Raw genomic sequence first — 57,671 nt, forward strand, 5'->3', positions numbered from 1 at the left:
CCGTCATCTCACCAGCCCTAATCAGACTAGCACCGACAATGACTGACAAGAGGGTATTGAGCACCCCCATGGTTTCATCCAAGGTGTTAAAAACAATTTCGGTCGCCTTGAGCTTAAAGCGGGCACGATTGTACTGCTTGATCACCGCCTCGCCCCGTTCCTTCTCAAAGTTTTCTTTCAAAAACACCTTGACCAGAGGGATGTTGACCAAGATTTGTGACAGGTAGGCGGTCAAAGCGGACAAGCGTGTCTGTTGCTTGTAGGTGTAGCTAAAGACCACCCGCCCTTGGATGTACTTGATGAGCAGGGCAAGGGGAATCAAGCCCAACTGAATCCAAACAAGGGTCTTGTTATAGGAAAAAATGTAGGAAAAGGCCAGAAAAAGCCCATAAAGCCCCGACAGGAGGTTGGTCAAAACGGTGACAAAGAGGTCACCAGCCGTCCCTGTATCCACTGTAATCCGGGAAATCATTTCTCTGGGACTGGTTTTTTGATAGACCGACATTGGCAACCGCAACACCTTACCCCAAACGGTATTGAGGACATTGCGGTTAATGACCGCCGTCGTGTAGCCGTTGATGTAGGTGCTGGCAACCACCGACAGGGCTGACGCCAGCAAAATCACAATGGCTGTCACAACGGTCTTGGTCGAAATATCCCCAGAGGTCAGCTTCTGCTGGTAGTCTGGGAAAATGGCTCCAACCCGTGTTGACACAAGGCTAACAACAACAGACAGGACAATCAAGGGCCAAGGCAAGTGTGAGGACTGTAAAAAACGGATAAAGCGGGACCAAACCTGCTTTTTTCCACTAGATGGTTCGCGTTGGCTCATCGGCATCTCCACTCATCAGACCACTTCCAAATCCAGTTCCGTGTAGAACTTGTTCAAAATACGATTCTGGGCTTCCTCGATGTAGGCCCGCTTGATGGCACCAGAATAAGGCATCATGGCCTTGAGCTCCTCCACCGTCTTGTCCCCTTCCGCTGCCCAGCCTGCTAATTCCGCCTCATAGTCAGCTTCCGTTGGTGGCGTGACCTCATCTTTTAGGGTATGGTAGGCATAGACATAGAAGACAAAATCCCGTTTGATGGTCTCTTCCACCACCTGGTAAATGTCCTCAACAGGTTGGTCATCGTGGGTAAAGACCGTGTGGAGGTAAGGCTCAAACTCGCTCTCCATCTCCTTGGCCTCCAGTTTCAAAGATTCCCAAATTTCCTCCTTGAAGGCCTGGTACTCAGCCTCGTCGCTGGCCACCTCGATAGACTTGAGCAACAGATCACTGATGTAGCCGGCCGCGCCATTGAAATACTGGTCATACTTGTAGTCTTCCAAACGGTCTTGGAAAAAATGCTCTTCAAACTCGGCCACCGTCTGGGCTTCTGGGTAAAACTCACCAAACTCTTCCGCCAACATGGCTCCCGTCACTTCTGGAATCAGTTTACGCTTGGCACTGAGGATGGTGATGGTCACGGCTTCTTCCTGAACCGTGATGGTCTTCTCCTCACCAACTGCCATGCCGACCATAGCTGCTTCAACTTCCTTGTCAAAAAAGCCACGCCCCAAGGCCAGAGGTACGGTCTTGTTAAACTTCTCCAAGACTGAGACAAATGTCGCTTCAACAATATCCCCGTCGCCAATAGCCACACCAGCCTCCAGCTGGCTAATCTGGCCATGCTGCTTGGCCACACGGGCAAATTCCTCAGCGATAAACTGGTCAACCTCTGACTTATTAACCGTCAAAGTCAACTGCTCTGGAAGAAAGGCCAATTCTTCAATTTTAGGCCCAGCAATCAAGCTACTTTTCATCATCAACTCTCCTTTTCTTAACTCAAACTCCCTAGCCAAAAATGAGGGAGCAAGCGATAACAATCTAACTCTACCATATCAAAAATTAGGAGTGTTGTCAATCAGAATTGGAAAGCCCTTTCCAACACCTGCAAGCCCTCTCTAACCTTCTGCTCTTGTCAAAAAATAAGGCCAGGATAAGACTCCCAGCCTCGATAAGTCGTCTTAAGCAAAGAAAGGCCAAGCTCATCGCTCAGCCATGTCCCAAAACAGCCATCTACAACAGGTCAGCCAACAAATCATCAACCTCATCCGCCTCTTCTTTTGGCGTGATTTCGGTGATCATGATACCAGCCACAGCCCGTTCCACCAGGGCCTCGACGTCCATGCGGGCCTCATACTGCTCGGCGTTTTTGAGCTTGGGATTGGTTTTTGGCCGATCAGGGGCAAAAATCGTACAGCAGTCCTCAAAGGGCTGGATGGAGACCTCAAAGGTGTCAATCTTCTGGGCCAGCTCGATGATTTCCAGCTTATCCATGGTCACCACAGGGCGAATCACCGGCGTGTTGGTCACGGCGTTAATGGCCACCATGCTCTCCAGGGTCTGACTGGCCACCTGACCCAGGCTTTCGCCGTTGATGATGACCATGCCCTTACGGACCTCACGGATGCGATCCGTAATCCGCATCATGAAGCGACGGGTCAGGGTCATGAGGTAGGCCTCAGGGGCCTTGTCCTTGATTTCTTCCTGAATTTCAGTAAAGGGCACCTCGATAAAGGTGATGTTGCCACCGAACTTGGTCAGCTTGCGGGTCAAATCATGGGCCTTTTTAAGAGCACCTGGGCTGGTGTACGGCGGGCTGGCGAAGTGAACCGCCTCGATTTCCACGCCCCGCTTGAGGGCCAGGTAACCCGCCACAGGCGAGTCGATCCCGCCCGACAGCATGAGCATGCCCTTAGGCGAGGTGCCGACGGGCAGACCGCCCGCCCCCTTGACTTCCTCGTGGGACAGGTAGGCTGCCTCGTCACGGATTTCAACCTTGAGGGTCACGTCAGGATTCTTCATTTGGGCTTTGATGGATGGCAGAGCTGTAAAGACCGCGTCACCCAGGGTCAGGTTGAGCTGGTAGCTGTCCAGCTCAAAGTTGTGGTCGCTGCGCTTGGCCGCAATCTTAAAGGTCATGCCATCTTGATACAAACCAGTCATGACGGTCACGACCGCCTCTTTCAGGGCTTCGACCGATTTTTCCACCTTATAAACTGGTGAAAAGGCCTGGATGCCGAAAATCTGTTTGAGGGACTCGGCAACTGGCTCGTAATCTGCCCCGTTCAGGTAAACGTGGCCCCGGTCCCGGTCAGCCGTGACCTTGACCTCTGGGTAAATGGACAAAACGTCCGCAATGTTTTTCCTCAGTTTGTTGATGAACCGCATCTTGTTCTTGCCCTTGGTGGACAACTCCCCGAAGCGAATCATGATTTCTTGGTAACGCATCTAACCCCTCACCTTCGTCGTTTTCTGATAAATCTGCTTAAAAATGGTCAAAAATTGCTCCACCTGTCCCATGTCATTGTGGCCATCCAGGCTAACTCGGACAGCGGTCTGGGCCTCCCGAACAGGCACACCCATGGCAATCAGGGTCCCAGCTGGGCTTCCCGCCTTGGAGGAACAGGCCGATGTCGTGGACACATAGATGTCATGCTCCTCAAAGGCATGGACCGTCACCTCACCCCGAACCCCCTTGATGCCAAAGGTCAGGATATGGGGCGAAAAGGCCTCCCCAGTCCCCGAAAAGACCCGCACGTCCTCAAACCTACCCAACTCCTCATGGAGGAGGTCACGCATGGCTCGGACACGCTTCTGGTCGTCTTTTTCCAGGGTCAATCGCAGAGCTTTTGCCGTGGCTGCGATGGCTGGCAGGTTCTCAGTGGTTGAACGGAGGTCGCTCTCCTGGCCGCCGCCAGTCAATAAAGGCGCAATCCGCTTGCCTTTTTTCTTGTAGAGCAGGCCAACGCCCCGCAGGCCATGGAACTTGTGACTAGAAAAAGAGGCCAAGTCCACTCGGTCAGTCAGGTAGTCTGCCAGGTCACGCTTGCCGATAGCCTGAACCGCATCCACATGGAAGGTCACGCTAGGGTAGGCCGCCAAGAGGTCTGAAATGGCCTTGATGGGCTGGAAAACCCCGATTTCATTATTGAGGGCCATGACCGAAACCAGGATGGTATCTGGTCGCAAGAGACCTGCTAAAGCCGCCACATCCACCTGACCAGTTTCATCAACTGGGGCGATGGACAACTCAAAACCCTGACTTTCCAGCCAGCGGGCAGAGGCCAGCACCGCAGGGTGTTCCACCGCCGACACGATGAGGTGCCGACCGAAACTGGCCTTCTCAAAGGCGATGCCCTTGATGGCCCAGTTGTCACTCTCCGTCCCGCCAGAGGTAAAGAAAATCTCCTCTGGCAAAACGCCTAGCAGCTCTGCGATTTGCTTACGAGAAGCCTCCAAGACCCGACTAGCCTGACTGCCCAAGGCATGCAGGCTGGATGGGTTACCAAAAATCCGCGTCGCCACCTCCTGGTAGGTCACCAGAGCCTCTGGATAGGGCTGGGTGGTGGCTGCATTGTCAAAATAAATCACGCTATCACTCTTTCTCTTATCGTCTCAGTGGCCAAGGCCACAACAGTCTATTATAACATAAAAGCACCAAAATGGTGCTAATCAAGTCACTTGCTCCGACGGGCCAGGGCCCAGAGCCCCAGAAACAGCCCCTCGTAGAGCACAAAAAAGATGAGGAAGCAATGGAGGAAAAACTCAGCGGGCAAAATCAGAATAACCGGATCGGTCGCTGGGTTAAAAAGCCAGGAACTATCGCCTGGGAACAGGACCGTGTGAAAGAGGGTAAAAAAGGTTTCAAAACCCACTAAGACTCCCAAACCCGCCACCAAAAGAGGCAGGGCCGCCATGCCCAGCAGAGACTGGCGGTAGAGCGTTAGCACTTCTTTTTGGAAAAATCGCAGAGCTGGATAGGCCAGAACCAGACAAACAGCTTCTGCCAGCAGGAACAACCGCTTCACATCGACAAAGTGCTTGGCACCGCTGGCAGAAACTGGAAAATCAGCCATCTCCAGAGGATTGACCCAGGGCAGGAGCAAATAGGCCATGAGCTGGTCAAAATTAGCCTTAATCCGCTCGGCTGATAAGCCTGAAGCTAACTCCAGGTTTAGCTCGGCTATTTCCCAAGGGAAAATCAGCCAAGCTAGGAGAAAGGTCAAGACAGCAGCCAGGGCCACCAGCCAAAGGGCCGTCGCTAGAAACCGTCCCCTAGTCATGGTCGAAACTCCAGTCAGCCAGACTGGCCAGCACATGGGTCGGAGCCACAGGCAGGTCAGCCACCTCATCAGGCTGCGTGAAACCAGTCGTCACCAAAAGGCTAGCAATCCCGTTATCAAGACCCGCCCGAATGTCGGTCAGGTAGTTGTCGCCGACCACGATGGCCTCCTCTCGGGCCACACCCAGTCGGGTCAGGGCCTTGTCCATGATGATGGCCTTGGGCTTGCCGATAATCGTAGGCTCAACCCGAGTCGCCGCCTGCAAGAGGGCTTGCAGGGAACCCGCCCCTGGCAGGAGCCCTCGCTCAGTCGGAATATTGAGGTCAGGGTTGGTGCCGATAAAGACCGCCCCCTTTTGAATGGCCAGGGTCGCAATCGCTAATTTCTCGTAAGTCACATTCCAGTCCAGACCAACCACCACATAGGCAGGATTTTCCGTATCCTCAGTATAGCCAGCTCCGAAGATAGCTGATTTGAGGCCCTCTTCGCCGATAACGTAGACAGTCTTGCCCTTGCCCAGTTCATTCATATAATCAACTGTTGCCAGACTAGCCGTGTAAATGCTCTCCACAGGCACATCCAGTTCACAGAGGTCTGCTAACAGGTCACGCACCGCCTCTGGCGTCCGTGTCGTGTTGTTGGTCACAAAAAGGTGAGGGATTTTCCGCTCCTGAAGCTCTTGCACAAAGGCCTCCCCAGCAGGAATCCGCTCCCTTCCCTTATAAATCGTTCCGTCTAAATCAATCAAATAGCCCTTGTAGGTCATGAGGTGTCTCCTTATTCAAATCTTAACTGTGGCCACTATTCTGACCACTTTTTCCTAGCAATACGACGATGATAAAGAGCCAGTCGTTCTGTATCATCGCTAAAATGAGGAGTTGGCCGCACCCGAAATTGGGCAATATCCTCCAAGCCATAAGGGGCAAACAGCTCCAACTCTCCACCCCATAATCGAATACCAATAGCTGTGCACCTTTCAGGATACTTCCTAATCGCCTCACAACTACTGCCATAAGGTAAGGTATTGGGACTATGAAGGTGCATATAAACTTGGTTTTTCACTTGCCAGTCAAATTCAGGATAAGTAGCTTGCAGATTCGCTTCAATCCGTTTGGTCTCTTGCTCAGAAATCAGCGGGTCAAAAAAGACCACATCAACATCCGTATCGTCATCAAAGGTCGGCTTGCCTGACAAGGCATTCCAGATGGCATTACGGACCGTGCCAGCTGCAATCCAAGCATCTGGCAACTCTAAACCATCCACAATCTGTAAGATCTCATTTATCTGCCTATCTGCTAATAATAATCTTTTACATGCTTCAACATTGAATAGTCCCTCAGTCAAACCTAACCTCCTAGACAGTCCCTTATTTAGGGGGATAACCCTTCTTTTACGGTAAAAATATTAGCTCAGCCTTGCAGTACATCTAGCCAGAAGAACTCACACAAAGGCCAGCACTAAAAGAAATAAAATCACTAAACTGATAATGATGGATAGGGAGTTGACATTGGCTGGGCGAGAGGATTTGTCCCCCAACTTCAAGGCATAAATTGGAGCGACTGTTGACACAGGCGAGAAGAGACAGATGACCACCATTTGCTTAGCCACTTGATCCAGTGGCAGGAAGAAATAGGCAACAGCTGCCAAGATGGCACTCAAGCCAAACCGAAGTCCGAGGATGGCCCTTAAATCCTTAATTTCTGCGTGATCAACGTTGATGTCAACCAAGAGGCCCAACATAAACATGGCTAAAAAGCCATTAGCCTTAGCCGCTGTTTCGGAAAAGAGCAAGATTGTATTGGGGATTTCAATCCGTAAAGCGGACAAGGCAAGAACCAAGCCATAGACCAGTAGGGGAACAGCTCGTGACAGGTTTTTGAGTACCCCTGACAGCCCTACTTTCTCCTGCTTATCATCCAAACTGGTCGCAATCATGTAGTTGCCCCCTAGTACCAAGAAGGCATTGCCCACATCAAAGAGCAAAACTGGAGCCAGATAAGAGGCAGGAAAAAATGCCTGGACAAAGGGGAGGGCGACACCGCCGATACTGTAACCTGAGAGCTGCATAATGGCAGACCCCTTGGTCAAGGCATCTGACTTAGCAACCCGCAGATAGGCCGCAAGATCCATGATGAGGTTGCTGGCAAAGCCGATGGCAAAGGGTAAAAAGAGCCCCCAATGAAAGTCCAAGGCTGAGGCTGATGACAAAAGAGCAGCTGGTAGGGTTACATTGATAAAGAGATGGGAGAAGAGTTTCGCATCCTCCTTAGTCGCCCACCCTTTTTGCTTAAAACCATATCCTAAAGCAATGACTGCCACCAGACCACCCAGTCGTGCGAGTACGTCTAGCATAATTTCTCCTTCAAATCAATTAGCATGAAAAGACCTTTTTTCTCAAAACTGAAACCAACTCTTTAGTTTAGATCATAAACCCACTCTTCTCCCTCTTTTCGGTAGAAGAATTCGCTGAGCTCATCATCAAGCATGACCTTAATCATGTCCTCCATGTCCAAAGAAAGTTGAAGATTTGGCAAATTATCCAGCTCTTCCCACCAAACTTCCCCCTCATCAGAGGAAACCAATTCCCCCTCGAAGCGGGTTGCCTGATAGAGGTAAACCACATAACGCTGGCCATCTTCATACCAGTCCTTGATACCGCAGAGTTTGGGGGAGAAAATGGTCAAGCCTGTTTCTTCCTTGACTTCTCGGATGACCGCTTCGGTGAAAGACTCTCCTTGGTCAACGTGACCCTCTTATGTCAAGTAACTGACACTATTTATTTACTAGATTTCACACTAATTATATCACAATGCAACCTATTGAGAAAGAGACTTGATAGGCTTCAAGTCTCTTCCTCAACTATTTATAGATAACTGTAAAAAATCCGAGGCAGTCAACGACTACTTTTTCAATGTGAATGCTAATTATTTCTTTGGTTAACTTATCCTTAGTCAACAACTGAACTTTATTAGCTTCATTCAGCTGTTCTTCTAAATTATTAACAGATTCGTCGATGTCCATTTTCTTTGTAATGTATTCTTTCCTGGTCACCAGGTTATCCTTGTAATCTTGGTAACAGGATAGTTTTTGTTTCTTCAACCGTTCAATTTCTCTAAGCAATCTAGTCTTAGAAGCAATTTGACGGGGCTTAACCACCTCTTGTCCAAGCTTCTCCTTGATTGATTGTTCAATCCTATCTACTCGGCAGGACTTCATTTTTTCACCTTGTCCTTTACAATAGCGGCAGGAAAAATACTGATAACCTTGATGGTTATATGAACCAATCAAAGAATGGTCACAATGCTCACAACGAATCAGTCCTGTTAAAATGCTCGGAATTTTCGGAGGCTGAGAGTGTTTTTTCTGAGTAACCTTCTTAGCCTTTAGTTGAGTAACTTGTGCAAATAGTTCTGCCGAAATAATCGCTTCGTGATTATTCTCAATTCGTTCCCACTCTGATTTTGGTAGAGAAACATGCTTCCCCCTTATGTAGGTTCGAGTATTATAGAGATAAGTTCCCTTATAGGCTTCATTCTTCAAAATTTGAGCAACGTTTATAACGCTCCAAACATTCCTCTCTTGCTCCTTTGTTAGTCTGAGAGACTTTTCGTAACGTGCCTGACTGATTTGCATTTTTCTCTCTGCTGGGGTAATGACTTGTTCTTTATTCAAGATTCGAGCAATCTTTTGGTAACTATTACCATCAAGGTACAAGGTGAAAATCCGTTGAACAATCGGAGCAACTGCCTCATCAATGATAATCTTGAATCGGTCTTCTGGATCCTTGATGTAGCCAAATGGTGGCAACCAACTCATGTTTTTTCCAGAGCGTTTCATGCTGTTCATGGCACTCTTAACCTTTTCAGAAACATCCTTGGAATAGAAATCATTGAGGAGGTTTCTAAAGGGAACATCAATATCCAGTCCATTCTGTTCAGATATCAAACTATCATATTGGTCATTTATAGCTATGAAGCGAACTCCGAGAAAAGGGAAAATATTTTCCAAATAATTCCCTAATTCCAGATAATCACGCATAAAACGAGACAAATCTTTAACAATGATATGACGGATAAGTCCCGTCTTAACATCAGCCATCAAGCGTTGGAAGGCAGGTCGATTGAGACTTGTTCCTGAAAAACCATCATCTACAAATTCCAAGCGTTCCCAATTATTAAAGTCTGATGACTGATCAAGGTACTGATTCAATAGATAGCGTTGGTTGGTAATGGAGTTACTTTCGTCTGTCCCGTCCTCCTCGACCGATAAGCGAAGGTATAAAGCCATTTTAGACATGGTTATCACCTCCAATCAAGCAGGTAAAAGTTACTGTCACAGACTTGTTCACTTCAACATCTATCCGTTCTATCACTTCATTAAGCAGTTCTGCCGTTAAAACTGATTGATTTTGGCATTTAGCAAGATTCTTAACCCAACTGACCTGCTGACTGTGTTTCTCCTCATTTCTAATCGCTAAAACCTCATAATGGGTTATTTCTTTTGAGAGAGTTTCAATTTTTGAGGTAATCATCGCCTTTTGAGACAAATAAGTCCCTCGTTCCAGAGCCTCAAGGCGATAATTCAGGTAAAGCTCACCTTGCTCAGCTTGTAGACTAGCCAAAGTCCTTTGAAGATTTTTTGTTTTCTTTTGGCAGTCTCTAAGGCATTCATCCCTCTTCATTTCTAATTTGGGCAATAAGTTTTTAACCGTGCCAAGCCGTTTCATCTCTGTCTGAATCAAGCTCAACACAATCTTATCTAAGGCTTGTTCACTGATATAGACAGTTTGTTTCTCTGAAGCTTCTGAACCATGAAGATAGTCCATAAAGTAATAGTAATCATACTCTGATTTTGAATTTGAGAAATGCCTACAGTACCTTCGCATTTGAGTTGATTGCCCCTTGACATAGATAAGACCCTTATAACGATTAGTAGTACGATGTTGAGTCTGTTTCCTTATGTTACGACGTTCGCTGATTAGTTTTTGAAGTGTTTGATGCTCTTCTTTAGTAATATAAGCTTCATGACAATCATCTACTTGAATAAAATCTTTCTCAGTTAAGGTTTTATTATGCCGACGTTGAATGAGACTGCCATAAAACGCAGGATTTTGAACAAGCCGCTGAAGGTTCGCAACTTGCCACTGTCGTGTATCATTCTCTGTTCTATACCTTTCTCCTGTTTGGCGATAAGCCATTGGCGTAGCAACTTTCTGCTGATTAAGGTATTTTGTCACTTGGTTGATAGATTGGCCTGCCATTAACTTTTCAAAGACATCTACCATAACAGATTGAACTATCGCATCAATGACTAAACGATTACCACCCTCTCTTCTTTCTAACTTATATCCATAGGGAGCAAAGCCAGCGATGAAGTAACCTTGCTTTGCTTTCTGAATATGACTAGCGGTAACTTTCTTGGAAATGTCCTTAGAATAGAGGTCATTGACCAAATTCTTAATTTCCACCTCAAAGGATTTCTTTTCTTCTAGTACTTTGAGAGTGTCTAAGTTATCATTGATTGAAATAAACCGAACCCCCATAAAGGGAAACACCTTATCAATCAGTAGACCCATTTCAATGTAGTTGCGACCCAAGCGTGACAGGTCTCGAATGATAATACAGTTTATGACACCATTTTTAATGTCTTCCATCATGTCCAGATAGGCAGGTCGATTAAAGGTTTTACCAGAATACTCATAGTCGATGTAACACTTCGTTATAGTTAAACCTTTTTCCTTCGCAAAGGATCTAGCTAGACTTTCTTGCGTCTCTAAGGACTGAGATTTGTTTCGCCAACTTTCTGTACGTTCATTCGACAAACGAATGTAAATGCCTGTTCGATAGGTTTTAAGAGATAACCCTTCTTCCGTTTCCTTACGGTAGCGGTTCTTGGTACGTGCCATTAGACCACCTCCGTCACTCTTTGAGATAACTGTTGGAGGATTTCTAATTCTGCTATATCATGAAACACCAGAGTCAGCTCCTGATTTTTGTGAACGACAATTCGGTCAAGTAAGGTAACTAGAGTGATACGATTGAGTTCGTCGTTTTTCTGCATCTCACTCAACTGGTTTAGCCATTTTTGCTTATCCTGGAGTTTATCATACAAGGTTTGGGCTAACTCTTTCTTTTGAATGATAGTATCTTCAATTTTCTTTAGCTTCTGGCGATAGCTTCGCTGAAACTCTTGGTATTCTGTTTCATTGATTAGGCCATCGTCTAAATCTAAATACAAAGACTGGAGCAACTGTTCATACTTCTTTCGATTAGCAAACAGCGAAGTAAAGTCAACTTCCAAAAACTGTGCTTTATTCAAATAATCAGGAACAGTTTTAATAAAATAAGATTTCCAGTCAAGGTGTTGATAGATGAGCGTCGAAACCAAGTCAAGTAACATATCTTGCTTAATCGCATGGCGACTACAGCCTCGTCCGTTATTATAAGTGCTACAAATATACTGAACAGTCTCTTTGTCCTTGTAATGGAGTTTTCGTTGTAACAGCTGCGACTGACAATCACCACAGAACAATAACCCTGCAAAGAGGTCAGGTAACATCTTCCCATGTTTGACATCTCTAAGTAAGAGGTTATTAGCTACTTCAAAAGTGCTCTTGGAGATAATCCCCTCATGTGTATCATCAACTCGTACCCAATCTTCTGGATTCACAGCCACAGACTTTTGTGACTTGTAATTGATTTTGGTTTGCTTCCCCTGTTCCAAACTACCAGTATAGACACGATTTGTCAAAATACGATTGACCATTTTCGTGTCCCACTTATAGCTATGTCCATAAAAGCCTTTAATCTTTTCCTGACAGGCTTTCTTACGTTGCAACGGAGTTTCTATCCCTGCCTGGTTAAGAAAGCCTGCGATAGCGTTTGACGAATATCCCTCTAGTTTAAGAGCAAAGATTTTCTCAATAGTAGGGCGTACATTCTCATCAACCACTAGATGATTCCGTTGCTTGTCATCTTTGCGATAGCCATAAGGGGCAAAAGCTCCAATAAACTCGCCCTTTTGCCGTTTAGCTTTTTGGGTGCTTCGAACTTTTGTTGAAATGTCTCGACTGTAACTATCGTTAATGAGACTTTTGATAGGCATGACCAAATGCGTTTCATTGGTATCAGCCGTCAAGCTATCATAGTGGTCATTGACTGAGATAAACCTAACTCCCATAGCAGGGAAAATTCGTTGAAGGTATTTTCCAGTTTCAATGTAGTCTCGACCGAAGCGTGACAAGTCCTTGACAATTATGGTATCAATGACCTTATCATTCACCATAGCCATCATACGGTTAAAGTCAGGACGGTTAAAGGTTAAGCCACTAATGCCATCATCCACAAATTCTTCTAAAATGGTAAAATTATGATTACTGGCATAGTCTCGCAAAAGCGAGCGCTGATTGATGATGGAATTGCTTTCCACATTATCCCCATCATCTCGTGATAAGCGTAAATAAATACAGGCTTGTGTCATGTTTATCTCCTTAATCAGTATTTAGGTGCTTACCGATTAAGGATTAAGGTTCTACTATTCTATTTTACATAATCTACCAAGACTTGTCCGCTAAAATATCAAATTTTTTCCAGCCGTCGCCCCAGTAAATCATCTAAAAGGTCTGTAAGATTTAATGGCTTATCGGTCACTCTTACCGTCACCTTATAGCCCTCAATCACAACTTGCGGTAAATCAGCACCTGTTCGTGTTTTTTTCATAAATGTTATTTCCTTTACTTTAAAAGTTATGACCTCGGTGGGCAGAACTGGTTAGATTCTACATGGGGATCGCACCCGCTGTCCTTTCTCGCTGGCAGCCTAAACGCTTAGAAGTATCATTATCTTCACTTGTTATCCTGGCAGATAGGTTACCAACCTATTTTATAGTCAACATTAGTCGCTCATATCCTAGCGTGCCTAACTAAATTGCTCAACAAGTGTAAACGTCCCACTTTAGTCTATTCAGTTGTCAAAGGGCAAAAAGAGACTAAAAGTTCCTCTCACTATTAAGAGTGAATTTTTTAGCCTCTTGTTCCGTTATTTTTCAAAAAATTTTCGTAGATTGTCCAAGATAGTATTTCTCATCCGAAAAAGGCTAGTCGCAGACATCTCATGCTCTATTGCTACTTCTCTGATGGTATGCTCTCTGAAATACAGAGCGTCAATAATTTCAAACTCTTTATCAGATAAGGTTAATAAAGCCTCATTTAGTTGCTCAATAAGGAGCTTGGTCTCTACTAAACGTTCAACATCCACAGTAATATCGGGTAGTATATTTTCTAGTGGCAACCCATCTACTTCAAATGCCGAAAAAGGTAATACTCCAAATTTCCTATCTTTTCTATTCAGATACTTCTCGTGATTGACCAATTGCCAATAACTTTTATAAACTGCTTCTGTTACAGGAATTTTACCATCTCTAACATGAATATAATATTTCATTTTATCCTCCTTTTATGATTTTTTCTTGATCATAAAAGGAGGGGCCCTTATCTCAACCATAGCTATTTCTCACTTATTGTTCAGCTCGAGAAGTTCTCGTCACTATTAGAGTGAAAATATGGTGTTCTTGTTCCAAAAAAATGAAATGCGAAAAAACAGCAAGCTCTCTTGAACTTGCTGTTACAAAATTTTATTGGGAGCCGATTTAATTATGATTAATTGGCAGATTAAAAGGAGTACTCTTTACTCTTCTTAATAGCTAAACAGTATAGTAAAATAATTGCAATCATTACCACACTATACTGACTGACTGACATTGTATTTGAAGCTGCAAAAACTGGTAACGAGTATAGAGGCAAAATTTCTATAATTTTAATAAGAAAATCATAACTTGAATTGATTAGAATAGTATTCAATATATTCGGTAAAAAAAGCAGTAAACCTACCAAAATACCAAAAACAAATCCACTTTTAAAATTATAAAGGTATAAGATATAAGATAAGAGAAAATAAAATAAAACCAATAAAACTGTATTTCCTAAGAATGCTGTTAAAAAATGAAACCCTAGTTCTCCTGGAACCCCTAGCTTACTTACAATTAAAAGTAGCAAAATACCATTCAGTGCATAAATTAGGGAAACAACAATAGCATATAAAACATTCGAAATTACATAATTAATGCGATTTTGATTTCTATTATAAAATAGACTAATAGTATTATGAGAAAAATCCCTGTTAATAATTCTATTTGCATGAATAACTGCCATCAACATTCCCATCATGGCATAAAAATTTGAAATATGCTTTATTCCAAAAGATGTTCCTGGATTATTCAGGATAAATAGTGTAACCAGTATCGGAGGTAAAAAAGAGATTAACTGCCCAAAATATATCGCTCCTGACGAATATAATTCTCTTATGCTTTCTTTAAGAAAATTCAATTTATGTAATGTCATAAGTTTTCACCCTTTCTTTATTTTGACCGTTTCAAATAAATGTCCTTCAGTGTTTCTTTTTTTGTTTCAAAGTCCACTACTTTAATAGAGTGCTCATTGAAAAATTTAAACAAATCACCACTTTTAATCACTCCCGATAAAGTAATTTTCAATCCATCCTGGTGGATGACCTCCCCAAATGATTGCCTGCTAGTAAAAATTTCCAAATCATTGAGCGATTGAAAAACGATATCAATCAAAGAAATATTACTATTTTTTCCAAGTGTTCGAGATGTTAATAAGCCATTTTCCAAAAAAAGAACTCTAGTACAAATTTCTTCAATATCTTCTAATTGGTGGCTTGATATTAAAATTCCTACATTTTCACTTGATGCTAAATGTTGTAATAATCCTAAGACCTTTTGAGAAGTTTCAACATCTAAACCATTCGTAGGTTCATCTAAGATTAAAAACTCAGGTTCAGTAACCAACGTTGAAAGTAATGCTAACTTTTGTTTCGTTCCTAATGAATATGTTTTGACTTTCTTATTAATTGACTGTGTTAAGTCCAGCGTTTGGATAAAAGATTCAAATTTTTCTTGATTAAAATCTACACCATATAATGTTGACAGATACTTCAAATTTTCTAAACCTGATTTGGATAAAAATAATTTGGGTTCTTCAATCAAGTATCCAACATTACCAGTACCAGTTACTGTTCCTAAAGTCGGTTTACTATTTTGTACAAGAATTTTCATCAACGTACTTTTACCAACGCCATTTCTTCCTACTAAGCCGACAATTTCACCACACTTAAGTTCAAAATTTATATCCTTTAGAATGGTCATATCGCCATAATTTTTACCTAAATTATTAATTTTCATGTTGAACTTCCTCCATAAAAATACTACCATACATATCGCTTTGAGTCAATTATTTTTATGACGATTTAAACTTTTTTTTTTTTTTATTCCTTTTAGTTATTTTAGGTTTTAAAAACTTGCCATTTTGGACTAAAAGAAATATAATAAACTCAATAAGTAGAAAGGATTAATATTTTTCATGAATTTACTAGCCGAAAAATTTAGATTAAAGAGAAAAGAGTTGGGCCTTTCCCAACAAATCCTTGCAGAAGGAATTTGTGAACAAAGTCAGATTAGTAAAATTGAAAGGGGGCATTTCATTCCTTCCGCAGACCTTTTGTTCAAACTTTCTCAACGACTCGAAGTCCCACTAGATTACTTCTTTAATGAAGAAATTGAAGTTAAGTCTAACCTATCAAACTTCAAACATCTATCCTCTCATCTACTGAATGACAGAAATTATGATGATTTAGAATATATTTATAAAATAGAGTTAGATCGCAACACTTTTCTTCCACTAGAAGACAGGATGTATCTTGAGTGGATTAAAGCTATTATTGACTTCTATCAATATGACCGCAAGTATGAGGCAATTTTATACTTGGAAAATATATTATCAAGAGTATCTTCAAATACTCTGATTTACTTAAAAATATTGAACACCCTATCTAATTTCTATTCCTTAGTTGGCCGTGAACAAGATTATGAAGCAAACTACTCTCGTTTAATGGAATTGTATCAGACAAAAGATTTAGAGCATCAGGAGTTTTTGTTTGGTTATATCAGAGTTCGTTATAACTACGCCCATTATTTAGTATCAAAGAAAAAATATAGCGAAGCTATCCAAGAATCTCTTGAGACGATTGAAGTCTGTAAAGAGAGACAAACAAGTTACCAACTAGCTCCTCTACTCACCCTCGTCGGAAATGCTGGAGCGCACTTTCTAGACAAAGAACAGGTCAAAATTTATTATATAGAAGCAAGAGAGTTATGCAAGATTTATAACAATCCTTTAATGCTGATGAAGATAGAGAATTATTTGAAGGAATTAGAGACTTTTTAATTTATCTTGATATTGGAGTTCTACTTAAATATGTTAAATAACCTGTAAGACTGATAGTTAGATTAGTACTATCAGTCTTATAATCTTTCCAGTGTACCTCAAGCAACTAGATTAATTTAGTTTCCTGTTCTAAATTGGCGATATTTTGATGCCTTGTGTTATCAAGTATGTTGAAAAAATTCCCCAATCTCCTAACCTTATATTCGTAGTCGTCTATCCATTTTATTAGAGAATTTTGATTTTCTTCAATCTCTTTCTCCAGCTGCTCCAGTTTAATGACTGGTGTCAGATTCATCTTGGCATAATCATACCGGGCTAGCCTTCGGTTTTCTGGGTCTGCGTTATTAAGATTTAGCAACACTTCCGCCACCTTGTTAAGGTAAGCAAGTTTATCCTGATAATCCGTAATCATCAACTCCAGTTGAGCAATATCCTGAATCATTTCGTTCTTAATCTCTTGATAGGATTTATTGTCAGTATCCAGGTCAATCAAAAGATTAAGCTCTGCGATTTTTTCTTTGAGGGTATCAAGTGTTGGTCGTCTGCGTTTAGGGATATGCTTGCTGTCGTGTGAGAGTTGACGAATCAGGTCTCGGCCTCTCATATACTTATTGAGCTGGGCATTGTCTTTGTGATAGATAAAAAATTGGGCAGTCTCACGAATAAAAACGTGATAGGTTTTGCCCGTTTCCGTTTCTTTAATATCCAGGTTACGGTTTGGTATGAAGACCAAGCCGTCTTTTTTGATACCATAATTGATTCTGACAAAGAGACCGTCCTTGACTAACTTGTCAATCTGGTGCTCTGCTAAAACAACTTCAAACTCCTGAACCTTGTCCCGTTTTTCTTTGAAGTCTGTATAGGCTGGCCAAAGTTCTTCGACTGGTAGCCTATCTTTGCTTTTCTCTTCCTCGTACTTTTCAAAATCTGACACAATAGTTTCCAGATTTAGGTCTGGCTGCTCTTTTTCCTTGGAGAAAAACTCCTCAAAGAATTGGACATCGTAGAGGCACTTGGCACTCAACTTCTCATTTTTTATGGCTATGCTCCTACCATTCTCTGATAAAGTAAAGACAACGTGTTTCTGTTTGGGAGAAATGATCAGGTTCAGCTGCTCTGCCATTTTAACCAAATGCTCCAGGCTCCTAGCCTTGGGTAAAAGAAACTCCAGTCGCTCTTCAATACCTCGTTTCGCAAACTGCTCCCGAAAATAATCCTCGGTGTAGGGGTGGCGTTTGTTGAGCTGCTCGCCGCGAATGACCTGTTTCATGTTACGGTCAGTCATCAAAAAGCGGGCATGCTTACGAGAAAAATCCATCTCCACGTTTAGAGCAGGAGCCTTGGCCAAAAAATCTTCAAAGCTCCTGCTATTTTCCATGAGAAAGTAAAGTCGCTGCTTGAGTTCGAACTTATTGTTGGTTCTGCGATAGGTCTCAAACTTCTCATGCGAGTAACGATTAGGGGTGATGATTTTTGCTCCAGCCTCTTTGGCAATGCGGTCAGAAATCAGACGAAGGTTTCTCTCCTGGGCATAGTCCCATTTGAGTTTTTTATCTGACTGCTTATCCACGGCGTTAATCAAGATATGGTTATGGATATGGTCCTTATCAACGTGTGTCGCAACAATAAAACGAAAACTCCCACCTGTTAATTCTTTAATGGTCTCATAGCCAATGCGGTTAATCTCTTCAGGTGTGAGCTTGTCATCAGGGGAAAAGGATTGAATCAGGTGGTGGGCATGGATTTTCGTTTGCTTGACCTGTTGCCGATCATTTCTTGAATCGTAGAGCCTATCATTATTGACGAAGTTAGCATGGTACATTTCCACCAATTCTTCATAGCTAGGAAAGTCCAGGTAGTTACTCATGCCAAAATCGGAGACCAGCTTCAGCTGCTCTGTCTTGTCAGGATTGAGGATATACTTGATAAGGCTCTTACGATACTTCTTCCCGTGTGTGGCATAATGCTTAGTCACTACCATAGAAGGCCCTCAACTGTTGACACTTGATGTCAAAATCCTTTTCCACTTCCTTGATGAGCTGGCTAATGCCCTGACAAAGATTAGCTCGATCAGTTGGTGTTAAGATATGGGACTGGTTGACTGTCCGTGCAATCTGGTTAATATTATTCCCAATCCGTCTCAGCTCAAAAACTAACTCCTGGTAATTGCTGGTGTCAATGGTCAGAAAAGTCATGTTGGGATTTAAGAGAACTCTCCTAGCGTACTGGGAAAAATTTTTACAGCGGCTCTGACCAATACAGTCGTTCAATATCGCCAACTCCTGGTCCGTCAGAAACACTTTTTTGAGATTGGTGCGGTAGCGATTCTCCATGCCTAACCTCCCATGTACTTGCCACGAAAATCTGGACTGAGTGGGATAGCTTTCTCGACTTCAGCCATCAACTCCTGCACACAGGTCAAGATAATTCGTAAGTGCTCTGCCGTGACCTGCTGGGTCTGTTCAGCCAAGACAGTCACCTGTAAGATGTCACGGCTAATTTGTTCAATCTTCTGGGACTGCCAGAGGGTAAACCAATCCGTCACCAACTGTCTTCCCTCAGCCAACTCCTTCAGCTTTTGACGAACAAAGGGAGAAAATTGCTCGGCGTGTTCTTTCCTCATCAGCTCCTGAATCTGCTCTAGTTCCTCTAGTGTCAGATTGATTTCCTTACGGATAATGCGGTATTGGTCTGTCATAGTGCTCTACTCCTTTTCTACTTACCTCTATCGGGTCTAACCCGATACCGTATCAGATACGGGTTTCTTCCAAAAAGCCTCAAAGGTTCCTTTTCGGCTTTTGCGAGCTCAGTTATTGTGTCCACAATAACCCAAAATCTAATCGCCAGCTGACCCCAAACCTTACAGGTTGGTCAGCCGACGATAAGAAACTATGGTGGCTTCGCCCCCAAACCCCCAATTAAAAATCAAGGATTGATTTTCTAAAGATAGATACAGTTTAACAAGCTAGTATTGAGGAAATTATCACAGAAAATGGACGTGCTCAAAATTTCTAGTTGCTAAAGAATTTATTTTTTGATAAAATCTTGTTGAGTTATAACTTAACAAAGAAAGGTGAATCTCATGTTTTCAAAAGACCGCCTAAAACAAAGAAGAGCTGAATGCCAGCTCTCTCAAACAAATATTGCTAATAAACTTGGTGTTAATCGAAGTGCCTACCATAACTGGGAGAGTGGGAAAAACATTCCCAATCAAAAGAACCTGCAAGCTCTAGCTACCATTCTTAATGTTGAACAATCCTACTTTGAATCTGAGTATAACATCGTCTCCAATTTTCTTCAGCTCAATGAGAAAAATCAATTAAAGGCTGAGACCTATGTTGAACAACTACTCGCTACTCAACGAGAAAAAGAAAACAAAATCATCAACCTCACCGCCTATAATGTCATTAAGAATGTGGCACTTGCTGCAGGACCAGGTTATGGATTCGATGATGAATATGAGACAGAGGTTGTCTATTCTGATGAGCAACATTCTGGATTTGATATTGCTGCTTGGATCGATGGAACATCTATGGAACCTAAATACTTGGACGGTGAGGTTGCTCTTATCCGTGCTACTGGATTTGACTACGACGGAGCGGTTTACGCTTTGGTATGGGAAGGAAGAACCTATATCAAAAAACTCTATCGTGAACCTGGAGGCTTCCGTATGGTATCTATCAATAAAAAAGGAAACCCTGATCGCTTTATTTCTAGTGAGGACGAGTTACGAATTGTTGGTAAAGTCGTCGGCCACTTCATGCCAATTGTTGGAGGTTAGTTATGGCTACTAACATAGAAGAAATGATTTACATTAAAGATAACAGAATATACTTCACTCCATTTCTCAAAGAATATGACGTGACAGACCATGTTACCACACTACTCGAAGAGCTGAAAAGACTCAAAGAGAGGTGATAGCTATGGGCTTTATTGACTACTCAAAAGAGCCTAAATCCGATATTGCATTTTTCGATATGAAGTCCTACTATGCAAGTGTAGAATGTGTCAGCCGTGGCCTCAATCCGTTGACCACTTCTCTCTGTGTCATGAGTAGAGCTGATAACTCTGAGGGGTTGATACTCGCTTCATCCCCCATGTTCAAAAAAGTTTTTGGAAAGGCTAATGTTGGCAGGTCCTATGACCTTCCTTTTGACATCAAGACAAGAAAATTTAGTCGCTATAATGCTCAAAAACAAGGGTTAGAAATCACTCCTAAGTATATTGATTTTATTGAACATTGGGCTAGACGAACCTTGATTGTTCCACCACGCATGGACAAGTACATTGAGGTTAATATCCAAATCCAAAATATCCTTTTGAATTTTGCGGCTAGAGAAGACATTCTCCCCTACTCAATAGACGAAGGCTTTATCGATCTGACCTCATCATTGAATTATTTTGTAAAGGATAAAAAACTTTCTCGTAAGGAAAAACTTGATCTGGTATCAGCCAAAATACAACATGATATCTGGAAGGAAACAGGTATCTACTCTACCGTTGGCATGAGCAATGCCAACCCGCTCCTTGCAAAACTAGCTCTAGATAATGAGGCTAAAAAATCTCCAACTATGCGGGCCAACTGGTCCTACGATGGCATTGAAAACAAGGTTTGGGCAATCTCTCCTATGACTGATTTCTGGGGAATTGGCCATCGTACCGAGAAACGGCTCCATAAGCTAGGGATATTTTCAATCAAAGATTTGGCTAACGTTAACCCTGATATTCTTCAGAAAGAGTTTGGAATAAATGGCGTACAGCTTTGGTTTCATGCTAACGGCGTTGATGAAAGTAATGTCCATGAGCCCTATAAACCAAAATCAAAAGGGCTGGGTAATTCACAAGTCTTACCTCGTGACTACATCAAGCAATCCGACATCGAGCTAGTCCTAACTGAAATGGCTGAACAGGTTGCTATCAGGCTGAGACGGGCTCATAAGAAAACAACTAATGTTGCTATCCAGGTGGGATACTCAAGGACAGAGCTGAAGAAAGCCATCAATACCCAAACACGAATAGAGCCAACCAACAGCACTCGGATTCTCAAAGATACTGTCCTTAAACTGTTTAGAGGTAAATATACTTCAGGAGCAGTTCGCAGCATTGCCGTACGCTATGATGGGTTTGTGGATGAGAACTACTCTCTGATTTCCCTTTTTGACGATGTTGAACACATCGAGAAAGAGGAAAAGATACAGAGTACCATTGATTCCATTCGTGATCGCTTTGGCTTTCTTGCTGTCCAAAAAGGAACCGCCCTCTTGGACAGCTCCCGAAATATTGCACGCAGTAAACTAATAGGAGGCCACTCAGCTGGTGGTTTGGAGGGACTAAAATGATTGACCGCTCATATTTACCGTTTGAATCCGCAAGACACTACCAAGACCGAAAAATGCAAAAATGGATGGGCTTCTTTTTATCCGAGCATACCAGTGCCCTATCTGATGACCTGAATAAAATCAGCCTGATAAGTGAGCTCACTCTTGAACAGAAACTGCTTCTTATTAGCCAGGCTTACACCAACCAATTGACCGTTAAGCTACAAAGCTTTGACGGCAAGCAACTCCAGACTTTGGTTGGTACGATTACGACAATTTCAAGAGAGCAGGTAATTATTCGTACATCAGACGGGCATACCAATGTCCCACTTTCGATACTCCACAGTATTGAAGCAGTCGAGGAGGTACGTTATGAATCAGCTTGAGTTTCATAGAAATGAACTGCAGATGGATTATTTTAGCGACAGCTACCTGAGGTTTGAAACAGACTTCTATCGCTATTCGGCATTAAACACCCCCTTAACGTTTTTAACGGATGATATTATGCGAAGCATGGCCAAATCTCAGAAACCATACTTTAAACTGAATAAGGAAAATGCGAGAGATAATCGGGATCACTACTTCTTATTCAACGTTGAAACCATTGATAACAACAAACTTATAAAGAAATTCACCTACTTAAAAACTGTCTATTCTATAAAATAAAAAGGAGCAAAATCGCTCCTTTTTAATATCATAAATCATTCCTCTTATTTATATTTTTTATCTAGCAATTCAATTCCGTAATCTTGTGGATTTCCATTTACCGTATCCAGTAACCATTGATTAATAGATTGATTTGTACTTTCCAGCGGGAACCATACTGCAGGAGTTGAAATAATGGTATGTGCTGTTAAGTTTCTTGGATCATCGTAAACTTCCTCTCTAGGAGATATAACAAATATTTCGCCAACAGCCGGTTTTAAGTTACTCTTTTCAATAACCTTAAGTTGATATTCCGATGCCTTTTCTGTAAAGAAAATATCCAATTCTCTCTGAGTTGCTTGATCTAAATTGTCATAACGTTCTTGCGCCTCATAGCTACTAGATTTTTATTTGCCAGTAATTACCTCCATTTAAGAAATTATCCGCCCACTGCATAGCATCCTGTACATCTTATTCTTTGGACTAATACTATTGTCTTATCGTTTCATTGGTTAATTCAATTTTATTTCATCTTCAACGTCATCGCATTGATGGCAACAATGACTGTTGAAATCGACATTAAAATGGCTCCAAGGGCTGGGTCTAACACAATTCCAAAAGGTGCTAAAATACCTGCTGCAATTGGGATAGCCAAGAGGTTGTAACCCGCTCCCCACCACAAATTCTGAATCATCTTAAGTCTTGTCTGCTTAGCCAACTGAATAAAATGTAGAATATCCATCGGATTACTATTTGTTAAAATGACATCCGCCGATTCAATTGCAACGTCCGTTCCAGCACCAATAGCAATGCCGACTGTTGCACGTGCTAAACTTGGTGCATCATTGATTCCGTCGCCTACCATGGCTACTTTTTTGCCAAGTGCTACAAATTCACCGACTTTTGCTTCCTTATCCTCTGGCAACATCTCTGAAAAGTAGGTTTCTATCCCTAAATACTCTGCTACTGATTTTGCTGACCCTCGATTATCCCCCGTCATCATAACCGGTTCAATTCCTTGCTCTTTTAAAGCAGTGATAAAGGCCTTCGCTTCTGGTTTTATTCGATCTCCTAAAGCAATCATTCCTTGTAAAATACGATCAACAATGATAAAGCTAATCGTATTTCCTTGTTCTTGGAATTCTTTATAGATTTCTTCTTCTACTGTGTACCCAAGATCACGCAGCGCTTTTAGGCTGACAATGTTGATTTCTTTGCCGTTAACAACCCCCCATAGTCCTTTTCCGGAAATAGTAGTTGACTCACTCGCCTGATAGGGTTGAATCCCTTGCTGTTTGATATAGGCCATGACACTTTGAGCGATGGGGTGATTCGATGTGCTTTCAATAGCACCCTCATATTTTAATAATTCTTCTGTTGATAAATCACCCAGTGCTGTGATTGCTGTCACTTCAAATTTTCCTTCTGTTAACGTCCCAGTTTTGTCTAGCAAAATCATGTCTAACTCTTTGGCAGCCTCTAAAGCACTACGTTTTTTTAACAATAAGCCATTTTGGGCAGCTATTGAGGTTGAACGAGAGACAACAAGTGGAATAGCTAAGCCAAGCGCATGAGGACAAGCAATGATTAGCACTGTAACAGTGAATGTCAATGCTGTTGGTAAATCCGTCAAGAATAACCAAATTACAAAAGCTAATGTCCCTACGCCAACCGCACCGAAGAACAACCACTTAGCCACTTTATCAGATAGCAACTCCAATGATGACTTATCACTTTGGGCTTGTTTGACCAATTGGATAACCTTTGCTAAATAACCGCTCTCCCCAGTTCCTGTCACTTGAATTTGAATGGTTCCTTCACCATTAATAGAGCCTCCAATAACTTCATCTCCTACTGCCTTAACAACCCCTTTTGATTCACCGGTCACTGCGGATTCATCCACCAGTGTCTGGCCTTTGACAACAATCCCGTCTGCTGGCATTTTATCCCCCGATTTAACGAGCAATATATTCCCAATTTTGACTTCTTTTAAAGAAACTTCTGCCCTTGTTTCACCCTGTATAAGCGTTACCTTATCAGGTAATAATTCAGCTAATTTTTTCAAGGCATTACTCGCATTTGAAACAGCGGTCATCTCAATCCAATGCCCCAATAGCATAATTAAAATCAATGTTGCCAGTTCCCAAAAGAAATCCATGACATGAGGTGATTGGGTAAAATTATTCATTATAAAGGCATAGATACTATAGGCATAGGCAACACTGATACCCATTGCAATCAAGGTCATCATCCCTGGCCTTTTAGCCCTTAATTCAGATTTTGCCATACTAATAAATGGTTCGCCACCATAAATAAACAAAATAGTAGAGAAAATCAATACCACCCATTGTGAACCAGGAAAAGTCAATTGAAACGGCAAATCAACCCCCATCATGGGCGCTAAGAAGATAATCGGCAGGGACAAGAACAAGGACACAAGAAACTTTCTTTTAAATAATTCCCCATGACCGCTATGATCATGCCCGCTGTGCCCATCATGATGACAAGAGTGCGCTTCCTTTTGTGAGACTTGGTGCTGGTGTATATTTGAATGATGATGCATATGATGATTGTGTTCCATTTGTATTTCCTCCTTACGATTGTTAACAATTGCATTGTCCAGCTTGGCAATGACAGGTGACTTTTTCTGGTGCTACTACACGTTTTTCCTCAAGAATTGAGATGAGATGATCTATATCATTTTGCGACAATACCAAATAATCTAACCACTCCTTTAAATGTTCGTAATGTTTTGTTTGGCAGATATTTTCTATAATCAGCTTTATCTCTGTCTGAACATGATCGATTTCGGGTATAGCAGGTGAATAGGTATAATATCTTCCTTCTACAATGACGGTAACATATCCTTTTTTTACCAATCGATTTAAGAGCGTCTTGATGGTTTTATCATTCCAATCCATATCATCAATCAATCGTTCAACAATTTGACGACTGGTTAATTGACTTTCTGCCCATAAAACCCTCATGACCTGCCATTCTGATAAACTAATTTCTCTTTTCAATACCTTTCCTCCTTTCGACAGACTACAATTGTAGTCGATTGATTACATTTGTAATTATATCATCTAAAAAATGAACTGTCAAGAAAAATATTCTCGACAGTCTTTTAATGTTTTAAAAAATTCAAGAAGTAGGTGTAAAGGGTTCTGTTGCAAAGTTTTAAATAAAGAATAAAATCCCTTACGGTATCTATAATTTAAGCTGGGATTCCCAATAATACCTTGATTTCAGTACAGACCGAAAACCCGAAGAGAGTGCCTTCTTTCCGGGTTTTCTTATATAATCCTCGAATGGCTTCCATGCCTTTAATCGTGGTAGAGGCAGTGCGTAAACTTCGATAGAATTTATTGCGTCTCTTTACTGGACGATGGTCTTGTTCAATGAAATTATTCAGGTATTTAATGGTACGATGTTCTGTCCCTTGATAAAAGCCGTATTCTTTTAGTTTCTTAAAGGCACTTGTAATAGAGGGGGCTTTATCTGTGACTACAACCTTCGGTTCATCAAACTGCTTCACTAACCGCTTAAGAAAAGCATAGGCTGCTTGTGTGTCCCGTTTTTTACGTAACCAAATATCCAAGGTTAAACCATCTGCATCGATGGCTCGATACAAATAATGCCATTTTCCTTTAATTTTGATGTACGTTTCATCCATTTTCCATGAATAAAAGGATTTTTTTCTTTTTCCAAATTTGATAGAGTAGTTTGCCATATTCTTGCACCCAACGATAAATCTTCGTATGAGAAACGTTAATGCCACGATCATATAAGATTTCTTGAACTTCACGATAGCTAAGGTTATAACGAAGATAGTAGCCCATGGCTACAATAATCACATCCTGCTGAAATTGCTTTCCTTTAAAAGGATTCATCGTCATTCCTCCTGCTATCTTTTTCTATTATTCTACCTTATTTGATAGTAGATTTAAAACTTTGCAACAGAACCGAAAAGGGCTTTCCAATCTGTCTGGAAAGCCCTTTTCCCTTTATTCTTTCACTTTCATAAGTCGCAAACTATTTAATGCTACCAGAAGGGTTGCGCCCATATCTGAAAGGATGGCAAACCAGAGCGTTAACCAACCTGGGATAACCAATAATAAGGCAAAAAATTTAATAGCAATTGCAAAAGTAATGTTTGCTTTGATTATATTTAGAGCTTTTCGGCTTAATTTTACAGTGAATGGAAGTTTTCTTAAATCGTCTCCCATTAAAGCGACGTCTGCCGTTTCCAGGGCTGTATCTGTACCAGCTCCACCCATTGCGATTCCAACTGTAGAAGCTGCTAACGCAGGTGCATCATTGACACCATCTCCAACCATGGCTACGTTTCCATACTCGGACCTTAATTGTTTAATATAGTCTAATTTGTCCTGAGGCATCAGTTCAGCTTGAATATCTGATACTCCGACATGCTGACCGATTGCATTCGCAGTACCTTTGTTATCACCTGTAAGCATAATTGTTTTTTTGATTCCAAGTTGATGTAACTTTTGAATAATTTCCTTACTTGATTCACGAACCTCATCAGCAACTGCAATAACTCCAAGTATTTCTTTTTCGGTTCCAATAATCATGGCTGTTTTACCTTGATTTTGAAGAGTAGTAACATTTTGCTCTAAGTCTTTATCGAAGCCAGTAGTCAATAATTCCTTAAAGAGTTTCGGGCTACCGATATAATAAGTCATCCCGTTTACAATACCTTTTATACCCTTACCTGTAATAGAAGAGAAATCCTCTACTAGTACGTCAGAATAAGAAATGTTTTCTTCTTCTGCTTTTTTCATGATTGCTGAAGCAAGAGGATGCTGTGAACGATACTCTAATGCAGTAATGATCGCCAATAATTCTTTTTCATTCATTTGATTATTCAACACTTTAAAATCAGTTACAACTGGAACACCTTTTGTTAATGTACCCGTTTTATCGAATGCTATGGCCTTTAAGGCACCCATTTCTTCTAAATACACTCCGCCTTTTACAAGAACACCTTTTTTCGCAGCATTCCCAATTGCCGAAACAATAGAAATCGGAGTCGATATGACCAACGCACATGGACAACCAACAACAAGAACAGCTAATCCTTGATAAATCCATGTTTCCCAACTGCCATCAAAGAATAAAGGAGGGACTATAGCCACTAATGCTGCAATGATCATAATGATCGGTGTGTAATATTTTGCGAATTTATCGACAAATGCCTGCGAAGGAGCGCGTTCTCCTTGTGCTGCCTCAACAAGATGAATAATTTTAGAAATGGTTGTATCTTCAACAAGTTTTGTTATTTTTACTTCAAGTAATCCTTCTTCATTTAAGGTACCTGCAAATACTTCATCATCAACCGTTTTCTCAACAGGGACTGATTCGCCTGTAATAGCTGCTTGATTGACGGCAGAGTAGCCACTTACGACTACACCATCCATGGCAATCTTTTGACCAGGTTTTACAATCATGATATCGCCAACAGCAATATCATCGACATGAATCATGATTTCTTGTCCATTCCGTCTAACGAGTGCCTCTTTGGGCGCGATATCCATTAATGAACGAATCGATTGTCTTGCTCTATCCATAGAGAATCGCTCAAGTGCTTCACTAATTGCAAAAAGAATAACAACAATGGCAACTTCTGCCCATTCTCCAATAATAGCACCACCTATAACAGCTATTGTCATAAGGGTTTTCATGTCAAATTCAAAGCGTAATAAGTTTTGTAATCCAACTTTAAAGAGTGATAACCCTCCGATTAACATGGATGCTAAAAATAATAAGGTAGTAACAATGTTCTCTTCTCCATTCACAAACGAAGAAAGTAAACCGAAGACAATTAATAAGGAAGCATAAAGTAGAGTACTATGCTTTTTATAAAACGGCGCTTTATCTTCTTTCGTATCTTCTTTTACCTCTTGTGAAACTTGGCGAGCAGATTTTTCAGGAGTCACTTTAAGATTTTCGAATGCACCTGCTTTTTCTAGTTCTTCAATTGTTGCATTACCGTAAACAGCAATTTTAGATGCACCAAAATTTACTTTTGCATCCTCAACTCCTGGAAGTCTTTTAACATTTTTTTCAAACTTTCCTGCACAGTTTGCGCATGTAAACCCCTGAACACGGTACACATTTTTTTCAGTCTCTAATGCTTTTGCTTCAGACATTTTTAACAACCTCCTTGTGGTGTGCAAATGCAACCTGTATTAGTTTCATTACATGATCATCATCTAATGAATAGTAGACTAACTTACCTTCTTTTCGATATTTAGCTAATCCAAGATTTTTAAGTAACCTCAAATGATGAGATGTTGTGGCAGTTGTAGCACCAACAATATTCGCTACATCACATACACACAATTCATCTTCTAAAGAGAGAGCATACGCAATCTTAATCCTAGTATCATCCGATAAAGCTTTAAAAACTTTGGCTACTTCCAAAGGATTTTGTTTGAGTAGTTCTTTTTTACCTCTTTTGACTTTTTCCTCATCTATACACGTAACTTCACATGCATCATTTTGCAAATTTTTCACCTCTTATCAATCAAATGTATGTTTGATTATCATTATAAGTTAAAAAAATCAAATAGTCAAGTATATGTTTGAATGTAATTTACATAAAAAGCAATTTTTCTTTAGATTGCAGTCATTAATTTTTTTTTATAGCTGAATTTATTTTCCTTTTTTACATTTGATACACTAGAGGGAATATTGTCAGAATGCAGTTTTAAAACATTTAAAGTTTCGCACTATAAAAAAGCCCGATTTCTCTCTTTGTTAGAGAAAAACGGGCTTTTCTTTTTCGACTCTCCATTAAAATTAGGGGGTCTACTTATAAAACCGATTTCCGATGATTACGGAATCAACTTTTTTCATTTAGCTTGTTAGTCTAAAGGCGAACTGGTTCTGTTGCAAAGTTTTAAATAAAGAATAGTCCCAATCGGACTAACTCTCTTTTTTCTTCCTAAACTGCTCTATTTTTTTCTCCAGCTCATCTGTTTTCAGTTGTGCTCTGGCTTCTTCAATCTGTTCATCAAGACTGGATTCAAGGGGCTGTATCGTCTCTGTTATCAGATTGTCTGTGTTAGCTAAAGACCTCTCCTTACCATCAAAGACCAGTTCAAGTAGCCGCTCAACCTTTACCAACTCTTCCTCAGTCATAGCTGATAGGCTGTGAATCAGAGACTTGAATCGATCACTAGAGGGCTGAGCAGTTGCTTCCTTTCCGAATAGTTTTCTAAACATTTCCTTTGCTCCTTCTCATTGAAAAACAGCCCACAAGGGACTGTTTCCTAGTTAAGACTATCAATGGCCATAAGAATAGCCTTGATGGTTTTGACGGTTGTTTCCTTTTGAGACACCTGTTGCTGAACCTGCTCGAGTTGCTCTTGGTAGTTTTCCAACGCTAACTGATGGCCACTCAATAGCTGGGTAAGGTGGTTCTTGTAAGAGGCTGTAATATCATCTTCTGAATCAGTCTGCGGCGGAGTTTCCTGCTCTCGTTTTACTTGCTCCTGGGCTTTTAGCTCTGGGGCTTGTTTCCCCTTATGGGCCGCAAAGGCTGCCGCGTAATCAATCGGCTCACTGGCCTTCTGCTCTGGAGCTGGCTTGCCAAATAGTGCTGCAATCTTGGCCCGTTCTTCTGCTGGGCTAGTTGTTGGTGTTTCTGTTGCATCTAACTGGCCATCAAAAGCCCATTCTTCGGTCTTAGTCATGGTCTATCCTCATTTCTTCATTCTTTGTCTGACGGGGTCTATCACCTTGGGATAAGGACCCAAATGCCTTATCCAAGGCCTGGTCAAAGCTCAACTGACTGTGAGCTTGTCGAGCCATAAAGCTACTAAACATGGCTTCCTGGAGCTGTTGTTGAAGCTCATCTAAACGATTCTGCTCCTTTATGACCCGTTCAGTCTGTTTAGCCACCTTATCCTCTAAGCGAGCCACCTGGCTCATACTCATAGCATTTCCTCCTTCATCTATTTTTTCTAGCTTATCAAAGCCTTCTTGATTTTTTCATCACAGGTCTAAGCTCATGGCAGAGCGGACAAGTACGGGCCCGTGTGGCAACCCCGCCTTGGCCTGGGCAATCATATCTTCCAGCTCAGGCTCCTTCCCTTGCCTGACCAAAACATCGTTCCAATCCGCCTTGTCCTGACCTGAAATAAGGGGTGGTAAATCAAGTTGGACGGGAAACCCCTGCTCCTTAAAGTTAGCCACAAACTCCCGTCCTGCTTCATCGTTATCAACGGCCAAGGTTATAACATGCTCATGGGTCTGAAAGAATGTCGTGGTATCCTTAACCAGGTCCAACAAATGGGATAAACGGTTATAATCCACATCATTATCTAGGAATTGAAAATCACCTCTTTCTTCAGAAACCAGTCTCAAAATATGATAGGCTACACAGGACTTCTTTAATCCCTCCATACCGACCAGACGAACATCTCGCAGCTCATGCTTGTGACACTCATAATAACTCATGGCATCAATGGCCGATTCGGTGAAAATTAGTCGCTTGGCTTGACCAAGGGTCAAACTGAATCCAATCGAGCCTTGACTGTCCTTCATCATCCTCTTTAAGCGGCCACGGGAATGGCGGCTCCTATCCTCCACAATCCCTTGTAGATTAGCCCCTACGACCCTTCCGTGATGGTCTCTTAGCTTAAACACCACCACAGGCTCGGCTCCCTCTTTAGTGGGCAACAAGGCTTGAGCAAGAAGACCCTGGCGACCAAAGGTATTGATGGTATCATCAGATAAGCCTCTAACCTCTTTCAGATACTGCCTGGCTTCCAAAAATCGATGATCTTCCTGATTGGACAGATAGTAGCGAAATGGCTCTAATCGTCTTGGCTTAACGTCCAACTCTGGAAAATTACCGGCTCTTAGAAAGTGCAGAGCCTCCTTAAAAGACACATCCGCCATCACTTGGACAAACCGAATGACATCACCCTGTAAGTCTCGTGAGAACCACTTGAAGGTGTTGGTGTCCGCAAAAATTTTGAAGGAGTCATGGTCTGCGTGTTCATAAAGTTTTCCCGATAACTGTTTTAAAGGCACACCTAAGGCCCCTGCAACCTCCACGATTGATTTTTTCTTGATTTCTTCTAATCCTGTCATCATCTTCTCCTTTCAAAAAACAGGACATTTCTGTCCTGTTCGTCTTATGGTTTGGTTGTGGAAACAGGCAAATCAGGTACTGCCGATGTTGACTGTGGGCTATTTGCTTTAGCTTGATTCAAGAGGTCATCTAGGGGCGTAGAATAACTCTGAATATGATTGACCAAAAGCTTATCTCCCACCTTTGAATAGCCCAGACGAAGCAAGCGTTTCTCAACTTGATTGGTCATGGCCTGCTCCTTTTTCTCCAGATCTGCCACATAAGTCACAGTATAGGACACTTCTACCAAGACCTCTTGTTGGTTGGAATCTAGGAAAATCTGAGCTTCTGAATAACGGTAGTCCAAAATATAATCCTTATATACCTGGTTCAGAGGCTCATCTTGTCGAGCCAGCTCCTCTCGGTAGGCTGAATCTGTCAGATAGGGCTTTATACGACCATTATTCTCTCCCATTTTCTGTTTGGTGTAATAATGGACTAGAAACTCCTCAACCAGTTCCTGAGACAGTACAGAAGCCCTCTCCTTGTCGTGACGCTCTTTGGCCAATTGTTCTGCTTGCCTGTTAATCTCAACCTGATTGGCTCTAGTGACACTTTGTTTGCCTAAGCTAAAGCCCATGGTCAAAAAGAATCCGACAATAAGAATTGTCCCAATCGCAAACATAATGACCTGTTTGGTCTTATCAATCATCTTGATACCTCTTTTCTGTTATGGTAGACCAAGCATACCATGATGGGATTGGGGATTTTATCACAACAAAAAAAGACACCAGTCAAAACTGGTGCCATCATCAAAAATCTAGGCTAAGCGTTTATTGAAATAAGAACTTGTCCTCTTTACCAAGTAAAACAATAAGGCAAGGTTCACTCCAATAAAAGCTGTTGTGAAACTGAATACCCCATTATCCTGAATATCCTTCAGGAACAAGGCTGTCTCTGTAATTAAAAGATAAAGACCATAAACCTCCACAAAAAGCCCAAAGGAAACAAGGCCGATAATCACTAATCCCGTTGCCACAAGGAAAAGTCGATACAAGACCAGTCCCACCATACCAATAGCGACAAGAAACAAGAGCACTTGTCCAATTTCTTCTAACATACTAGGCCTCCTCTAATTGCCTACGGTAGTAGCTAGCTTGGTCGCCATCAAGTGGCTCCAACCGTTCAATTAACTCTAGGTATTCTGCCCGAACACCACCGTCAAGGTCTGGGAAGGCATTCTCCCGATTGCTCATGATAACCTCTAATTGACCGGTCAACTCACGGACAGAAAAGCTCCGGTCGCCTGTCACAGTTTCGTATTGGATTTTCAGGTCCTGATAAGCCTCAACCTGCTCAGGCGTAGTGAAACCTTCACTCAGGAGGTTATCTAGTTGGGTTCTCATGTGTTCAAATTGTTCTGTCATTGTCCTACTTCCTTTCTCTTATACCTCTAGTTTACCGCGCTCAATCACTTTTGTCAGCTCACTGCTACTAAATTTCTAAAGAAACTTGATCTGCTTTTTCAAGATTAGCCTCTGATTGCCCAAAGTAGGGAGCCATTGCCTCATCAATATCATCAACGTCTATCCCTGCTTCAATGAGGGGAGCCAAAACATCATACTGGGCTTTAACCTCTTGGTAGTGTTGCTCCTTGGGAAAGACCTTGTCTAATTCCTGTCGGGCAACCCTAGCTTTATCAACTAATTGCTGAGCGAGAGCTTGCGTGGTCTCCATATCCTTACGAATATCGTCAATAATGTTGTTAATCCGTTGGATGGTTCCCAGCGGCGAAGACATGGTGAGAGAGACAGAATACTGGTTATCCCCCACGACCCTAACGGTGAGGGTATCTGGTAATGGCTCGCTGAACTTCCTGGTCAAGGCTTTGAGACTAAAACCACGATAGGTTGCGAGGGTCTTTACTTCAGGTGTTTCTGAGCGATTCTGACGAAGCAACTGGTGAAGATACTCCCCTGCTTCTGCCTTATCAGTATAGGTTTGGCTACCAAAACTCATGCTAAAGTCCTGGCCCTTGGTGGTCTCTGACTTGATAATATCCTGCTCATATTGGGTCAGGCGCTTCTCCATCGGAGGCAAGTCCTGCTCAACCTTCCTGATGGTATAGCGATAATTGTCCTTTGTACGGTCAAAAGCTCGTCTCTCGTTCTCTAAGAGCCCCAGCTCATTCTCCAACTCCATCTTGAGTTTGAGGTAGGGATTTCCAGTCGCTAGAGCCTTAAAGTCAGAGGCCGTCATGGTTTGCTCATCAATGTCATCCGCAGATCGAACAGGGTCTTTAGAGGTCATGATTTGGGTAATGTATTTGAGCTTGTTTTCCTGGGTCTGCCACAAGTAATTGTCAAAAGACCCTTTGGTAATGTAGTGATAGATGTCAACGTTCTGGTGTTGATTGCCTTGACGGATTAAACGGCCATTTCGCTGCACAATATCACTTGGTCGCCATGGCACATCCAAATGATGGACAGCTTTCATCTTGGCCTGAACGTTGAGACCTGTTCCTCCTTTTTCCGTTGAGGCCATGAGTACCCTAACCTCACCACTATTAACTTGTCGAGATAGGCTATTGCGTTTATCATCAGTATTAGCGTCATGTACAAAGGCAATCTGACTGGCAGGAATACCACGGTCAATCAAGAGTGATTTGATTTCGTTATAGATGTCAAAGGTTTCTCCATCTTTCTTGGGTGTGCCAATATCAGAGAAAATCATCTGGGTACTTTCTGTCGCCATATTTTCCCGATAAATTCGCTCCACATTATCTACCACCTGAAGAATTTTTTGGTTGTCAGACAACTTATAGTAGGGGTCAATCAACCGCATGTCAATCGCCAGTTTCCTTGCCTCGCCTGTAATTTTGAGCATGTTGTCCTTACTTGGGTCAACCTGACCTGACTTAATTGCATCAGACCGTTCTACCAACTCTTCCAAATAGAGTTTCTGATTCTCGGTCAACTCACTCTCAACGGGAATAATCCGTGCCTCTGGCACAGGCAAATCCAGCATATCTGAGGTTTGAATATCAGCCGTCTCACGGTACATTCTCATCAACTCAGGTAGGTTGACAAACTTCTTAAACCGTTTCTTAGGCTGGTACTTGTCTCCAGTTGGGGCAAGCTCCATAGAGTTCTCAATCAAGCCAAAGGTACCGACCCAAGAATCAAAATGCGAGACCTGGTAACGGTCTAAAACATCCGGTTGAACATAGGACATCATGGTATAAAGCTCACTAATAGAGTTTGACACAGGGGTCCCAGTCGCAAAGATAATGTTTCTGTTGTCATGTTCAGACTGGATATGGCGAACCTTCATCTCCATATCAATGTTCTTCTTGGCGGTGATATTGGTAATGCCAGCCACATTTCCCAATCCCGTCACAGGACGGATATTTTTGAAATGATGGGCTTCATCCACAAAGAGGCAGTCAATCCCCAAATTCTCAAAATCAATAAAGGTATCCTGATCAATCTTTTGGAGTTTTTCAAGTCGTTCCTCTAGGCCTTTAATAGCTCGTTCTGATTCTTTAACCGTGTAGCTGTTCTCACTAGAGCTATAAATCTCTCTAAGTTCATCCAGCTTGTCGATGATAAAAGCCACTTGACTTTCCCTACTCATGGGGATTTTTTCAAATTGGCTGTCTCCGATGACAATAGCATCATAATCACCCGTAATAATCCGTGAGACAAACTGTTTCCTCTTAGCTTTGGCAAAGTCTTTTTTCGTGGTCACAAAGACCTTCTTGGTAGGGAAAAACTTGAGGATTTCCTGGCCAAATTGAGCAGTCAGACTAGATGGCACCACATAGAGAGGTTTGTGAACCATACCTAACTCTTTTAGCTTAAAACCAGCCCCAAGCATGGTCAAGGTCTTTCCGGACCCCACCTCATGGGCTAAAAGTGCCCGTTTCTCCTCCACAATCCGTTGAATGGCATGGCGTTGGTGAGGTCTGAGGTCAATATTCTTGGCCAAACCATCAATGGTTAGGTTAGTCCCATCATAGGTCTTAGAGACGGTGCGATTAAAAAGGTTATTGTAGGCATTCTCTATCCGAACCTGAGCCTCACTTGAGCCTTCCACATATTTCTTGAAAAGGTCCTGTAAGTCGGCTTCTTTTGACCGTAAGAGGGCTGTCTTTTCAACATCGGTCACATACTTTTGTTTCCCATCTTCTACAATAGCCTTAGTAATGGTTGGCTGATTGGAGTTCAGTAAGTTCTCAAAGATTTTCCGACCATTATTATATCTGGAGCCTGAAACACCCAAGGCTTCTTCTTTGGCGGTCACATAAAACTTGAGGAACTGATTTTGAAGATGAAACGACCCATCCACCTGACTTTCGTTAATGACTTCAAACAAGCGATCATCGTCAAATGACAACTCCTTACCTAAAAATGTTTCAAAAGCAAATTGACCATAGACTTCTTGTGGAATCCAACGTGAACCTATTCGATAGGCAATATCAGCCAGACCAATTCTCGGAGGTCGAATAACCTCTAGGAGGTCTTGATAATGCCGCCAATCAGCCCAAGGGTTCTCTTGCTTGGCCAAGAGGTCAACTTGGTCTAGCTTATCAACAATATCCCCGGATAAGAAATCCTGGCGAGAGACATAAAGACGATTTCCCCTGAGAGCCTCATCAGGTGCCAAAAGGATTAACTCGCCCAATTCTTCAATCAGTTCTTCCTCTGACGTATCAGGGTAAAGACTAAGCATAAATGGAAAATCAACACCACGGCCTTCCGCCAAACTGGCATTGAGGGCATCTTGGGCAGTAGTTACCCGTGATAACACTTTCTCTGGTCTAACCAGGGCTTTTTCAAAGGCCAATGACTTTTTATACTTGACCTTTTTATCGACTGGATCAATGTACTCATCTTCTAAACTGGCTAGAAGAGAATACTTATCATCACTATCAAAGAGGTTACGATTGACGCTGGCGTTGAGATAGCCATGCTTTTTAACAAAGCGGTCATAGAGGTGGTTGAGGTCTGCCAAGAGTAAAGCAAACTCCTGCTGGTCATAGTTATAATCTCGTTGCAGGTCAATCATGGCCTGATAGGTGTCTCTAATATCGACCATGCCCTTAATGCGAGCTACTTCCTTCTCAGATAACGGTCCCTCGTAAAAGACTGTTTTCTTATACAATCCCTTATAGCGACCAGTCTTACTTGCTTCAGGAGACAAATAAACATCGATCGCCTCATCATCACTTAAATTCATGGCTAGAAAACTCTCAACCGTCGCTGGAGAGTGTTTAGAATCAAAGGCTTCAAAAGTCCCATCTTGATGAACATAATAGCTAATCTCCTCCGTCAGTGACCCCACACGAATCCCATCACGGTCACGATAATAAATGGTATCACCGACATAGCCAAAGCTATACAAGTCTAAAGTCTCTGCTATGGTTGTTGGGACAGACTGATCAACGACCTTTTCTGCTAAGACCTGGGGATTGATGAAGACATCTGGCTTAATGGTTGGTGCTGAGACCTGTTCAAAAGCCTGCCGAATAGCTGGCAACAACTCCTCAGGGTCTCCTTTAACTGTCAGGGTTCCACCATTGAAATTTCTTACACCATAGGTCCCCAAGACCTGTGAATTATTGCTACCATCAAAATAAGGGTTTAACCAAATACGGTCGTCCTCACTAAAGCGGACAGATCCAGAAAAGGCAAGGTCATCATGATCATAGTCCTTGATTAGGGCCTTTTGAAAAAAGAGTATGTCCGTTGTCACGTTGGTCCCAGCGATAGCCTTAAAAGCAGTATCCGGTAAACGAACACCTCCAAGGAATGTTGTTGTGTCTTTTATATCTTGTAGAACATTATCGACACGTTTATCCATCGTCCCGATTGAGGAAATCACCACCACTTGTCCCCCATCATGGACCACATCAAGTGACTTCTTGATAAAGTAATCGTGGATCATATAAGGCTTGTCATAGCGATTATCCGCTATCCGAAAATTGCCAAAAGGGATATTAGACATGACCAAATCAAAACTATCGGGTTGGAAGGGCACTTCCTCAAACCCTTGGACAAAAATACGGGCATTGGGGTGAAGTTGTTTGGCAATGGCCCCCGTGATGCCATCAAGCTCTACCCCGTAGAGTTCGCTTTTCACTTTGAGATGAGGGGGCATGGCCGCAAAGAAATTACCCGTTCCCATTGACGGGTCCAAGACACGCCCCCCTGAAAAGCCATCGGCCTCAAGTTTTTCCCACATGGCCCTAATAATGGCTGGGTCGGTGTAGTAAGCCGTTAAGGAGCTCTGCTTCATGTCCGAATACTCCTTATCAGAAACCAGTTCTCGGAGCTGGTCTCGCTCAGCGGCGTAGGTTGAATTATACTCATCGAAGAAACTATTGGCTAGACCGCCCCAACCCACATATTTGGCCAAAACCTCTTGTTCTTCAAAACTAGCCTGTCGCCCATGTTTCTCTAACTCTTTTACCAGGGCAATGGCTGCCAGGTTCGCCTCAATCTTTGCCCGCGTTCCTTTGGGATAAAAGGCAGTTAAATCATCTGGAAAGACAAAGTCATCAGCTGGCTCAAGACTAGCTGGCTTTGGCTCTTGGTCAACCACAACAGGCTCGTTTGGAGCAGGATTTTGATTCAAGGACGCTTCTGTGACCTCATCATGCCCTTGGTCTAACACAGGCTCAACTTTCTCCTCAACCTCTTGTTCTGAAAGAGATGCCGTTGAATTGTCATCTAGGAAAGAAAAAAGGTCAAATTCATCAGGATTGCCCGTTTGGGCCACCTTAGCTTCCACACTAATAGGTGAGACATTTTCTGGCCGATAAACCAGCTGGCTCTTTTCCAATGCATCAAGCGATCCGACATAAAATACAGGACTGTGTGGCACATCATCATCGGGTAAAGCAGCTAACTCAACTCTAATCCGCCCCTGGTCTTCCCAAATCCCTGCGACCTCAAACAGGTGATTGCCATAATGAGCTAAACTCCCCAAAGGGTAGATTCTATGCACCTGTTCCTTGAGTTCCGACAGACTATCATCAAGGGTAGTTTCCTGTTCTTTAGCCTGAATAACAGGCTGTGGTTCTTCTGGAAGATAGGGCACGACCCGACCGTCCAAATCGCTCATGGAACTAACATATAAAACAGGATTGAGTTCAAGGTATCCACGAGCATCATTGATAAGCTCCAGTCTAACCTGATTGTCCTCCTTATCGACGGCAATAACCTTGAAAACCGTATCGTTATAGGTGACAAGACTACCAAGTGGGTAAACTGCCTGGGCTTGCTCAAAAAATTCTTGCGACCTCCTTTCAGCCTCAACTGCCCTAATCTGTGAATTCGCTTCTTCCAAAAGAATTTCCGCTTCCTTATCAGGATTAGTTTCTCTTAAAACCTCGTAAGTCTTGAAAATCTCTGAGCTCAATTCATTGCTCATTACCAGCCTAGCTAAAAATAAGAGGTCATCATGGGATAAGTCGCTCTCAATAAAGTCAGACGCTCGCTCAAGTGGCAAACCTTCCGATAAAAGGTCAACAGTCATGGCCAAGCTGGTCATTTTAGCCTGGGGATACTTACCTAAATAAGCCAGTTGCTCCTGTGTCAGGTGAAACCGTCCAGCAGCGTCAAGGAGAATGTCCTTATTCTCATCTGAGAACTCTTCATAGGGCACTCCTGCCTCTGCTACAATCATGGCATTCTGAAGCAACAGCTCTCGACTTAACACAACCATTTCTGCGGTCTCAGAGGCCGTTAATTCCCGTGCCAAGACACCTGGGGATCCATTGGCCTCAAAGTAAGTCAAAATCTTATCTCCCTCATAGACTGGGGTTAATTCCTTCTCTGTATCAAACTCACCCAATCGAAAACGAGGGAGGGTCATCTCCTGCCGTAATTTGTCATAATGGCTAAGAATGGTAAATTGTTGTTCCAATGGAAGGTCATAGTAAGACAACTTATGCTTACTTCGCCCAAATCCTAACTCATATTGGGAAACCAGGTCCGTCCCTGCATAAGCAAAAACATCATCTCCCACCGTTTCAAAGCTAATCGCTAGGTCTTTCTCCTTGAGACGTTTCAACTCAGCTTTTTGCTGATCAAAATGAGCGATAATATCAGCTTTAATGGCTAAATTGAGGTTGCCATAAGCAGGCAAATGCTCTATCAGAAAACTGCTCTTATCTAAGCGAGCAACAACTTCCTGGTAAACCGCCATAATACCAGCCTCATCTTCTTCAAACCTCAATCTTGGCTCAATGACCTGCGGAGGCTCGTAGTAAAGGATAAACTGGTCTAGATCTCTGGCAATTCTTGCGGCCAAGTTATTAGCTACCTTAGAAACATTGATAAGGTTAACCTGGTCAACTTCAGCTAACAAGCTCGCCAAAGACACTCCCTGATAAGTCCCATAAGAATCCAAGAGTTGGAAGCGAACTGCTAGGTTATAGGTAGCCACATCAACGACCCAATCTTTTTCCATTGAACTTAATTGTGGCAGCTTGTTTAGGCCAGCTTGGGCAAATTGTTTGGTATAGGACTGTAAACCATCAAAAGACTGCTCCTCCTGAGATAAAAATGCTAGTATCTCCGCTGAGACATCAAAGGGCTCTCCAAAGAGTTCTACTTGCCCTTCTTTCTCGATAAAGAGTTCTAACAATTCCTGCCAAGTCGTTTCAAAATGGTGGGCTTGAAACCGAAGAAAAGCCTCTTTGATAGCCAAATCCTGTCTCTGGTGATTCCGTAAACGGTCACTAATGTGTTGAGTGTTCATGAATACCTCCTTATTCTAAAAAAGGACTGAGAAAATCTCAGTCCCTATGGTCTTATAGTGCTAATGAAAAATCGGGCTGAGGTGCTTGTTTCGGAACTAAATCAGCCAGATAGGCCTCTAAAAACTGTGCCTTAGAATCCAATCTCTTCTGTCTGATGGCAAGTTGTACCAAATCATCAAAGTAGTCCGTGCTATCCTTTGGCAATTGATTCAAAATCAAATCATCAAGGGTTTCAAGGCTATAATGGTCATAACTCCCTAGATTCCAAGACTGTGGTGAAACAAGCTCCCGAGAGGTTTGGCCATCAAGGACAGCTTGGATAAACTCATTTCCATCTCCAAATCCATAGAGCTTTTCAAACAAGTTAGCCAAATCATCTTTAATAATCTCCTCATGCCGTTCAATCTCTTGTACCAAATGCTCATCAAGAAGGCCAATGTTGTCCTCAGCCCTGTAATAGAAATAATACAAGTCATTCAGAAGGCTTTCGCTGGTGATTTGGTGCTCAACCGCAAACAGAGCCTTAACATAGGTCTCGTAACTCTGCTTCATAAAAGCCTGCAACACTTGCCTCATCTCATCAACCGTGGCTTGGCGTCCTGATAATATTTCCACCAAGTCAGCTTGACCATCACCATCTGAATCAGGGTTCAATGGATTAGTCCCAAGAGCCATTTCTTGAGCATCTGTCAGACCATCCAGGTCACTATCTTGAGTATAAATGGTTTGTCTAGGCATGTTATGCCTCACTTTCTAACTGATTTTTCTTGCGAGAAAGCCCATAAGCTAAGCCAAGCATGAGGCCACCACCAATCAAGCCAAACAAGGAAGAAGCTTCACCAGTTTCGGGCAAACGTGGCCCTGGTACCTGAGGAGTTGGTGGCGTTTGTACTGGTGGGGTAGGAACATCCTGTTTAGGTGGTGTCACACTTGGTGGTTTAACTGGTTCAGGTGTTGTGGTTCGGACGGTATTGGAGCTAATGGCCACACCATTGACCGTATGCACAAAGGTGTTTTCGACCTCACCTGCCGCAATCCGTTTCACCTGAAGGTAAACATCCGCCTGGAAAGTGGATTGGTCTGAAATAGAGGTCAAGAACCCTTGGTCAAAATGAATGGCAACCTGCCCAGACTGGGTATCAACCGTTTGAAGTGTGTGACGTGTCACTTCGGTTCCAGCTTTTAGGATAGTTCCATCTGTCAAGGTCACATCGACTGTCACAAAAGCCTTATAGACCCCATCATACTGGTCATGAGCTTCATCATAGTCATCTGAAAAACTATAATCCGTCAGAGCCGTTGCTCGATCGGCTGGAATAAGGGCACCTGTTAAGCGGTAATTAAAGACTTGGCCCAAAGCAACTTCCTTGCCGTCAAGGCTCTGGTCTTTATTGGTCAAATCAATAACCACATCTTTTTTAGGGTCAAGTTTAGGCACGTTATTGACCACCGTCTCGGTCACATAGGCCAATCCAAAATCCAGTTGATAAGCGGTGTTTGTGTACTCCCCACCCTCTTTATGGAAATCAGCCTTAATGGTCATGGGGTTGGTCACCAAAATGGTCAGACCGTTCTTGACATAGGTCTCATAAAAGCTAGCTGGATCATCTGCCGAAAAGACTTGGATAGCTCCATTTGGCTTAAAACCTTTTGAAGCCATGGCCTCCTGAACAGCTTGTGGGGCTTCGGTAAGAGAGGTATAAGCCTTAACCGTTAGACCTTTGACAAGCTCACCATTACTATCAACCATCTGAATACCATCTAGGTTCAAGTCCAAAGCTTCCTCTGGATAGTCGTCCACCATGTAAAAGCCCTTGGCAATTTGGTCTTTGGTGACTGCCATGCCTTTGTAGGCACTATAATCCATGACAACCTTATAGTAGTTGACCGTTCCTGGAAGGACAGACTTGCCATCAATGGTAACGCCTTTATCATTGGTGTTAGACTTTTTCGGAGTGACAATCGGGATAAAGTTGGAGACTTCCTCCGTCTCATAAGCCTGGCCAAAATCAACCTGGTAAGCCTTGTTGGTATAGGTCTGACCTGAATTGTAAAGACTGGATTTGACCGTCATCGGGTCAATAATGGTCAAGGATTGACCAGTCTTGACATAGGTGTCATAGAAAACTTGGTTATCTTTGGGACGAAAGACTTGGAAAGCACCAGTCGGACGAAGCTGTTTAGCAGACAAGGCCAGTCGCAATGCTTCTGGAGCTTGGTCAAGACTAGAGTAAGTCTCAACCAAGAGGTCTGAAACAACCTTGCCTGAGGTCGTTACCACTTGAACCGCTGCGGTATCAATATCCAGAGCTTCTTCTGGATAATCGTCCACAAAGTAAAACCCTTTGGCGATTGCCTCCTTGGTTGCTTCAATGCCCTTGTACTGGTCCAAATCCCAAGACAGGGTGTAGAAATTGGTTGAACCAACTAACATGGCTTGACCGTTAATATCGACCTTATCTGCGTTCAGATTTTTCTTGACAGGCTCAGGGGTCACCAAGGTATTGGTCACTTCCTTAGTCGCATAACCATTGCCAAAATCAATCTGATAGGCCTTATTGGTATAGGAAACATTCTTACCAGTCAAGTCCGCTCGAACGGTCATCGGACTGGTCACTAGAAGACTTGTACCAGCTTGGACATAATTGTCATAAAAGGCTTGATTATCCTCTGGGACAATGACTTGGAAGGCTCCTTTAGGACTAATCTTGGCATTGGCCAACTGGTCTTGAAGGGACTTTGGAGCTTGTGAAATATCGGTATAGGTGCTTGCAGCAAAGCCTGTCAAAACCTGACCCGTCAAATCCGTCACCACTACTGCCTTGTCATCCGTTGTGAGGGCTTCTTCAGGGAAATCGTCCAACAGGAAGAACCCCTTAGCAATCGTCTCCTGAGAAGACTTATCTCCCTTGTATTGGTCCAAGTCCCAGGTCAAGGTATAGTGATTGACCGTACCAGCTAGAACAACCTTGCCATTGATGATGGCCCCATCACTATTCTTGTTTGCCTTGTCAGGTCGGATCAGCGTGGTTGTCGTCCCATCACCCGGTGTTGATACCGTAACGGGATTTGACGTTACAGTATAGGCTGTAGGTGTCCCTTGGTTGATATGGAGCTTGTAGGTATTGATATAGGTTGCACCATCATTGACCACCGTACCATAGAGTACAGGAGCAGTCAGGTGATAAGATTGAGACAAGTTCTTATTTACCTCAGCCAAGAGGCTATCCTTGGCACTAAGACGGACCACATGTTTGGTCGAATCATATGCCACCTCATAGGAGCTATTATTCGTAGCAGTCAGGCCCTCATCAAGGACATAGCCTCTTGGAAGATTGTCCTCAAAGACCAAACTTGTCGTTGTCACACGATTAGGAGATAAGTCATCAACCACCAAAGGGTAGTTGACTGGTGAACTCTTAGCCACCTGGTGCTTATCAATCGATTGCTTATCACTATTGGTCACTTCCTTATGGATCATTGATGTTGTGCCCAGGCGGTAACCGTGATAAGACACGCTAGGAACAGCTGGTGGTTCTGGCAGTTTTTCATAAACTGGCTTAGTCGGTGGAGTTACCTTAACAAGAGTTAACTTAGGTTGTTCTACTGGTGTCGTTGGTTTAGGGGTAAAGCTAACCTCTGGTTCTGGTGTAAATGTCTTAGGTGTAAAGACATCAGGTGTCACCTTAATCGGATCAGGAAGAGGCTCCAAATTCACCTTAACTGGTGTTTTAGGAGTATAAGGGGTTACTGTTCGAGCTACGGGTAGAGTATTTAGGGCAAACCAATAGGTTTTACCCCCAACTTGGGTTGGCATATCCCCTTGTCCAAAAGTCACTCGGTAGGTATTACCAGAGGTAACAGTAGAGACGATTGCCCCCTTGTAGGCATAGCGGCTGGAAGTGGTGTCCCACTCTTCAGGTGTTCCAATCTCATGGGCTCGATTTGACCCTAAAGACCGTGCCAAGCCCTCATTAGTAACTTGAATAGTAGAACCGTTAATGGTTACGAACTTACCTGACGTGTCCTTAACATACTCCAAACCAATGTTGTTATGGTTGAGAGACGAGTGGGTAAACACCCCTGGTTGGTCCTTAGAAAAGGTCACTCGGCTACCATCAGATAGGGTGTAGGTAGCTGCAACTTCAAATTCCATGCGGTCTGTCCGCCAGTCTCCTGTCCCATCACCACGATAGGCGATAAAGCCTTCTGTTGGGTCATTGGGAACAACCAAGCGAACACTATTAGTCCCCGTTGGTGAGACTAAATTGGTGATGTCATATTGGACACCTGTGATTTTCTTTCCTGCAAAGCTAGCGTTTTGAAGATTTTGATAGGTAAACCGCAAGGTTTCACCCGTCTGGAACTGGTCATAGACAAAGAAGCCTGTTGAATCAAGGATATTGCTATAACCTCCCAACATTGGGTCTCCAGTTGGAATGGTGCTATCTGGTTGACGAGTGACAGCTGAATGCCTTGCCTGGGGTTCACCTGAGTTCAGATTGAGTGCTTGTGCAAGTGCTTCAGAAATATAGCCCTCCTCACCACGTTGAATCTCGGCCAGTTCTCGCTCATAGCGGGCTCGCTCGGCAAGGTTATAGGCTTCAATATCCCGATTTTGTGCAGCAACTTGGTCTTCCTTGGCTTTATTGCGTGCTGTAATGGCTGCAATCTCAGCTTGACGGTCACTTGCTTGCTTTTCTTTATCCCGATTAGAAGCATCTACCGCTGCTTGACCACGACGGTTTTCTTCATCAATAGCTGCCTGCCCTTCTTGGTTTCGCTTAGCGATAGCTGCGTTTTCTGCCTCCGCCTTAGCAAGTCCAGCTGCATTGTCTGCTTCAATTTGCTTATTTTGGGCAAGTTGTTTATCTGCTTCAATTTTTTTAACGATATAACCATCAATAGACGATCGGTTTTGGCGGTCTAGGTCCGTAACAGATGACACATAATCCAGATAAGCCACGGGTGAAGTCCCATCTCCTGATGATACCTTCTTTTCTGTTACCTTAAGGTCCACATCATTAAACCGTTTGTTTAGGTCCGCTTCTTTTTCATCCACCGACTGATTGAGGTCATTTGCTGATTTTTCCGCCCCTGCATGAGCGGATTTCAATGCCTCATTTTCTCCATTGATTCGGTTTGTTTCTTTAAGATGTTCGGCCTTATCCTCACGGTATTGGCTAGTAACATTCTGAATGGTTTCCACCTGTTTGGCCTGGTCAGTTGTGGCAAGCTGGAGAGCTTCAGTCGTAGCCTCTGAACTCGTGGTTGTCCCTAAGTCTAAAGCCACTTCTTCAACAACTGTCACGCCTTCTGCTTGGGCAACTGATACCGCTTGTTCCAGCGAGGATTGGTCAATAGTGACTGGCATAACACCCTGAGCTTGGCCTGTCTCCGCAAGGCTAGACTGATGGCCAGAGGTGTCTTCTGGTTTGGCTTCTGGTAGATTGGTTGCAGGATTATCTGTTAGAACCACTTCTGGTGTTGTGGAAGCGGTCAGTTCATCTGCCTTGACCAAAGGACCACCTAAAGCGATGATTGCGGTCGCTACGGTTCCCAAAGCAACCGAACACAAGGTACGGTACTTCTTACTTTTACGAAAAACGTGTTTCTCACCCTTTTCTTGGGTAACAATTGGCTTGACATGAATTGGTAATGTCATGATAGTCTCCTTTTTTCTTAGAATGGTCTCATCATAACAGGACTAGCTTGACTTTTTTATCACGACAAAAAAGCCCGCAGCATAAAGCTACGGGCTAGAGGTAATTCAATTAGATAAACAAAATATCCTTCCAATTATTTGGAAAACCTATTTTACTTGGTTGAATAACGAGAACATGCTCTTTAAATTTTGAATCAAGAGCACCTAAAAAATTGTTCCACTCCTTTTGAAATGACGGTGAGTGGTGTTGCACCAAATTCTTCATTGCAAGTAAGTAGGCAAATAAATCTTTATTATGGGTTTTTAGTTTCTTAGTCGTTGCATTCTTGTTAATTCTTCTCAAATCATCTGAAAAGAAACTTGGACTTGCGACTGTAAAGTTTTGGCCATAGAGACGTAAATGATGGGCTGTTCTATTTCTAATATGCCATGTAGCAGACACCCAACCAAAAAGTTTACTCTGTATTTCTTGACCGTGTATCTTGGCATTCACAACATCTGAAGAGAGAAATGTTTCAGAAATCCACCACTCTCTATATTCTTGTTTAAGAGAGCTAATAAAACGAGTTGTTTCACCAAAGGTCATTTCTTGAAACAGAACCCAAATTGGAAATTTTCCATTACGGTTCATCAAATGGTGTTTGATAGCAAGACTTTGATTCTCTGATAAATGTTTCTCGATTATAGCAATAAACTCTTGATACAAGGCTTCAGATTCATATATCTCAGGATCAAGGTAACATTCACCTTTCTGAAAGTCACCATCATACTTGTTACATAAAGCCTCGATAAAAGTAGCCTTAATGAATTGTTCCAGCTTTCCTGAAAAATGAAAGAGTGTATTAGATAACCAGGCATTAAAATCATAGAGTGTTACTGCCGCAAAAAATTTCCATGTTTCAATTTCTTTAGGAACCTGCTTCACATAGATAGAAAATGAATAATAGTTATTACAGCGTAAAAACTCTCTCGCAAATTCAAGTTCGTTATCATCCATACCAAGTTTGGTAGTCAGATACGAGACTAAATTATCCAACGAATAAAACTCTTTCATTTCTGCTTGATCATCTTTTGCTAAACGAACACCAGATTCTTTGATTTCCATAACAAACTTTCTATAAAAAAATGACTCCTATTGCTATGAAACAGGGAGCAATGAGGAGTGCTTGTAACTATATTCTAAATTAAACTTGATAAATTGTCAAGTGAAACATAGAAAATTTCTACTTCACCGTATAAGCAAAACTCATGGCTGCGTCCGGTCCACTAATCTTGCGAAAGGTGTAGTTTGGGTTGCCATTAATATTAGTCTCTGAAATGAGGAAACACCCGTCTGGATAAACCTTTTCCACAAAAGAAACATGGCCATACTCGGCAAGTGTGCCGTGACTGCCACCCGCAAAGGAAATAATTGCCCCCGCACGAGGGGTTGAACCTGTTTCTCCACCAAGAGCTGCCGCTGACCTGACCCAATCTTGTCCATTCCCCATGACAGAGGTAATAGAAATTTTCTCACCGTTTCTGCCTTTGAGTTTAAGGCCAAGTTGGTTGATTCGAGCTGCGACACCCCAGGTACATTGACCAAAAGCATAACCCATACCGTCACCACCACCTGGGATTGAGTTCTCATAAAGGTCTCCTTTGACTGCTTCAAGGGCAGCTGGATCACTCTGAGCTGTCCCCCCATTTGGTTGGCTAAAGCCTTTTTCAATCTGATAATGCCACTCTGTTGCACGGGTTTGACGCTCGATTAGTTTATCACCACTATTGCCCTCCCAATAGATGAGGAAGGCTTGAGCCAAACTAGCTGGGCTACCAGATTGGCCAAAGAAGCCTTTTAACCAATTGGTGTAGTAGGGATTATCCCCATGAAGCATAAAGTCTAGCTGGAGCTCTAAATCATACCAGGGTTTTCCTTTTGCCTTGGCATACTCTAACAAGAGGGTATGTCTGCGAGAGCCATCTGCTGTATCCGTCCATTGCCCTAAACCAAGGCCGCGGTGAATAATGTTCGGGTAGCCACCATTGTAAATTGCAGGCCCACCAAGTGATAACCAAGCAGGGTCGTCCCAAGAGGTTTCTGTTGCACCAACTGGTGGGGAAAGATAGTCTCCTTCTGCTCGTTTGGGGTTGATTCCTGATTCAACTGACCAGTTGCCTAAAATCGCTGCGATTGCTTGATTGGTTGCCCCCTTAGCTTTCAGGTAAGTATAAATGGCCTTGGCACGTTCAAATTCATCACCTCCAAATTGACCGATATGAGGTAAAATGGTTGTCTGAAGTTGGACAACTTTTGGAAAATAGAAGGCTGGATTGACCGACACTAAGGACTTCTCATCAGGGTCATATTTTTGATAGGAGACTTTTAGACCTGAACCGTCCTTGGTCTGGCCAATAATATCACCCGCGGATACCTTCTGCCCAGTTGCCAATCTCCCCGTGTGAATGCCATAAAGCCGTAGCTTGACCTGACTGGCTTTATTACCTGTTTCAATTATCACATCAGCACCATCAACTTCAACTGTCCCGTCTAGAGGAGCCGCAATCACTTGCTCACTTGGAGCCTCAAGAATGATAAAGTCCTGTAAAGTAGGTTGACCGTCCAAATGGTAATAGCCATAGCGGTAGGACATGGAAAGACTATCGTCTTCTGATTGGCCCTCAAAAGGGTTGTCTAATTCCTGTAAACTGGCATAAATGCCATCTTCTGATAATTCCTTTAGGTCCTCTTTCTGTTCCTCAGATAATTTGTAGGGAGGATGGTCAATCAGGTCTGACATATCTTTTAGGCTAGAGCCACCATTTAAGTCCTCCCACAAGTTTGAGAGGTAATCCTTAACCGTTAGGCTCGTGCCTGATTCCGTCGGCCCCCGGCCCAAATCATTGATTGGCACCAAACCTCCAACGGGTGAGGATAAGGTATAATCTTGAAACTGGACATTCATATAAGCCATGACTTCATCCACTTTCGTGTAATAGGTAATCCCCTTGTCATTGGTCTTGGTATGCGTGGCATCTTCCCAAGTCATGTGGGTATAGGCCTTGGTCAATTCAAACTCATCCTGTTGGATAAGGCTCTGACTGGCAAACCCTAAAAAGAATGCCATCATCAACAAGAGGAAACCCAGAATGCCTGAAACAAACCAGATCATCGGATTTGACACCACGGTAATGACAGCCTTAGTCAGACTTGAAACAACTGTCTTTACCATCTTAACCCTCGCTTTTAGGCTATGGGCTCGGCGAACAGCCTGTTTTTTGAAGCGACTTATATGGTCTTGGTTCTTCTTGTCTAAGATCCATCCCTTTCCTGCTCTCAGGTTTCTATACCGTTGCCTGGTGTTTCCTAGCCGCCTGATGACAAACCGATGACTAGCCTGACCTGTTTTCATCAGAACCTTACCTGATTGCATCGTCACTTTACCGTATCGCCTGACCTGATAACTGGTGTCAATCAGGTCTTTGGCTCCAGCCAGGTCTTCATCTTGAGCTAGTAGCTGTAGGCTATCTTGAACCAACAAATGCCCCAGGTACTTGGGGAGTTTACTTGGTGCCTTAGAGGCCTTAGCCCGTTTAAGTGTCTGATACTCCTCCCTAGCTTGAAATACTTCTTTTTCTGCTTGTAGCTGGTCTAGGGACTTGTCTTTCTGATAGAAAAATCTGCCAACCTTAGAGCGAGTTTCTCCTTGTGCTGATGTCGTCTTAACATCTTTTTTTCTTTGCTCTGTCACTATTTTGAGGTGCCTGCGAGCCTGTTTGTGCCTTCTCTTTGCTTGAGGGAGACGCTGCTCCCTTAACTCTTTTGAGGTTAGGTCATAGGGGTTAGCCGCTGATAGAACGTCCTCAAACTGATCTTGTGTCTCCCTTTGGTGGTCTGACCACTCTGACTTAGCTTTCTGGATTGCCTCCTGATAAGAGAACTGATGGGGAGTTGCCGCCACCCTTTTGAGCTTTGGGAAATGGCTGAGGAGGACCGCCCGTCTACTGCTTACCTTTTTCAGTTCACGCTTAGCCTCTTGCCGTTTGAGCCGATAGGTCTTACGACCAGCCTTTAGGTTTGTTTTCTTCTCCTTGCGTGCTCGCTTCAATTCTTTCTTGCTCACTACCACATCAACCGCCTCCTTTAGAACCAGCCATCTTATCAGGGTCGGTGCTCATGAGGTCAAAGAGCTGGGTGTTGCTTGGAATCCGGTTCTTGAAGGGCACTACGGTATGACCTGCCTTAATGAGACCTGCCCCTCGCTCTGGATTGACCAGATACTTCTCTAACTCCTTGGAAAGGCCAAGGAGATGGACCAATTCTTCTCGGTCATTCTTGGCTTGTTTGAGAAGAATCATGAACTCACTATTGGCTAGAATCCGTCTGCCATTAGCATCCAAAAGCAAGGTCTCTACGTTTTGTGTAATGCCTGTTGGGATAGCCCCATACTTACGCACACGGCTCCACAATTTGAAGAAGAAATTTGACGCATACTGGTCCAGCAACAAGAGCTGCATTTCATCAAAATAAATCCAGGTGGTCTTACCCAATTGCTGGTTTTTTACCACCCGATTCCAGATTTGTTCAAAGACAACCATGAGGGCAATGGGTTTTAGAGCCTCTCCCAATTTTTTAACGTTATAGACCACAAAGTTACTATCTGGAGCACTATTGGTCCGATGGGCGAACATATCCAAGGAGCCTTTGACATACAACTCCATATCAAGGGCTAAATTCTTAGCCTCTTGTTCGGGCTGATAAGCCAAGACAAATACCCATTCTTCCAAGGTCGGCTCTTGGAAATGTTGGTAAGTCAAACGGGTAACACGGTCGATGATTGACTTCTCCCGACCATCAATAGGTCGGTCAAGAAGTTTACCAATCCATGACAACAGGAATTCAGATTTGAGTTTTACCGGATCATCATCAAAGCCATGGCTGGATAAATCAAGCACATTCAGATAGGTCTGACTGTCAGGGGCAATGACAATGGTTTCGCCACCAAAGGCTTGGCCAATGAGGCTATACTCGTTCTCTGGGTCCACCACGATGATTTCGGTGTTGAGGTCCCCCTCTTTAAGTTTGGTGGTCAGAATCTCATGCTTGGTTGCCATGCCCTTACCAGACCCTGATGTCCCAAGGATTAAGCCAGACGGTGTATTAAGGGTCTTTCTGTCAATGGTGATGATATTGTTTGAAATCTGATTCAAGCCATAATACTTCCCACCCCTATCCTGTAAATCCACAGAAGTCCAAGGGGACTGAACGGCAATATTTGAGGTTAAAAGGCTCCGTGAGACACCTTTTAAGAAATTTTTCCCTAGTGGCAAAAGGGTATTAAAGGCTACCTCCTGCATATAAGGCAAGGTATCAATAATCAAGTCATGTGAACCTGCAATTTGTTTCATGTCATCAAGAGCTTCCTTGAGTTGGTCAGGGCTCTCCGCCCAGAGGCCAATCAAAAAGACTGTTTCAAAGAGTTTGTCCCCGGTCTGATTCATGGTCTTTAGGAGGTCGTCTGCCTCATCAATAGTCGTCTCCAAGACATGGCCAACCTTGTCCAGGTAAATACCAGACCGAGCCATTTTTTGTTGTTCCCCAATCTTTTGGGATTCCATGAGGGTTTTCTTGGTTCTGACCTTGGTGACAGCCTCTGACTTGGTCGCACCTTTGGCGTGTAAACTGATGATCAACTCACGGTCTGCCTGCATGAGGTCCCGAATAAAGCCATCCCCTAACTCGGTTCCATAATCCCTGACATAGACAATTTGGAGGAATCGGTCATCCACTCCGATATAGTCCTTATGCTTGAAATTCATGCTTTGAGGGGCAATAAAGTGTTTGGTCGATAGACCAGAGGGGGTCATCTCATCATAGGAGAAGGTCAGGTGGTCATCACCTCTAAGCATATCCGCCAAGAGATTGACCCGTTCAGCCCCCTCTAAGAGATTAAAACTGGCATCAATCTCTGAGAATCCACTTCTGACATACTCCCCTAATTGTGAGAGGCTGCGATGGGCTAACTTGGGCGATTTCTCCGCCTTACCAAAGGTCAAGAGTTTAATGGCGGTAAAGTTGTTCTCCCCTGCCTCCAGGTTCTGGTTCATGGTCTGATTGAGTTCTTCTCGGTAGTGGTCGTAGCCATCCCCTTTTAAGGCATATAGGACACCTTGGCGGAATTTTTCAAGGTTAATCTTACGATTAAAGAGGGTCAGTTGAAATTGGGTCCGGTCATCTAGTGCATTGATTAGGTCTGAATACTTATCAACAATCGCCGCTTTATCATCAAGCCCAACTGTCTGATAATTGACATCACCTAAGAGGTAGGACTGCGAGTAATCATCTGGGGTGACTTGCATAAGGCCATTTTCAAAAAGGCCCTGGTAGGCAATGGTATTAACAGTAGTTGGCAAGAGCTCATCTCTCAGAGCTTTTTTCTTGTCCTTATTTGAAGGCTTTGTTTGAGGTTTCGTCCAAGGTTTTTTTAGAAGGGACATGGGTTCTTTTCTCCTTTTGGTGTAATGTTCTGATTGGCACGGTTAAGGCAAACCGTAAGCGATAAGTCAAATAATGTTCAAAGGCCAAATCGTTTGGACGATAGACCCCAAAAAGTAAGAGGGGCAGCGTGACGGTCAAGGTAAAACCATAGACAAACCAGTCCCCAAACTGCCAATAAACCAGGTTCAAACCCAGTACTAAAACAGTCAACACGAGGGCAGGAAAGACAAAAATGACTTGCCTCGTTGTAAAACCTAGCCAGGCCCTGTGTTGGTATTTTGAAATGTCCTTAAAGACACGAGTGTTCATAAAAATCCTCCTTAACTAAGATATAAAGGGCGTTAAGCGGACACCGTCAAAATAGGAAATTGGCCGACGAGTCTTGCGACTCTAGGAAAATTTTTCTTTTTGACACCGTCCGTAGCCCGTATTCGATTCATAAAAACGGAGCAGGTGACCTACTCCGTTAGTTAATGTTATGGTCGCATTCACGTCTTACATGCCTAAGATACTTCTAGCTGTCCGCTGTGACCCAACCAAGGCAATGATCAGTAAGATGGCTTGAATAAGACCACCAAACATGATCGCTAAGGCTTGTCCAGACCCTGCTCCACTTGAAACAGCAATCTTACCAGCTGATTCAAAGAGCGGGCTCAGGGAGACAATCAAGAAAATCATAATCCCCTGAATACCATAAACCATAATGTTCTTAAGGTAGCCAATACCGACACCTCGCCAGTCATCACTCAAAAAGGTTGGAAGGGTAAGAGGGGCAAATGGCACCATGAGGTAGAGTTGGATAAAGCGAATGGTCACCATCAGATTCACCATCGCGGCACTCACCATTCTGACTAACCAAATCAGGAGCGCAAAGAAGGCAATAATCATCTTACCAACCACACCTGACCCTTTTAGGCCTGACAGGGTGTCATAGGTGGCTCCCCCTTCAGAAACGAGGCTGGCAATTTGGGTGAGAGCATGAGAAGCTAGACCAAGTATAGCCTCAACAATTACCGTAGTATTGGCCATCACTACCCCAACCATGATGTAACTGACAATCATCGGGGCAATGGATTCAAAGGTCATGGCCCCGCCTGAATTGGCGATTTTCTTAGCCATCTTATTAAATTCTAGAATCATCACCACCGCTAGAATCGCAACACCAATGGGTTGCATGATGTTCTTAGTGATAGCAGTCATGTAAGACCAGACCGTGGGGTTATACTCGGCCAAGGACTTGACCAAGTCCGCCGTTGATTCTAGGTCCACCGAAAAGCCTTCAAAGAGACTATCTGAATTCACCTTCTCAGACGTCAGAAAGACCAGGTGGGGTAAAAGTAGTTCCTTCATCACATCTTCTCTTCTCCTCTACTTAAATAGTAATCTGGGTCACAAAGGCCCCAGCAGCACCAACCATAACGCCACCGACAATTTCTAGGATAGCGTTACGCACACCAGGACCACCGTCCTTAATGTTGGTTGAGAGGTTGATAATGCCCATGACGACAAGAAAGGCTCCGACCGCAATCAGCCCTTTTTGAAGCAAGGCCATGCCCTGAGAAAACATGGAGCTGGCATCAACCCCATAGTAAAATCCGTTGAGTTGTTTTAACATGAAATATCCTCTTTTCTATTGATTAAGTTAAGCTGACCTCATCAAATCAGTTTCCAGACTAAGGTCTCTGATATGGTGTCCGGTCAAATCTAGTTGTTCTGGTTGGTTGGGGAACCCCTCAAGGTCCCACCACCACTCATCTTCCTCCTGGTTAGCTAGGAACTTCCAGTTGGGGTGTTGGGTTGGGTCAAATTTCTTGCCCTTAAAGACTGGCATATTGGCAATGCGGACCAGGCATTCGTCACGGCTCATTCGACCGACTTCATCAGGTGTCATGAGGTCACGAGCAATTTTCTGATGAGACAGAGAGCCTGAACCCGTTTGTCCAAAAGAACGGCTAGTGGTTCTGACGTCAATGGTTTGTTTGCCAAGAAGGCCACTCATGAACTTAAAGGTTTCTTCATCGTTCCCACCCAAGTAGAGCAGGCTGTCACAGTTACCTAGAATGGTTTTCCAGGCCTCTTTTTCCTTGTAGTTACCCTGTAGTTGGGCGATATTTTGAAGAATCGGCACAAGACTGATGTTTCGAGAGCGGACCGTTGATGTCAACTCCGCAAAATCAGGAATTTCACCGACATTGGCAAACTCGTCTAAGTAGCTCCTCACATGAATAGGCAGTTTTCCCTTAAAGTCCACGTCAGCCTGACGGGTTAAGGTGGAAAAGACCGTTGAGAAAAAAAGTGCCGATAAAAACCTGAAGGTAGAATCATTGTCAGGAATCACCAAATAAACCATGGTCTTTTGGGTCCCCCAGGTTTTCATCTCTAAGGTGTCAATTTTGGTCAAGTCAATGACCGATTGAATGTTAAAGAGGGCAAACTTGGCGGTGGTTACGGCAATCACACTATCAAGGGTCTTATCCTTATAGTTCTGAAAGTCAGCCCAATTTCGCATGGTAAAATTCTCTGTGCCGTACTTTTTAGCGTAACGCTCAAACATGACCTCTAGAACACTTTTCTCAGCCTGGTCAGATTTAGCTAGGAGCTTGATGAGCTTTGAAATCTCAGGAAACGACGGGTAGCGACCGCGTCGCCGCCTTGCCGCCAAGTCCTGTTTCTCTTGGAGGTAGAGGCGGTCCCGCTCTGCCTGAGACAACCTGCTTTCTTCTATCAGCTCTTCTCTAGTCTTAGGTGGGTTATAAAAATCCACTAGGTAAGAGGCAAGAGCCCTGACCAAGGTCATTGAAGCCTCGTCCCAAAAAGGGTCACTACGAGAACCAGACCCACGGGTATTGTTAAAATACACCGTCAGCATTCTGTTCAAATCATTCTCATTGTCCAGGTATCGAAAAGGGTTGAAGCCGTCTGAGTTGGTCAGGTTTACCAGGTCCAAAATCTTAATTTGGTAGCCCGCTTTTAGAAAGAACTTGCCCGTCTTTTGTGGCAAATGGTCTTTTGGGTCAACGACAATATTAGAGCAGTTAGCCTGAATCAGATTGGGTTTCACAAACCGAAAGGTCTTACCACTCCCTGACCCACCAATAACAACCAAGTTCTTGTTTCGGTCATACCTGGGTGATTTCTTCTCAAGTAGGGTTACCCGTAGGCCTCTCCCAAGAATCATGTCCATAAAAGGGTTTTTACTGGCAAAGGGCTTCAGTTCCCTAGACCTGCCAAACCTGGCTGAGCCATACTCTTCTCCTTCACGGTAAACCTTGGCTCCCGTTGAGGCATAAAGATAGATTAGCCAGCTACTTACCAGTCCAAGCAAGAACCATAGACTTGACCTAGCTGTAAAAGAAAGGTTCACGGGGTTCTTTATCAGCTCTTCTTGCCCATTCATGACAAGGTATGCCCAACGCTCAACTACTGGTAAATTGGTCAGCTGATCATAGAGCAGGCTCATGCGGTGACAGACATAGCCCAGAGCTAGCCCTAACATAGCAAAGACAATCTGTTTGGGACGGTTTGTCATGGCAGTTCCACCTCCTTCACCTTGACGGCTGATGGTTCTACCAATGGCACTTGGGCTTTGGCCAGAGCGATTTCTTCATCAAGGGTTTTATCACTCACCAGACCTTTTAGCTTTTCTGGATCGCTGGTCAGCTCCTTCATAAGCTTGTCCAGGTGCTGGTCCAGGAGCGACCGGTCCTTGGTGTAAAAATAGAGGTAGTCCTCCTGCCAAGCTAAAGCTAAAGGAAGGTCCTCACGATTAAGGAGCTCCTTCAACTTTTCAAGGTCTATGGGTTTATCAAGTAGGTCTGAAGTCACCTGTATCGTATCAATCGAAAAGGGTGTTTTGACCAATTCCGCCAAGGTCTGCGGACCAATCTTGTAGGCTGTCTCTTGACGTTGAGCCTGTCTAGCAGACCACTCTAGCAGTCGCATTAGGCCTCTAATCGTTAACAGGCTTGTCCGTTCAAGGTAGCTAAAGGCCTGGCGTTCCTGTTGTTCACTAGACATCTTATCCTCCTTTCGCTTCTTATTCTGTCCCTATCCTAGCTTAGATGAGTTGATAGTTTTATCACACCAACTGAGTTAGACCCAAAACAAAGATATTCCAAAGCGTATGAAGACCTATCGCCATTTTTAGACTTGCCTGATGCCTGACTGTGCCAAGCACCAACCCCATTGAGGCGTAGAGGATAAAACTGGTAAAACTATCGGGTTGATGAGCCAAAGAAAAAGCCATTGAAGTCACCACAACTTTTGAGACCCGTCCAGGCAGAACCTCCCACAATAACCCTCGATAAACCAATTCCTCTACCATACTGGCATTGATTAAAAATAGGACAATGATGAGAACAGGAAGCTGTTCAAACACTTGCAGTAAGGCTTCTTGGTTGCTTGAAGAAACGGCACTTATCAAAGAAACTAGGTAGGACACCAGTAACAGAACTAAAAATCCTGTTCCCAACCATTTCAAGGATTTTGACCTTGGTGTTACCTCCTGTTTTTTTCGATAAACTAGGATGATTAAGCTACCTAGATAAGCTAGTTGAAAGACAGTTACACCCATTAACCCAATCACTCTCATCACATAGGCTGATACGATTGCGGCATTGAGGTATTGGTAAAGGAAAAGTGCTAGTAAGGCACCATACCTAACGACAGAAAAGGTCTTCATAGTCCACCTCCAGTACCGCTACAATCTTTTCCACCCACTTGGTTTGAGGCATTTGACCAGCGGACTTATAGTGCCTGATTTTCTGGTAAAGGCGGTTAAACTCGCTGGGGTATTTGTAGGTTCCCACAAACATTTTTCGGGTTAGATCTGCCCAAGTCATCTCTTTTTCAGCCAAAAGTATGGCCACATTCTCCCAAAACAATTCAGCCATAACCGTCCTCCTAAACCCTCAGTAGGGGCAAGACCAAATCCCGGGACAAGAGCTTTAGGTTTCGAGGGAGGAAGGTTCTCAATTCCTCTTGGCTGACATCAGGGTAGATTTGTCCCTTAGCAAGGATAAGGGGCAAGCGAAGGTTTCTACTAGGTTTTCTTAACACCAAGTGAACCAACTCATTGAACCTCATCTCCTCTTGACGCTTTAGGGAAAGGAGATGAGGTGATAAGAACTCAAAACAATCCGTGGCAGAGGTCATTAACTCCAAAAGATGGCAACGGTCAATCTGGTCACAAGTGACGCAGTCGTAGGTCAGTCCATAGCGTTCTAAGGTTTCAATAACCTGCCGATTACGAGCTTGGTTTGTACTCAGAAACAG

At 43.2% G+C, this 57,671-nt stretch carries 49 protein-coding genes and 2 pseudogenes (2 of these 51 only partly in view); 5 read left to right on the forward strand and 46 right to left on the reverse strand.

Features of this window, described 5'->3' with window-relative positions; genetic code table 11:
• The 16 genes and pseudogenes from AC3ARB_RS05935 to AC3ARB_RS06010 form a co-directional block, all read right to left on the reverse strand.
• Window positions 1–832, reverse strand: partial view of an ABC transporter ATP-binding protein gene (locus AC3ARB_RS05935; RefSeq protein WP_488319679.1) — the 5' portion only. The gene continues 899 nt to the left of window position 1, outside the view; 832 of the gene's 1,731 nt are visible here — the first part of the coding sequence; the start codon lies at window positions 830–832; the stop codon falls past the left edge of the window.
• A 15-nt stretch (window positions 833–847) separates the two neighbouring features.
• A complete protein-coding gene (locus AC3ARB_RS05940) occupies window positions 848–1,810 on the reverse strand; it encodes a trigger factor (RefSeq protein WP_488319680.1) in 963 nt (320 codons plus the stop codon).
• Window positions 1,811–2,063: 253 nt separating this feature from the next.
• Window positions 2,064–3,278, reverse strand: a complete 1,215-nt coding sequence (gene thiI, locus AC3ARB_RS05945; protein ID WP_488319681.1) for a tRNA uracil 4-sulfurtransferase ThiI — start codon at window positions 3,276–3,278, stop codon at window positions 2,064–2,066.
• Window positions 3,279–4,421, reverse strand: a complete 1,143-nt coding sequence (locus AC3ARB_RS05950) for a cysteine desulfurase family protein (RefSeq protein ID WP_488319682.1) — start codon at window positions 4,419–4,421, stop codon at window positions 3,279–3,281. It lies immediately after the preceding gene.
• Window positions 4,422–4,507: 86 nt separating this feature from the next.
• Window positions 4,508–5,113: a TIGR01906 family membrane protein gene (locus tag AC3ARB_RS05955; RefSeq protein WP_488319683.1), complete on the reverse strand. Its 606-nt coding sequence runs from the start codon at window positions 5,111–5,113 to the stop codon at window positions 4,508–4,510.
• A complete protein-coding gene (locus AC3ARB_RS05960) occupies window positions 5,106–5,879 on the reverse strand; it encodes a TIGR01457 family HAD-type hydrolase (RefSeq protein WP_488319684.1) in 774 nt (257 codons plus the stop codon). Before AC3ARB_RS05960 ends, AC3ARB_RS05955 begins: the two co-directional genes overlap by 8 nt.
• Before the next feature lie 35 nt (window positions 5,880–5,914).
• Window positions 5,915–6,457: a nucleotidyltransferase family protein gene (locus tag AC3ARB_RS05965; RefSeq protein ID WP_488319685.1), complete on the reverse strand. Its 543-nt coding sequence runs from the start codon at window positions 6,455–6,457 to the stop codon at window positions 5,915–5,917.
• 96 nt (window positions 6,458–6,553) lie between these two features.
• Complete coding sequence (locus tag AC3ARB_RS05970) at window positions 6,554–7,465, reverse strand: AEC family transporter (RefSeq protein ID WP_488319686.1); 912 nt, start codon at window positions 7,463–7,465, stop codon at window positions 6,554–6,556.
• Between the two features lie 62 nt (window positions 7,466–7,527).
• Window positions 7,528–7,863, reverse strand: a pseudogene (locus AC3ARB_RS05975) (NUDIX domain-containing protein); the annotation flags it as partial.
• Window positions 7,864–7,972: 109 nt separating this feature from the next.
• Complete coding sequence (locus AC3ARB_RS05980; protein ID WP_488319687.1) at window positions 7,973–9,409, reverse strand: recombinase family protein; 1,437 nt, start codon at window positions 9,407–9,409, stop codon at window positions 7,973–7,975.
• A complete protein-coding gene (locus AC3ARB_RS05985) occupies window positions 9,402–11,018 on the reverse strand; it encodes a recombinase family protein (RefSeq protein ID WP_488319688.1) in 1,617 nt (538 codons plus the stop codon). The genes AC3ARB_RS05980 and AC3ARB_RS05985 overlap by 8 nt, the downstream gene beginning before the upstream one ends.
• A complete protein-coding gene (locus AC3ARB_RS05990) occupies window positions 11,018–12,592 on the reverse strand; it encodes a recombinase family protein (protein ID WP_488319689.1) in 1,575 nt (524 codons plus the stop codon). The genes AC3ARB_RS05985 and AC3ARB_RS05990 overlap by 1 nt, the downstream gene beginning before the upstream one ends.
• A 98-nt stretch (window positions 12,593–12,690) precedes the next feature.
• On the reverse strand, window positions 12,691–12,831 hold the full coding sequence (locus AC3ARB_RS05995; protein ID WP_488319690.1) for a hypothetical protein: 141 nt from the start codon (window positions 12,829–12,831) through the stop codon (window positions 12,691–12,693).
• A 318-nt stretch (window positions 12,832–13,149) separates the two neighbouring features.
• Window positions 13,150–13,554, reverse strand: coding sequence for a sigma-70 RNA polymerase sigma factor region 4 domain-containing protein (locus AC3ARB_RS06000; protein WP_488319691.1), 405 nt, complete (start codon window positions 13,552–13,554; stop codon window positions 13,150–13,152).
• 227 nt (window positions 13,555–13,781) lie between these two features.
• A complete protein-coding gene (locus tag AC3ARB_RS06005) occupies window positions 13,782–14,510 on the reverse strand; it encodes a hypothetical protein (RefSeq protein WP_488319692.1) in 729 nt (242 codons plus the stop codon).
• Window positions 14,511–14,527: 17 nt separating this feature from the next.
• On the reverse strand, window positions 14,528–15,373 hold the full coding sequence (locus AC3ARB_RS06010) for an ABC transporter ATP-binding protein (protein WP_488319693.1): 846 nt from the start codon (window positions 15,371–15,373) through the stop codon (window positions 14,528–14,530).
• A 178-nt stretch (window positions 15,374–15,551) separates the two neighbouring features.
• On the opposite strand from AC3ARB_RS06010, the gene AC3ARB_RS06015 reads away from it, so the two are divergent.
• Window positions 15,552–16,415 carry a helix-turn-helix domain-containing protein gene (locus tag AC3ARB_RS06015; RefSeq protein WP_488319694.1) on the forward strand — a complete coding sequence of 288 codons (864 nt, stop codon included), beginning with the start codon at window positions 15,552–15,554 and terminating at the stop codon, window positions 16,413–16,415.
• A gap of 106 nt (window positions 16,416–16,521) precedes the next feature.
• On the opposite strand, the gene AC3ARB_RS06020 is transcribed toward AC3ARB_RS06015, so the two are convergent.
• Genes AC3ARB_RS06020 through AC3ARB_RS06030 form a run of 3 tightly spaced genes read right to left on the reverse strand, consistent with a single transcriptional unit; the run spans window position 16,522 to window position 19,113 of the window.
• The gene (locus AC3ARB_RS06020; RefSeq protein ID WP_488319695.1) at window positions 16,522–18,396 is read right to left on the reverse strand and encodes an SAG1250 family conjugative relaxase; all 1,875 of its coding nucleotides are present in this window, start codon (window positions 18,394–18,396) and stop codon (window positions 16,522–16,524) included.
• A complete protein-coding gene (locus tag AC3ARB_RS06025) occupies window positions 18,383–18,748 on the reverse strand; it encodes a MobC family plasmid mobilization relaxosome protein (RefSeq protein WP_488319696.1) in 366 nt (121 codons plus the stop codon). The genes AC3ARB_RS06020 and AC3ARB_RS06025 overlap by 14 nt, the downstream gene beginning before the upstream one ends.
• A gap of 2 nt (window positions 18,749–18,750) precedes the next feature.
• Window positions 18,751–19,113: an SAG1252 family conjugative relaxosome accessory protein gene (locus AC3ARB_RS06030; RefSeq protein ID WP_488319697.1), complete on the reverse strand. Its 363-nt coding sequence runs from the start codon at window positions 19,111–19,113 to the stop codon at window positions 18,751–18,753.
• Between the two features lie 384 nt (window positions 19,114–19,497).
• Here AC3ARB_RS06030 and AC3ARB_RS06035 point away from each other — a divergent pair, with 384 nt between their 5' ends.
• From AC3ARB_RS06035 to AC3ARB_RS06050, 4 genes are all read left to right on the forward strand, one after another.
• Entirely contained in the window at window positions 19,498–20,196 is a 699-nt protein-coding gene (locus tag AC3ARB_RS06035; protein WP_488319698.1) for a helix-turn-helix domain-containing protein, read from the forward strand.
• Between the two features lie 142 nt (window positions 20,197–20,338).
• Entirely contained in the window at window positions 20,339–21,754 is a 1,416-nt protein-coding gene (locus AC3ARB_RS06040; protein WP_488319699.1) for a Y-family DNA polymerase, read from the forward strand.
• The gene (locus AC3ARB_RS06045) at window positions 21,751–22,119 is read left to right on the forward strand and encodes a YolD-like family protein (RefSeq protein ID WP_488319700.1); all 369 of its coding nucleotides are present in this window, start codon (window positions 21,751–21,753) and stop codon (window positions 22,117–22,119) included. Before AC3ARB_RS06040 ends, AC3ARB_RS06045 begins: the two co-directional genes overlap by 4 nt.
• Entirely contained in the window at window positions 22,106–22,399 is a 294-nt protein-coding gene (locus AC3ARB_RS06050; RefSeq protein WP_018367264.1) for a DUF5960 family protein, read from the forward strand. The genes AC3ARB_RS06045 and AC3ARB_RS06050 overlap by 14 nt, the downstream gene beginning before the upstream one ends.
• Before the next feature lie 44 nt (window positions 22,400–22,443).
• Here AC3ARB_RS06050 and AC3ARB_RS06055 read toward each other — a convergent pair whose 3' ends face one another.
• The 27 genes and pseudogenes from AC3ARB_RS06055 to AC3ARB_RS06185 all read right to left on the reverse strand — a co-directional run.
• Entirely contained in the window at window positions 22,444–22,722 is a 279-nt protein-coding gene (locus AC3ARB_RS06055) for a hypothetical protein (protein WP_018367265.1), read from the reverse strand.
• 179 nt (window positions 22,723–22,901) lie between these two features.
• A complete protein-coding gene (locus AC3ARB_RS06060) occupies window positions 22,902–24,959 on the reverse strand; it encodes a heavy metal translocating P-type ATPase (RefSeq protein ID WP_488319701.1) in 2,058 nt (685 codons plus the stop codon).
• 22 nt (window positions 24,960–24,981) lie between these two features.
• On the reverse strand, window positions 24,982–25,401 hold the full coding sequence (locus tag AC3ARB_RS06065) for a CopY/TcrY family copper transport repressor (RefSeq protein ID WP_018367267.1): 420 nt from the start codon (window positions 25,399–25,401) through the stop codon (window positions 24,982–24,984).
• Between the two features lie 194 nt (window positions 25,402–25,595).
• Window positions 25,596–26,271 (reverse strand): IS6 family transposase gene (locus AC3ARB_RS06070; protein WP_488319702.1). Its coding sequence is split into 2 segments (ribosomal slippage): window positions 25,596–26,078 and window positions 26,080–26,271, totalling 675 coding nucleotides; the frame shifts between segments, so codons are not numbered across the junction.
• 114 nt (window positions 26,272–26,385) lie between these two features.
• The gene (locus tag AC3ARB_RS06075; RefSeq protein ID WP_488319703.1) at window positions 26,386–28,551 is read right to left on the reverse strand and encodes a heavy metal translocating P-type ATPase; all 2,166 of its coding nucleotides are present in this window, start codon (window positions 28,549–28,551) and stop codon (window positions 26,386–26,388) included.
• Entirely contained in the window at window positions 28,544–28,909 is a 366-nt protein-coding gene (locus AC3ARB_RS06080) for an ArsR/SmtB family transcription factor (protein WP_018367270.1), read from the reverse strand. Before AC3ARB_RS06080 ends, AC3ARB_RS06075 begins: the two co-directional genes overlap by 8 nt.
• Before the next feature lie 420 nt (window positions 28,910–29,329).
• On the reverse strand, window positions 29,330–29,629 hold the full coding sequence (locus AC3ARB_RS06085; RefSeq protein WP_488319704.1) for a hypothetical protein: 300 nt from the start codon (window positions 29,627–29,629) through the stop codon (window positions 29,330–29,332).
• A gap of 47 nt (window positions 29,630–29,676) precedes the next feature.
• Window positions 29,677–30,099 (reverse strand): DUF5945 family protein, encoded by a 423-nt coding sequence (locus tag AC3ARB_RS06090; protein WP_488319705.1) that lies wholly within the window; start codon window positions 30,097–30,099, stop codon window positions 29,677–29,679.
• Window positions 30,092–30,343 carry a DUF5965 family protein gene (locus AC3ARB_RS06095; protein ID WP_018367273.1) on the reverse strand — a complete coding sequence of 84 codons (252 nt, stop codon included), beginning with the start codon at window positions 30,341–30,343 and terminating at the stop codon, window positions 30,092–30,094. The genes AC3ARB_RS06090 and AC3ARB_RS06095 overlap by 8 nt, the downstream gene beginning before the upstream one ends.
• A gap of 57 nt (window positions 30,344–30,400) precedes the next feature.
• Window positions 30,401–31,504 carry a DNA primase gene (locus AC3ARB_RS06100; protein ID WP_488319706.1) on the reverse strand — a complete coding sequence of 368 codons (1,104 nt, stop codon included), beginning with the start codon at window positions 31,502–31,504 and terminating at the stop codon, window positions 30,401–30,403.
• A 44-nt stretch (window positions 31,505–31,548) separates the two neighbouring features.
• On the reverse strand, window positions 31,549–32,196 hold the full coding sequence (locus tag AC3ARB_RS06105) for a hypothetical protein (protein WP_488319707.1): 648 nt from the start codon (window positions 32,194–32,196) through the stop codon (window positions 31,549–31,551).
• Between the two features lie 108 nt (window positions 32,197–32,304).
• Window positions 32,305–32,604 (reverse strand): DUF5966 family protein, encoded by a 300-nt coding sequence (locus AC3ARB_RS06110; RefSeq protein ID WP_136075780.1) that lies wholly within the window; start codon window positions 32,602–32,604, stop codon window positions 32,305–32,307.
• A gap of 1 nt (window position 32,605) precedes the next feature.
• Window positions 32,606–32,911, reverse strand: a complete 306-nt coding sequence (locus AC3ARB_RS06115) for a DUF5962 family protein (protein WP_488319708.1) — start codon at window positions 32,909–32,911, stop codon at window positions 32,606–32,608.
• Between the two features lie 67 nt (window positions 32,912–32,978).
• The gene (locus AC3ARB_RS06120; protein WP_488319709.1) at window positions 32,979–40,253 is read right to left on the reverse strand and encodes a DEAD/DEAH box helicase family protein; all 7,275 of its coding nucleotides are present in this window, start codon (window positions 40,251–40,253) and stop codon (window positions 32,979–32,981) included.
• 577 nt (window positions 40,254–40,830) lie between these two features.
• Window positions 40,831–40,992 (reverse strand): annotated as a pseudogene (locus AC3ARB_RS06125) (calcium-binding protein); the annotation flags it as partial.
• 1 nt (window position 40,993) lies between these two features.
• A complete protein-coding gene (locus tag AC3ARB_RS06130) occupies window positions 40,994–45,919 on the reverse strand; it encodes an SspB-related isopeptide-forming adhesin (RefSeq protein ID WP_488319710.1) in 4,926 nt (1,641 codons plus the stop codon).
• A gap of 109 nt (window positions 45,920–46,028) precedes the next feature.
• Complete coding sequence (locus tag AC3ARB_RS06135) at window positions 46,029–47,024, reverse strand: Abi family protein (protein WP_488319711.1); 996 nt, start codon at window positions 47,022–47,024, stop codon at window positions 46,029–46,031.
• Between the two features lie 118 nt (window positions 47,025–47,142).
• The gene (locus AC3ARB_RS06140) at window positions 47,143–50,028 is read right to left on the reverse strand and encodes a phage tail tip lysozyme (RefSeq protein WP_488319712.1); all 2,886 of its coding nucleotides are present in this window, start codon (window positions 50,026–50,028) and stop codon (window positions 47,143–47,145) included.
• A gap of 1 nt (window position 50,029) precedes the next feature.
• A complete protein-coding gene (locus AC3ARB_RS06145; RefSeq protein ID WP_488319713.1) occupies window positions 50,030–52,396 on the reverse strand; it encodes a VirB4-like conjugal transfer ATPase, CD1110 family in 2,367 nt (788 codons plus the stop codon).
• The gene (locus AC3ARB_RS06150) at window positions 52,344–52,706 is read right to left on the reverse strand and encodes a PrgI family protein (RefSeq protein WP_488319714.1); all 363 of its coding nucleotides are present in this window, start codon (window positions 52,704–52,706) and stop codon (window positions 52,344–52,346) included. Before AC3ARB_RS06150 ends, AC3ARB_RS06145 begins: the two co-directional genes overlap by 53 nt.
• A 186-nt stretch (window positions 52,707–52,892) precedes the next feature.
• Window positions 52,893–53,747, reverse strand: coding sequence for a VirB6/TrbL-like conjugal transfer protein, CD1112 family (locus AC3ARB_RS06155; RefSeq protein WP_488319715.1), 855 nt, complete (start codon window positions 53,745–53,747; stop codon window positions 52,893–52,895).
• Between the two features lie 22 nt (window positions 53,748–53,769).
• Window positions 53,770–54,012 carry a hypothetical protein gene (locus AC3ARB_RS06160; RefSeq protein WP_488319716.1) on the reverse strand — a complete coding sequence of 81 codons (243 nt, stop codon included), beginning with the start codon at window positions 54,010–54,012 and terminating at the stop codon, window positions 53,770–53,772.
• Window positions 54,013–54,039: 27 nt separating this feature from the next.
• On the reverse strand, window positions 54,040–55,926 hold the full coding sequence (locus tag AC3ARB_RS06165) for a VirD4-like conjugal transfer protein, CD1115 family (RefSeq protein ID WP_488319717.1): 1,887 nt from the start codon (window positions 55,924–55,926) through the stop codon (window positions 54,040–54,042).
• On the reverse strand, window positions 55,923–56,414 hold the full coding sequence (locus AC3ARB_RS06170) for a hypothetical protein (RefSeq protein ID WP_488319718.1): 492 nt from the start codon (window positions 56,412–56,414) through the stop codon (window positions 55,923–55,925). Before AC3ARB_RS06170 ends, AC3ARB_RS06165 begins: the two co-directional genes overlap by 4 nt.
• Before the next feature lie 61 nt (window positions 56,415–56,475).
• Complete coding sequence (locus AC3ARB_RS06175) at window positions 56,476–57,078, reverse strand: CPBP family intramembrane glutamic endopeptidase (protein WP_488319719.1); 603 nt, start codon at window positions 57,076–57,078, stop codon at window positions 56,476–56,478.
• Window positions 57,056–57,289, reverse strand: a complete 234-nt coding sequence (locus AC3ARB_RS06180; RefSeq protein ID WP_488319720.1) for a transcriptional regulator — start codon at window positions 57,287–57,289, stop codon at window positions 57,056–57,058. Before AC3ARB_RS06180 ends, AC3ARB_RS06175 begins: the two co-directional genes overlap by 23 nt.
• A gap of 10 nt (window positions 57,290–57,299) precedes the next feature.
• Window positions 57,300–57,671, reverse strand: partial view of a hypothetical protein gene (locus AC3ARB_RS06185; protein ID WP_488319721.1) — the 3' portion only. 6 nt of this gene lie beyond the right edge of the window; 372 of the gene's 378 nt are visible here — the last part of the coding sequence; its start codon lies beyond the right edge, outside the window; its stop codon occupies window positions 57,300–57,302.

The organism is Streptococcus sp. ZY171113 (assembly GCF_057748235.1).

What these genes read in the sequence shown, in the direction of transcription:
- AC3ARB_RS05940 (WP_488319680.1), bottom strand. Translation starts at nt 1,810, where the DNA reads ATGATGAAAAGTAGCTTGATTGCTGGGCCTAAAATTGAAGAATTGGCC.
- thiI (WP_488319681.1), bottom strand. Translation starts at nt 3,278, where the DNA reads ATGCGTTACCAAGAAATCATGATTCGCTTCGGGGAGTTGTCCACCAAG.
- AC3ARB_RS05955 (WP_488319683.1), bottom strand. Translation starts at nt 5,113, where the DNA reads ATGACTAGGGGACGGTTTCTAGCGACGGCCCTTTGGCTGGTGGCCCTG.
- AC3ARB_RS05960 (WP_488319684.1), bottom strand. Translation starts at nt 5,879, where the DNA reads ATGACCTACAAGGGCTATTTGATTGATTTAGACGGAACGATTTATAAG.
- AC3ARB_RS05970 (WP_488319686.1), bottom strand. Translation starts at nt 7,465, where the DNA reads ATGCTAGACGTACTCGCACGACTGGGTGGTCTGGTGGCAGTCATTGCT.
- AC3ARB_RS05980 (WP_488319687.1), bottom strand. Translation starts at nt 9,409, where the DNA reads ATGTCTAAAATGGCTTTATACCTTCGCTTATCGGTCGAGGAGGACGGG.
- AC3ARB_RS05985 (WP_488319688.1), bottom strand. Translation starts at nt 11,018, where the DNA reads ATGGCACGTACCAAGAACCGCTACCGTAAGGAAACGGAAGAAGGGTTA.
- AC3ARB_RS05990 (WP_488319689.1), bottom strand. Translation starts at nt 12,592, where the DNA reads ATGACACAAGCCTGTATTTATTTACGCTTATCACGAGATGATGGGGAT.
- AC3ARB_RS05995 (WP_488319690.1), bottom strand. Translation starts at nt 12,831, where the DNA reads ATGAAAAAAACACGAACAGGTGCTGATTTACCGCAAGTTGTGATTGAG.
- AC3ARB_RS06000 (WP_488319691.1), bottom strand. Translation starts at nt 13,554, where the DNA reads ATGAAATATTATATTCATGTTAGAGATGGTAAAATTCCTGTAACAGAA.
- AC3ARB_RS06005 (WP_488319692.1), bottom strand. Translation starts at nt 14,510, where the DNA reads ATGACATTACATAAATTGAATTTTCTTAAAGAAAGCATAAGAGAATTA.
- AC3ARB_RS06010 (WP_488319693.1), bottom strand. Translation starts at nt 15,373, where the DNA reads ATGAAAATTAATAATTTAGGTAAAAATTATGGCGATATGACCATTCTA.
- AC3ARB_RS06015 (WP_488319694.1), top strand. Translation starts at nt 15,552, where the DNA reads ATGAATTTACTAGCCGAAAAATTTAGATTAAAGAGAAAAGAGTTGGGC.
- AC3ARB_RS06020 (WP_488319695.1), bottom strand. Translation starts at nt 18,396, where the DNA reads ATGGTAGTGACTAAGCATTATGCCACACACGGGAAGAAGTATCGTAAG.
- AC3ARB_RS06025 (WP_488319696.1), bottom strand. Translation starts at nt 18,748, where the DNA reads ATGGAGAATCGCTACCGCACCAATCTCAAAAAAGTGTTTCTGACGGAC.
- AC3ARB_RS06030 (WP_488319697.1), bottom strand. Translation starts at nt 19,113, where the DNA reads ATGACAGACCAATACCGCATTATCCGTAAGGAAATCAATCTGACACTA.
- AC3ARB_RS06035 (WP_488319698.1), top strand. Translation starts at nt 19,498, where the DNA reads ATGTTTTCAAAAGACCGCCTAAAACAAAGAAGAGCTGAATGCCAGCTC.
- AC3ARB_RS06040 (WP_488319699.1), top strand. Translation starts at nt 20,339, where the DNA reads ATGGGCTTTATTGACTACTCAAAAGAGCCTAAATCCGATATTGCATTT.
- AC3ARB_RS06045 (WP_488319700.1), top strand. Translation starts at nt 21,751, where the DNA reads ATGATTGACCGCTCATATTTACCGTTTGAATCCGCAAGACACTACCAA.
- AC3ARB_RS06050 (WP_018367264.1), top strand. Translation starts at nt 22,106, where the DNA reads ATGAATCAGCTTGAGTTTCATAGAAATGAACTGCAGATGGATTATTTT.
- AC3ARB_RS06060 (WP_488319701.1), bottom strand. Translation starts at nt 24,959, where the DNA reads ATGGAACACAATCATCATATGCATCATCATTCAAATATACACCAGCAC.
- AC3ARB_RS06075 (WP_488319703.1), bottom strand. Translation starts at nt 28,551, where the DNA reads ATGTCTGAAGCAAAAGCATTAGAGACTGAAAAAAATGTGTACCGTGTT.
- AC3ARB_RS06085 (WP_488319704.1), bottom strand. Translation starts at nt 29,629, where the DNA reads ATGTTTAGAAAACTATTCGGAAAGGAAGCAACTGCTCAGCCCTCTAGT.
- AC3ARB_RS06090 (WP_488319705.1), bottom strand. Translation starts at nt 30,099, where the DNA reads ATGACTAAGACCGAAGAATGGGCTTTTGATGGCCAGTTAGATGCAACA.
- AC3ARB_RS06095 (WP_018367273.1), bottom strand. Translation starts at nt 30,343, where the DNA reads ATGAGTATGAGCCAGGTGGCTCGCTTAGAGGATAAGGTGGCTAAACAG.
- AC3ARB_RS06100 (WP_488319706.1), bottom strand. Translation starts at nt 31,504, where the DNA reads ATGACAGGATTAGAAGAAATCAAGAAAAAATCAATCGTGGAGGTTGCA.
- AC3ARB_RS06105 (WP_488319707.1), bottom strand. Translation starts at nt 32,196, where the DNA reads ATGATTGATAAGACCAAACAGGTCATTATGTTTGCGATTGGGACAATT.
- AC3ARB_RS06110 (WP_136075780.1), bottom strand. Translation starts at nt 32,604, where the DNA reads ATGTTAGAAGAAATTGGACAAGTGCTCTTGTTTCTTGTCGCTATTGGT.
- AC3ARB_RS06115 (WP_488319708.1), bottom strand. Translation starts at nt 32,911, where the DNA reads ATGACAGAACAATTTGAACACATGAGAACCCAACTAGATAACCTCCTG.
- AC3ARB_RS06120 (WP_488319709.1), bottom strand. Translation starts at nt 40,253, where the DNA reads ATGAACACTCAACACATTAGTGACCGTTTACGGAATCACCAGAGACAG.
- AC3ARB_RS06130 (WP_488319710.1), bottom strand. Translation starts at nt 45,919, where the DNA reads ATGACATTACCAATTCATGTCAAGCCAATTGTTACCCAAGAAAAGGGT.
- AC3ARB_RS06135 (WP_488319711.1), bottom strand. Translation starts at nt 47,024, where the DNA reads ATGGAAATCAAAGAATCTGGTGTTCGTTTAGCAAAAGATGATCAAGCA.
- AC3ARB_RS06145 (WP_488319713.1), bottom strand. Translation starts at nt 52,396, where the DNA reads ATGTCCCTTCTAAAAAAACCTTGGACGAAACCTCAAACAAAGCCTTCA.
- AC3ARB_RS06150 (WP_488319714.1), bottom strand. Translation starts at nt 52,706, where the DNA reads ATGAACACTCGTGTCTTTAAGGACATTTCAAAATACCAACACAGGGCC.
- AC3ARB_RS06155 (WP_488319715.1), bottom strand. Translation starts at nt 53,747, where the DNA reads ATGAAGGAACTACTTTTACCCCACCTGGTCTTTCTGACGTCTGAGAAG.
- AC3ARB_RS06160 (WP_488319716.1), bottom strand. Translation starts at nt 54,012, where the DNA reads ATGTTAAAACAACTCAACGGATTTTACTATGGGGTTGATGCCAGCTCC.
- AC3ARB_RS06165 (WP_488319717.1), bottom strand. Translation starts at nt 55,926, where the DNA reads ATGACAAACCGTCCCAAACAGATTGTCTTTGCTATGTTAGGGCTAGCT.
- AC3ARB_RS06170 (WP_488319718.1), bottom strand. Translation starts at nt 56,414, where the DNA reads ATGTCTAGTGAACAACAGGAACGCCAGGCCTTTAGCTACCTTGAACGG.
- AC3ARB_RS06175 (WP_488319719.1), bottom strand. Translation starts at nt 57,078, where the DNA reads ATGAAGACCTTTTCTGTCGTTAGGTATGGTGCCTTACTAGCACTTTTC.
- AC3ARB_RS06180 (WP_488319720.1), bottom strand. Translation starts at nt 57,289, where the DNA reads ATGGCTGAATTGTTTTGGGAGAATGTGGCCATACTTTTGGCTGAAAAA.